Consider the following 57388-nt stretch of genomic DNA (forward strand, 5'->3'; position numbering starts at 1 on the left):
AACGAGCCGGTCGGGATCGGTCGCGGCAAGGAAATGTGCGATCATGCCGGCGGTTTCGGCTTCGTCTCCCGACACCTCCGGCGCCCGGTGGAGCGCATGCCTCAGATCGCGCAGCACCCCGACATCCTGCTCGGACAGAAACGGTGCGGTCGCCTGATCCATCGCCGCCGCCCTACCCGTCGCGGGACTGGCCGCGCAGGGTCGGCAGGCCGATGCCCGCCGCGCCGAAACCGCCGTCGACGCCCAGTATCTGCCCGGTGATGTAGCTTGCCTTGTTGCTGCACAGGAAGAAGATCGCCTCGGCGATTTCCTCTTCCAGGCCGTAGCGGTTGAGCGGCACGGCGTCGTGATAGTCGGCACGGATGGCGGGGCTGTGCACTGCCTTGGCCATGGCGGTGTCCACCGGCCCGGGCGCGACCGCGTTGACGCGAATGCCGAGGCCCGCCAGTTCCACCGCCTGCTGCTTGGTCAGATGGGCGAGCCCGGCCTTGCTGGTCCCGTAGGCGACGCGAAGCGTCGAGGCGCGCATGCCGGATATGGAGGTGATGTTGACGACACCGCCGCCGCCGTTCCCGGCCATGATCGGCGCGGCCTTCTGGGTGCAGAGGAACGGCCCGCCGAGATTGACGGCAAGCGACCGCTCCCATTCGTCGAAGGCCGTCTCCAGCATCGGCTTGAAGACGGCCACGCCGGCATTGTTGACGAGGGCATCGAGCCGGCCGAAACGCTGGGTGACCGCATCGAACGCGCTGGTGACCTGGTCCGGCTGCGCCACGTCACAGGTCAAGGCCAGAACCCGTTCCGGCTGGCCGATCGCTGCGACGGCCGCGTCGAGCGTTTCGCCATCGATGTCGAGAAGGGCGACCTGCCATCCTTCGGCGAGAAACCGTTTCGCCGTGACCAGCCCGATGCCGCGCGCCGCCCCCGTGACCAGCGCGACCCTGTCCTGATGCTCGACCAATCCGACCTCCCGTTCAAATCCTCACGGGCAGCCATACCGGCTCGAATCGCGGATTGCGATAGTGAAGACGATGTCAGCGGCGCGCCACCATTCGTGCGCAACCTGCGGGAGAATTACGCAAGAGCACGGTCTGTGCCTGGGAAGCGGCGCTACTAGCGATCCTGGCCGATGTGGTTCGGCCACTGGGCCCGGTTGCAGCCCCAGCCGGCATCCTCCGTCTCGAGGCCGGCTTTGGCGTAGAGCGTATCGACATCGTCGACGAGCGACTGCTCGATCGCCTCGGCTTCGGTGATGTGGCCGCGCTCCAGGGCGCTCACGGTGTCGGATGCCAACATGTCGCAATCTTTCGGTTGTTCCCTTCGGCCAACGCCGCAGGGCCGGCCCGGTTCCGCAGAAAGGCGGCCCTTGCGCGCACCATCGCTGTCGTCGGCGGATCTGCGCGCGCCCCGCTGCGATTTTCGGCATCCCATCCCAGTCGTGGAACGAGCCTTGGACGGGGCCGTGCGACCGATCGCCGAACGCGGCGTACAGGAGATGTGATCCCGGTATCGGACGCCTGGTTTCCCGATGGCGAGTCGCCGTCTCCCGGGACCTTGGAGGGAACCTGCCCCCCGTCGCGCGTTAGAACGCGCCGGTCGCGGCAGTGTCACGAGCCGAACGGGGCCGCACTCCTGATGTCAGGGGCGGCACCTGCGGTTCATCCCCATTTGGCCAGCGAGGCGGCGAGTTCGGGATTGTCCCGCGTCTTGTCAGCCAGCGACATGCCGCCCGCCGCCGCATCCCACGCCTGGCGGATGGCACGCACGCCCGCGGCGGGGCCCATCGGGTGGCCGTGGATGCCGCCGCCGCCGAGATACATCAGGTCGAGCGTGCGCCCGGTGCGCTCATAGGTCTCGACCGCCTGGCCGCCCCACTGGCCCGAGCAGACGACGGGCAACGGGCGGTCGGCCTCCGAGAAGATCGGCGTCATGCAATCGGCGAAGGAGCGAACGAAGCTGTCGTCCGGCTCCCAGTACTTCGCCCGGATGCCGTTGATCTGGAACTGGTCGACGCCGAGCAGCCGCCAGATCTTCTGATAGGCGCGGAATTCCAGGCCGAGGCCGGGGTGCCGGGTCAGGATGTCCCAGCCATTGCGGTGGGCGTGCAGGCAGAGCGCCGAGCGCTTACGCAGGAAGCTCATGCCGCCGTAGCCGATGGAATTGATGTTGACGACCGCCGCATTGCCGCCGGCCTCGACCACCCGGTCGTGGTTGCGCATCATCGTGTCGGGATCGGCCGAGGAGATGCCGAAGGCATACATCACCCGCTTCCCGGTCGTCTGCTCGTGATCCCTGATGACCGGCATGATGGCGGCGATCCGCTCGTCGAGCGGCGAATAGGCCGGGCTCATCAGCTTCTCGTCGTCCTTGATGAAGTCGACGCCGGCCGCGCAGAGATCGCGGACGACGGCGGCGGTCTCCTCCGGCAGCAGCCCGAGCGAGGGCTTGATGATCGAGGCGATCATCGGGCCCTCGGCGACGCCCATCAGCCGGCGCGAGCCCGCGATTCCGAATTGCGGTCCGGGATGGCAGGCCCATGCGGCCGGCAGGTCGATGTCCATCACCCGGATGCCGGTGACGCCCTTGACCGCGAAGACACCGCCGATGGCAATGGTCATCAGCGCCGCGACATCGGTGCCGATGGCCTCCAGTGGATAGGCGATGGTCACGTCGGCGCGACGCCACGGACCGGTCCCCTGCGGGTCCGGAATCGAGGGCACGGCAAGCGGTTCGTGCGGCACGACCGCCTCCACCCGCGCTGCGCAGCGGGTCCGCACCGCTTCGGTCTCGCCCGGCAATTCCGTGAAGGTGCCTGTCGACTGATCGGAGGCGATCTTGGCCGCCATCGCGCCGACATCGCCTTCGCATTCGATGCGGTAGGTCACCCTGATCATGTCGTCGGCCATGGTGCCGTCTTCTCCTTGCGTGCCATCTCAAATACTCATCATACCTGTTGACATAGTAATGACGAGCTCTCAAGCTTCGGGCCGGTCAAGGGAGGAATGCATCCGCACCGGGTGCACATTGATCGGGAGGAGCCTTCATGCTGATCAACCGTCGCATTCTCGTTTCCGCACTGGCTGGCGCCGTCAGCCTGATCGCGATGCCCGCCTTCGCCCAGGACAAGGGCCTGATCGCGATCATCACGCCGAGCCACGACAACCCGTTCTTCAAGGCAGAGGCCGTCGGCGCCGAAGCGCGCGCCAAGGAACTCGGCTACGAGACCATCGTCCTCGTCCATGACGACGACCCGAACAAGCAGTCCGAGATGTACGACACGGCGATCGCACGCGGTGCCAAGGCGATCATCCTGGACAATGCCGGCGCCGACGCATCCGTCGCGCCCGTCCGCCGCGCCAAGGAAGCCGGCATCCCCTCCTTCCTGATCGACCGCGAGATCAAGGAAAGCGGCATCGCCGTCAGCCAGATCGTCTCCAACAATTACCAGGGCGCGCAGCTCGGCGCCGAGAAGTTCGTCGAGCTGATGGGCGAGGAAGGCAATTACGTCGAATTGCTGGGTCGCGAGGCCGACACCAATGCCGGCATCCGCTCGTCGGGCTATCACGACATCATCGACCAGTATCCCGACCTGAAGATGGTCGCCCAGCAGTCGGCCAACTGGTCGCAGACCGAAGCCTACGCGAAGATGGAGACCATTCTCCAGGCCAATCCCGACATCAAGGGAGTCATCTCCGGCAACGACACCATGGCGATGGGCGCCTGGGCGGCGCTGGAAGCGGCGGGCCGCACCGACGTGATCCTCGTCGGCTTCGACGGCTCCAACGACGTGCGCGATTCCATCATGAAGGGTGGCATCAAGGCCACCGTGCTGCAGCCGGCCTATCGCCAGGCCCAGCTCGCCGTCGAGCAGGCCGACCAGTATCTGACCACGGGCTCCACCGACCAGCCGGAGAAGCAGCTCATGGACTGCGTGCTGATCGACGAGAGCAACGCCGCCAAGCTCGAGACCTTCGCGCTCGCAGACTGACGTCCCGCGTCTCCCAAGACACGCTCGTGCCTGGCCGTCGCGCCAGGCACCTCACCGTTCAGGGGGAAGGTTTGCCATGCGCACCAGATCCGCTCGCGCCACGATACTCGCCACCTCCATCCTCTGCCTCTCCGGCTTCACCATCGTGTGGGAGTCGGAGCGGGCAGAGGGCGAAGGCCCCGTGGTGGTCGCCACCGACGAGACCCGGATGGCCGCCTATGCCGAGGAGGCATGGGACCCGAAGGTCCTGCCACAGATCGCCGAACATGAGGTGCCGCTGGCGGATCTGCGCGCGGCGGTGGCCAGGGACGCGGTTGCCGCCGGCGAGCAATACGGCTTTCCGCGCGACGGCGAGACCAGCCCCTGGAACTTCGCCGTCTCCGGCGAGGGCACGATCGTCGAGGCCAAGCTCGAGAGCCGCGCGGCAAAGCTCCAGCTGGACACCGATGCCGACGGCAAGGGCGACGTCACCGTCCAGCTCGGCCCGATCATCCGCGGCACGGCGCTGCGTGACGCCATGCCCTTCATCGTCTTCACCGACTTTCGCGACCAGATCGAGTTCGCCAAGCTCGCCAATGCGCTGAACGCCGTCGCCCATTCCCGGCTGACAATTCCCGAGGGCGACGTGGTGGGCCAGACCGCCCGCTTCGAGGGCGTCTTCGCGCTCGGCAGAGGCATCGCGTCGATCGAGCTCGTCCCCACGAAGCTCCAGATCGGTGAGTGAGATGGCCGACGTCGCCCACCCGATCGGCCTGTCGATCCGCAACGGCCTGAAGGTCTATCCCGGGACGGTCGCCCTGCGGGACGTCGATTTCGACGTCCACATGGGCGCGGTCAACGTCCTCGTCGGCGAAAACGGCGCCGGCAAGTCGACGATGATGAAGGTCATCGCCGGCGTCGAGCAGCTGACCGAAGGCACCATCCTGATGGGCGGCGAGGAACGGGTCTTCCGCTCGACGGACGAGGCCGCGCGCCATGGCATCGGCATCGTCTTCCAGGAGCTCAATCTCTTCCCCAATCTGTCGGTCAGCGACAACATCTTCATCGCCCGGGAGAAGACCCGCGCCGGCATCGACATCGACATGGCGGCGCAGCGCGAGGAAACCCGCCATCTGCTGCGCCGGCTGGAGCACGACATCGACCCCGACACGCTGGTCGGCGACCTGAAGGTCGGCCAGCAGCAGATCGTCGAGATCGCCAAGAGCCTCGCCCAGGATGCCCGCATCCTGATCCTCGACGAGCCGACATCGGCCTTGTCGGCGTCCGAGGTGGAGATCCTGTTCCGGGTCATCGCCGACCTGAAGGCGAACGGCGTGGGGATCGTCTACATCTCGCACCGGCTGGAGGAACTGATCCGGGTCGGCGACTACATCACCGTCCTGCGCGACGGCGCCATCACCGGCGCGCGATCGATGGAGGGCGTCGACGTTCCCTGGATCGTGCGGAACATGATCGGCGAGGCCTCCAGGGACTTCGCCAAGGAGGTCGCGCACGATTACGGCGAGGAGATCTTCCGGGCCGAACACGTCTCGCTGCCCAACAAGGGCGGCGGTCTCGCCGTCAACGACGTCTCCTTCTCGCTGCGCGAAGGCGAGATCCTGGGCATCTACGGCCTGATGGGTGCCGGCCGCTCCGAACTGCTCGAATGCATCATCGGGCAGCAGCGCGACTATGCCGGTTCCTTCTTCATCCGTGGCGAACAGCTGGTGAAGCGCAGCGTGTCCGACCGGATCGCGCGCGGCCTCGCCCTCATCCCGGAAGACCGCAAGCAGGACGGGCTCGTGCAGATCCTGTCGATCCGCGAGAACATGACCCTGTCCAGCCTCGGCGCCTTCACCCGGGGCATCCACATGTCGCTGAAGCGCGAGGCAGAGACCGTCGCCGACTTCGTGCGGCGCATGACCATCAAGATCGCCTCGCCCGAGCACGAGGTCTCGTCCCTGTCCGGCGGCAACCAGCAGAAGGTGGTCATCGCCAAGGCGCTGATGACCGACCCGAAGATCCTGCTGATGGACGAGCCGTCGCGCGGCATCGACATCGGTGCCAAGGCGGAAGTGTTCCGCGTCATGCGCAAGCTGGCGGCCGACGGGCTCGGCATCGTCTTCGTCACCTCCGACCTGGAGGAGGTGATGTCCCTCTCCGACCGCATCCTGGTGATGTCGAACGGCCGGGTGACCGGCGAATTCACCAAGGAAGACGCCACCGAAACGGCGCTGGTCGAGGCTTCCGCGATGGGGCACGCCCCCGACCACGCATCTGCTACCGCCTTCAAGGAGGCTTCGTGATGACCGCCCAGACCGCAACCACCGCGCCGAACCCGCCGATGGACGGCACCGCGATGCTGCTCATGATCCTGAAGGCGCGGACCTTCATCGCGCTGATCCTCGTCTTCGTCTTCTTTGCCTTCGCCGCGCCGAACTTCCTGTCGACGGCCAACATGGTCATCATGTCGAAACACGTGGCGCTCAACGCCTTCCTGGCGATCGGCATGACCTTCGTCATCGTCTCCGGCGGCATCGACCTGTCGGTCGGCTCGATCGTCGGGCTCTGCGGCATGGTCGCCGGGTGGCTGATCCTCCACGGCATCGACCTGGAGCTCGGCTGGTCGATCCAGTTCAACACGATCGAGATCTGCCTCCTGGTCGTCATTGTGGGCGTGGCGGTGGGGGCGATCAACGGCTTCCTCATAACCAGGCTGAACGTCGCGCCGTTCATCGCCACGCTGGGCACGCTGTATGTGGCGCGCGGCGCGGCGATGCTGTCCTCGGACGGCCGGACCTTCCCCAACCTCAACGGCAACGCGGCCTACGGGTCCGACACGTTCCGGTTCATCGGCGCGGGCGATCTCCTGGGCATCCCGGTCTCGATCTGGATGCTCGTCGTGGTCGGCTGCGTGGCCGCCTACATCGCCAAGCGCACGCCGCTCGGCCGCTACATCTACGCCGTCGGCGGCAACGAGAAGGCCGCCGCCCTGTCGGGCGTGAAGGTCAACCGCGTCAAGTATTTCGTCTACATGTTCTCGGGATTCTGCGCCGCGCTGGTGGGCATCATCATCGCCTCGCAGCTCGTCGCCGCCCACCCGGCGACCGGCGACACCTTCGAGCTCAACGCCATCGCCGCGGCGGTCCTGGGCGGCACCTCGATGTCCGGCGGGCGCGGCAAGATCGGCGGCACATCATCGGCGCCTTCGTGATCGGCGTCCTGTCGGACGGCCTGGTGATGATGGGGGTCTCGGCGTTCTGGCAGACCGTGATCAAGGGGCTCGTCATCATTGCCGCCGTGGTTATCGACCAGGCACAGCAGCGCGTCCAGAGCCGCGTCGCGCTGCAGGCCCAGGCGGCCCTGAGCAAGTAGGAGACCACGCCATGAAAGGCGCATTGATCGGCTGCGGCTTCTTCGCCCAGAACCAGCTCCATGCCTGGCGCGACATTGCCGGCGCCGAGATTACGGCCCTGTGCGACCGCGATCCCGAGCGGCTGGCCGCGACCGCCGCGGCCTTCGGCATCGAGCGGACCTACGAGGATGCCGCCGCCATGCTGGCCGCCGAGCAGCCGGACTTCGTCGACATCGCGACGACGGTCCAGAGCCACCGGCCGCTGGTGGAGATGGCGGCGGCCGCAAAATGCCACGTGATCTGCCAGAAGCCCTTCGCCGAGACCATGGACGATGCCCGCGCCATGGTGGCCGCCGTCGAGGAGGCCGGCCGCACCCTGATGGTGCACGAGAACTTCCGCTGGCAGTCGGCCATCCGCCGCGCGATCGACACCGTGCGCGGCGGCGCGATCGGCACGCCCTTCTTCGGCCGCGTCACCTTCCGCTCGGGCTACGACGTCTATTCCGGCCAGCCCTATCTGGCGGAGGGCGAACGCTTCATCATCGAGGATCTGGGCATCCACATCCTCGACATCTCGCGGGCCCTGTTCGGCGATGTGGCGCGCATTTCGGCGACCACCAGGCGGGTCAATCCGGCGATCCGGGGCGAGGACGTGGCGACCATGCTGCTCGCCCATGAAGGCGGGGTGACCAGCGTCGTCGACTGCTCCTACGCCACCCGCCGCACGCCCGAGACCTTCCCCCAGTCGCTGCTGGAGATCGACGGCACCGAGGGCACGCTGCGCCTCGACGCCGGCTACCGCATGGTCGTCCAGACCGGCGGCGACGAGACCGTGACCGACGTGTCGCCGCCGGTCTTGCCCTGGGCCGAGCGTCCCTGGCACAACATCCAGGAGAGCGTGCGGATCATCCAGGCGCACTTCGTCGACTGCCTGCGCGAGGGCCGGCAGCCTGAAACCTCGGGCGCCGACAATCTGAAGACGCTGGCGCTGGTACAGGCCGCCTATCGCTCGGCAGAGACCGACGAGACCGTGAGGCTGTCGGACATATGAGCGAGCTGGTCGAACTCTACGGCACGGATCAGCCGCTCGAAACGCCGCTTTCCGTGTCGTTCGGGCCGGTGGCCTTCGACCTTGGCAACGGGGCGATCTCGCATCTGACGGTGGACGGACGCGAAATCCTGCGGCAGGTGGCGTTCCTGGCGCGCGACCGGGACTGGGGAACGCGGCCGGCGGAGGTGGGCCCGATCGCCCAGACCCGCGAGGGCGAGGATCTGGTGCTCACCTGCCATCTGGTCTTCGAGAATCCGCCCGGGCGGCTCGATGTCGACCTGACCATCCGCGTCAGGCCGGACGGCCTCGATGTCGAGGCGGCCGGCAAGGCGACGGGGCGCTTCGAGACCAACCGCACGGGCTTTATGGTCCTGCACCCGATCACCGGCCAGGCCGGCGCCCCGGTGACCGTCACGCATACGGACGGGCGGGTCGAGGACGGACACTTTCCCGAGCGCATCGCGCCGTGGCAGCCCTTCATGGACATGGCCGGCATCACCCATCGGGTCGGCGACCTTGAATGCCGCTGCCGCTTCGAGGGCGACGCATTCGAGATGGAGGATCAGCGCCAGTGGGGCGACGCATCCTTCAAGACCTACAACCGGCCGATCGCCCTGCCCTGGCCCTATGCCATCGCCGACGGCGAAGACCTGCGCCAGGCCGTCCGCATCGCATGGGCGCCGGTGCGTCCGGCGGAGGCGAAACCGGCCGAACAACTGGCCGCCGGCACGGCGTTCCCGCAAACCGCCATCCTGGTCACCGCCGACCATGCCCGGCGCGCTGCGCGCAACATCGGGGATCTCGATGCCGTCCGGCCACAGCGTCTCCTATGCCATGTCGACGCCAGTCTGGGCGACGTCGAAGGGCAGTTCGCCGCCCATGCCGCGTTGCAGGCGGCGGCGACCGGATATCGCTTCGACCTGGAGATGATCGCCGATTTCGGCGCCGATGCACGCGTCGATCCCGAGCCGATCCTGTCCGGCTACGCCAGCGTCATGCGCGAGACCGGCTTTGCACCCGACAGCGTCATGGTCTGCCCGGCGGTCGACCGGCAATCGACGCCGCCGGGCTCCGCCTGGCCCCCCTGCCCGCCGCTCGACGCCATCCACGAGGCGGCCCGCCGGCAGTTCGGCGCCGCGCGGATGGGCGGCGGCATGTCCAGTTTCTTTCCCGAGCTGAACCGCAAGCGCCCGCCCATCGAACGGCTCGACTTCGTGTCCCACTCCCTCTGCCCCATCGTCCATGATGCCGGCGACCGCGCGGTCATGGAAACGCTGGAAGCCGTCTCCCACATCACCGCCTCGGCGCGGGCGATCATCGGGGCACGGGGCTATCGCATCGGCCCGTCGACCATCGCGATGCGCCAGAACCCCTATGGCGCCCGCACCATTCCCAACCCCGACCGCCGCCGGGTCGCCATGACCGATGACGATCCGCGCCATGCCGGCCGGTTCGCGGCCGCCTATGCGGTGGGGCTGGCCACCGCCCTTGCGCCGGCGGGCGCCGAGGTCTGGACACCGGCCGAGCTTTACGGTCCCCGCGGCCTGTTTGCAGCGGACGGCAGCCCCCTGCCGCTCACCGAAGCCATTGCCGCGCTGGCCGCCTGCGCCGGCATGATGGTCGAGGCGGCGGAGATGGACGGCGAACGGGCGCGCCTCGCTCTGTCCGGCGCCATGCTACACGCGAACCTGACGCCCCGGCCGCTTGACGACTTGCCACCATTCGGCTGGACGGTAAGACACGGCGTCGGCGACACGCTGCGGCAGGGCGGCGCCGGCGGGACCAGATCGAAGGGGTAAAGCCGTGTTCCAGCTCGATTCAGGCCATGACGGCGAGAAGATCGTCCGGCGCAAGCTCTCGGATCAGGTGCTGGACAAGCTGCGGCAGATGATCCGTTCGCGCGAATTGCGCGCCGGCGACTACATGCCGTCCGAGCGCGCCCTGATGGAGCGTTTCGGCGTCGGGCGCCCCGCGGTGCGCGAGGCGCTGCAATCGCTGCACAATGCCGGACTGATCACCATCAGCCACGGCGAGCGCAGCCGCGTGAACGAGATCACCGCCGGTACCGTCCTCGACCAGACCGACGAGATCGCACGCCTGCTGCTCAACGCCATGCCGTCGAACCTGGAACATCTGAAACAGGCGCGGCGCATGTTCGAGCTCGGCATCGTGCGCGTGGCCGCCGAGAACGCGACGGCGTCAGACGTTGCCGAATTGCGCGAACTGGTGACGCGCCAGCGCACGCTGCTCGGGGGCGACCCGGTGCCGTTCATCGAGACGGACATGGCCTTCCACACGCGCATCGCCGACATCGTGGCGAACCCGATCATCTCCGCCGTGTCGGTCGCGATGCTGCGCTGGCTGTTCCAGTACCACACCTCGTTGCTGCACTGGTCGAACAACGAGGAGATCACCCTGACCGAGCACGACTGCATCGTCGACCTGATCGCCGCGCACGAGCCCGACAAGGCGGTGGAGACGATGCGGGGCCACCTCAACCGGTCGCTCCACCTCTACAGCTTCGGCGACGACGCGGCGCCGCAGCGCTGATCAGGTCTCGCCGATCTGCCGTCAGGACCGCGGCCCGCCGCCGTCCCTGATCCAGCCGAAGAAATCTTCCGAGCCCATCTGGCCGCCCTTCAGCGCGATCTGCAGTCCGTCATGGACGCCCTTGCCATAGGCCGTGGACAGCGAGGCGCCGGGAATGGTCGGCGCGCAGGCGACCAGCGCATCGAGGCCCAGCTGCCGCATGCCGTAGCCGGAGGTGTCACCGCCGGAAATGACCGCGCGGCGGATTCCGGTCTCGCGCAGCGTGCGGTCGAGGATTCGTCCCAGCGATTCGCCGATGCGCCGGTTTGCCGTCTCGATGGTCAGGCCGCTGGCGGAGACCGTCGAGCGGAAGGCCGCGACCGCCTTGTCCTGGTTGCCGAGGGCCGAATGGACCAGGGGACTGGCGCCGCGGGCCGCGGCCTCGCAGGCGCCGGCGACGAGGCGCGCCTCCTCCCGCGCCAGTTCGTCCTCCGAACCGCAGACCCGCGTCGCGTCGAAGGGCAGAAGCGCGAAGCCGTTGGCCCCGGCCCATGTCAGCTGGGCGCCGGTCATCGGCGACACCGAGCCTGAGATCACGGCGATCCGGTCGACAGGGCCGGCGCTGCCGACCGGATCGGCCGGGGCGACGAGGCCGATCTCCAGCCAGTGGCGCAGCAGGGCGAACTCGATGCCCTGGCTGCCGACGACGAAACCGAGCCGGTCGCGGTTCTCCCAGAGCAGCCGGCCCGCCGCCCGCTCGCTTGCCGGCTCCATCGAATCGATCGACAACAGCCGCGCGCCGTCGCGCAGGACCGCGTCGAGCCGCGGCTGGGCGCCCGACCACAGCGCCTCCAGATCGATCAGCGCCGAGGGCAGCGACGTCTGATGTGCCAGATGCCGGAGGAGATCGGCCTCGTGCATCGCCGTGACGGGATGATCGGACATGACCGGATGCCGGTCGAGCCGATAGACGCCGTCGAACGTGCCGGCGAAAAGATGGCCGAAGGCCTGGTAGCGGCGCATCTGCGGCGCGGCCGTGAGAATCGGCACGGCGTCCGCCGGGCGAACGGCGAGGCCGAGTTCGATCGCCGTGCCGATATTGCCGGTTTGCGGCGAGGAATCGAAGGTCGAGCAGATCTTGTAGTGCAGCAGCGGGGCGCCGAGATCGTGCAGGAATCGCAGCGGCGCCGGAAGGTGCTCCGTCATCCAGTCCGGCCCGTGGCTGCGCGCGGTGGACGCGATTCCGATCGCCCGGCACCCGGAAAAGCGCGCCAGTAGCTCGGCATCGGGAATGTCGCTGAACAGCACGGTGGGCACGCCGGCAAAGGCCAGGGCTTCCATCACGGCGGCCGAACCGGTGAAGTCGTCGCCGTACCACGTCACCCACGGCGTGACGGGTTCTTGCTCTTGCATGGCATCCCTCGAGAGCCCGTTGCGGGCATTGGCATTTCGGTCTATTATTATCTCATCATACCAGTTCGGGAAAGGTCCGTTCGGGGCCTTGGAGGAGTATAGACAATGACCACTGTGGCGCTGTTCGGCGCAGGCGGCAAAATGGGCGTCCGTCTCTCGCGCAACCTGGCCAAATCGGATTTCGACGTCCGGCATATCGAGATCGATCCGAAGGGTCAGGAACGCCTGAAGGACGCCATCGGCGTCGACTGCGTCGACCAGGACGTGGCGCTCGACGGCGCCGACGTGGTGATCCTCGCCGTGCCGGACACGGTGATCGGCACGGTGGCGGCCCTGGTGGTTCCCAAGGTCGACCCCGGCACCATCGTCGTCGTCCTCGACGCTGCGGCACCCTTCGCCGGCCATCTGCCGGAGCGCGCCGACATCACCTATTTCGTCACCCATCCCTGCCATCCGCCGATCTTCAACGACGAGATGACGGAAGCCGGCCGCAAGGATCATTTCGGCGGCATCGCGGCCCAGCAGGGCGTGGTCAACGCGCTGATGCAGGGCCCGCAGGAGCATTACGAAATCGGCGACAAGGTCGCCCGCGCCATCTACGCCCCGGTGGCACGCAGCTACCAGGTGACCGTCGAGCAGATGGCCTATCTGGAGCCGGGCCTGTCGGAAACGGTCTGCGCCTCGCTTCTCGTGGTCATGCGCGAGGCGATGGACGAGGTGGTCAAGCGGGGCGTGCCGCATGATTGCGCCCGCGACTTCCTGCTCGGCCACATGAACATCCTCGGCGCCGTCATCTTCGACGAGGTCGACGGCGTCTTCTCCGACGCCTGCAACAAGGCGATCGAGTTCGGCAAGCCCATGCTGATGCGCGACGACTGGAAGCGCGTCTTCGACCGCGACGAGATCGCCGCCAGCATCCAGCGCATCACCTGATCGTCGGACGCCTCACGGCAAGAACATTTTCGAACCGGGCGCATCGAGGATGCGCCCGGTTTTTTTGTGGATCTTTCACCCCGGTGAGCCACGGCCCACAGTAAGACCGACGCGGGCAAAGAGCCCCGGACCGGCGTTTGGACTGGCTGCACGGGCCGTCCGCGGGCGTCGGATCTCCCCAAGCTGCAGATCGGCGTGATCGTCCAGAAGCGTGTCGCAATAGTCGCGATGCGCCCTGGTATGGTTCAGGAAGTCCAGCGGCCCCCAGACCGCATCCTCGACAGCCTGGCGCCGGAGCGCTTGGCTGTCGGCCCGCGTTCGCACGACACGTTCACTCGCAACCAACCCGCGCCTAAGTCCGGATATTCGTCCCAAGGACACATCAAATCTTGATGATCATGGCCAACGTGAATCGGGCGCCGCCGCTGGCTCGTCCGGCGCAAGCCGCAAGAGAGGCGCGCCGGCAGCCTTTCCCTCTCTCAGTTGCAAACGATTTGCACTTGCAAAAATTCGAAATGCTAGGCAGCGTGCGATCGACCGAAAAACCACGGAGACCCCGCATGGCGTTCACGCGAACGACGATCCTGGCTGCGCTCGCCGCGATGCTGCTGACGACCGCCGCGCCCGCCCTTGCGCAGGGCGACCGGCTGAAGGTCGTGACGACCTTCACCGTCCTCTCAGACATGGCGCAGAACGTCGCCGGCGAACATGCCGACGTGGTCTCCATCACCAAGCCGGGTGCCGAAGTCCATGGCTACGCACCGACACCGCAGGACATCGTGGGGGCGAGCGATGCTGACCTGATCCTGTGGAACGGCCTCAATCTGGAGCGCTGGTTCGAACAGTTCTTCGCCAATCTCGGCGACATGCCCGCCGCCACCCTGACCGACGGCATCACGCCGATCTCGATCGCCGAGGGTGACTACGAAGGGCTGGCCAATCCGCATGCCTGGATGAGCCTCGACAATGCGATGATCTATGTCGACAACATCCGCGATGCCCTTGCCGCCCACGATCCCGACCATGCCGACGCCTACCGGGCGAATGCCGAGCGCTACAAGCAGGAAATCCGCGACACCATCGCGCCGTTGCGTGACAGGATCGCCGAGATTCCCGAAGACCGGCGCTGGCTGGTCACTTGCGAAGGGGCATTCAGCTATCTGGCCCGCGACTTCGGCATGAAGGAGCTCTATCTGTGGCCGATCAACGCCGACCAGACCGGCACGCCGCAACAGGTCCGAAAGGTCATCGATGGGGTGCGCGACAACGAGATTCCGGCCGTGTTCTGCGAGAGCACGGTCAATACCGCGCCTGCCGAGCAGGTGGCACGGGAGACCGGGTCGGCCTTCGGCGGCGTCCTTTACGTGGATTCGCTCTCCGCGCCGGATGGCCCGGTCCCGACCTATCTCGATCTCCTGCAGGTCGACGCGCAGACGATCGCCGATGGCCTGGCCGGGTCCGCCGAGTGATTGCGCGCCCCTGCGGCGATGCGGCGCAACGATCGCGCCGGGATATCTGACAGTTTCGACATGAGAACGGGTTCGACAGCCACACCATGACAGCGACGCGCGAATCTTCCGCCGGACAGGACCGGCATGACGGGCAGGATGCCCCCGATGACGGCATCTCGGCGCGCAACGTCACCGTGACCTATCGCAACGGCCACACGGCGCTGCACGACGCGACCTTCCAGATCCCGCGCGGCACGATCACCGCGCTGGTCGGCGTCAATGGCGCCGGCAAGTCGACCCTCTTCAAGGCGATCATGGGCTTCGTCCCGGCGGCGCGCGGCGAGATCAGCCTGCTCGGCCGTTCGGTCCGCCAGGCCCTGCGCGAGAACCTCGTCTCCTACGTGCCGCAATCGGAGGAAGTGGACTGGGCCTTCCCGGTCCTCGTCGAGGACGTGGTGATGATGGGCCGCTACGGCCACATGGGCTTCCTGCGCCGTGCCAGCCGCGCCGACCACGAGGCCGTCGACCAGGCGCTCGGCCGCGTCGGCATGCAGGACCTGCGGCTTCGCCAGATCGGCGAACTCTCCGGTGGTCAGCGCAAGCGGGTGTTCCTGGCCCGCGCCCTTGCCCAGGACGGCCAGGTGATCCTGCTCGACGAGCCGTTCACCGGCGTCGACGTGAAGACCGAGGAACAGATCGTGGCGCTGCTGCACGAGTTGAAGGCGGAGGGCCGGGTCATGCTGGTCTCCACCCACAATCTCGGCTCGGTGCCGGAATTCTGCGACCGTGTCGTGCTGGTCAAGGGCACGGTGCTGGCCTACGGGCCGACCGAGACGGTGTTCACCCGGCGCAATCTGGAGCGCGCCTTCGGCGGCGTGCTGCGGCATGTGACACTGGCCGGCACCGCGCTCCACGACGACGACGATCCGCGCGAGCTGTCGATCATCACCGACGACGAGCGGGCCTTTGTCCATTATGGCGAGCCGCACGTGCCGGCCGCGCCCGGCCGCGGCCGAAAGGGCGGTGAGAGCACATGATCGCCACCCTGCTCGAGCCGTTCCAGTATGGCTACATGACCAACGCCATGTGGGTTTCGGCGCTTGTCGGCGGCGTCTGCGCCTTCCTGTCGGCCTATCTGATGCTGAAGGGCTGGTCGCTGATCGGCGACGCCCTCAGCCATTCGGTCGTTCCGGGCGTGGCCGGCGCCTTCATGCTCGGCCTGCCCTTCTCGCTGGGCGCCTTCATCGCCGGCGGACTTGCGGCGGGGGCGATGCTGTTCCTGTCCGGCCGGTCCGGGCTGAAGATCGACGTGATCATCGGCATCATCTTCACCTCATTCTTCGGGCTCGGCCTGTTCATGGCCTCGATCAGCCCGATGTCGGTGTCGATCCAGACCATCGTCATGGGCAACATCCTCGCCATCACGCCCGAGGACACGCTGCAGCTGGCGATCATCGGCACCGTCTGCCTCGTCGTGCTGCTCGCCAAGTGGAAGGACCTGATGGTCACCTTCTTCGACGAGAACCATGCTCGCTCGATCGGCCTGCGGCCCGACCTCCTGAAGGTGATGTTCTTCGTGCTCCTGTCCGCCGCCATCGTCGCCGCGATGGTGACGGTCGGGGCGTTTCTCGTCATCGCCATGGTCGTGACCCCCGGCGCGACGGCCTATCTGCTCTGCGACAGGTTTCCCCGCCTGATCGCCTTGTCCGTCGTGATCGGCGCCGTGACGAGCTTCGTGGGGGCCTATGCGAGCTTCTTCCTGGACGGGGCGACCGGCGGCGTCATCGTGACCCTGCAGACGGCCATCTTCCTCCTCGCCTTCGTCTTTGCCCCCAAGCACGGGATGCTCGCCGCGCGGCGCAAGGCCGCCGCGGCCCTCGCCGCGCCGCGCCCGGACATGGCGCCGGGATCGAGCGAGGAGGCAGCCTGATGATCGACCAGTTTCTCCTGCCGTTCCAGTTCCCGTTCATGCAGAACGCCTTCCTCATCGTCCTGATGGTGGCGCCGCCCACCGCCCTCCTTTCCTGCTTCCTGGTGCTGAAGGGCTGGGCGTTGATGGGCGACGCGGTCAGCCACGCCACGCTGCCGGGCGTCGTCCTCGCCTGGGTGTTCAACATTCCGCTGATCATCGGCGCCTTCGTCGCCGGCATGACCTGCGCGCTGCTGACGGGCTATCTGGCGCACAACAGCCGGGTGAAGCAGGACACGGTGATGGGCGTGGTGTTCTCCGGCATGTTCGGGGTCGGGATCATCCTCTACACCTCGATCCACACCAACGAGCATCTCGACCATGTCCTGTTCGGCAACATGCTGGGCGTCGGCTACCAGGATCTCCTCACATCCGGGATCATCGCCCTCGTCGTCTCGGGGCTGCTGCTGCTGAAATGGAAGGACCTGCTGCTCCACGCCTTCGATCCGGCGCAGGCCAGGACCTCCGGGCTGAACACCGGGCTGCTGCACTACGGGCTGCTCGTCAGCCTGTCGCTGACCATCGTGGCGACCCTGTCCTCGGTGGGCCTGATCCTGGCCGTGGCGCTGCTGGTGACGCCGGGGGCGATCGCCTTCCTGCTGGTGCGCAGCTTCGGCCGGATGCTGGTCGTGTCGGTCGCGGTCTGCGTCGCGGCGATGCTGACGGGAACCTATCTCAGCTTCTTCCTCGACAGCGCCCCGGCTGCGACCATCGTCCTCGTGCTGTCGGCGATCTTCGTCCTCGCCTTCGTCAACCGCCTGCGGATCACCCGCCGGCACTCGCGCCGGGCCGGCGAGGAAGCTGCCGTCGCGACGGCGCCGCAGGCCGCCGAATAGAAGCCTGTCCGGTGAGGTCGCGATCGGGGCCGGCAGGCACGAGAGCGGACGGATGGATGGGACGCCGCGAAGGGCGCGGGTGCACCCTTCGCGGCAATCTGACTCCGGCGAACCCTGGCTATTTTGCGTGGGCGCCGTGATCCATGCCGTCATGGCCACCATGGGCCGGCGCCACCGCCGGCGCGCGGGCGCCCATTCCCTCGACCGCGAGTTCGGTCTCGACCGTGCCGGCCTTCTCGAAGGTCAGCGTCAGCGGCACGCGGGCGCCCTCGGCCAGCGTCTCCTTCAGGCCCAGAAGCATCAGATGATAGGCGCCCGGCTCGAGCGCGACCGTGGCGCCGGCCGGAATGGCCAGGCCATCCTCGAGCTGGCGCATGCGCATGATGTCGCCATCCATGTCCATCGTGTGGATCTGGACCTCCCCGGCGACGGGGGTCGAGCCGCCGAGCAGGCGGTCGTCGGTGGTGCCCTGATTTTTGATCACCATGTAGCCGCCGCCGACGGCGGCGTTGGGCGCGGTGGCACGGCTCCAGGGATGGGCGATCGACAGTTCGCCGACCTTGTAGTCGTGGGCGGAAACGGCCGTCACAAGGCCGAGCGTCAGGGCTGCGGCTGCAGCCAGCGTGATACGGATAGACATGGAACACTCCATTCGAACAGGAAAGGCAGGGCCGCGACGAGCGTCGGGCCGTTTCGTTCAGACGGAGTGAGAAGGGGGACCACGCTGCAGGGCGAGCCCGCGAGGCGGCGCGCGCGGGCCCATCGCATCGATGCGCGTCGGCCATGCGGTGACGTGGCCGGCCATCGGGACGGCGATCGCATAGGACCCGCCCGCAGCCGGCACCGGAAGGGCGGCGCCGTGGCCGCAACCTGCCGCACAGGGGCAGTCGGTGCAGCAATCGTGATCACCGTTCTCGCCGGCCCCGGCTGTCCGCGTCTCGAAACTGTCGCCGACGCAGATCACGGTCATGCCGGCCGCCACGGACGCATCCATCCGCGCGCAGGAGAATGCCGACGCCGCCGCCTGCCCCACCAGCAGCTGGGTCAGGATCAGCATGGCCGCGAGGGCAGCGGAACGGTCCGCAAGGAAGCGCCGGAGCGTGATCATCGCCGGCTGATATCATGCGGGCGATACCAGGAGTAGTCTGCTCGCAGCAGACGAGAACCGTCGCGAAAATGCCGTCGGTCGCGGTAGATCGCCGCTAGCCGATGACCTAAGCGTCGGCGCGACCGGCAACCGACAGAATGGTGGTTTCGACATGACAGACGGGCTCCAGTCCATCTACTTCGCCGACCCGATGTGCTCCTGGTGCTGGGGTTTCGCGCCGACGATCGCCAGGATCCGGGAGACCTATGGCGACGCGCTGCCGATCCGGGTGGTGATGGGCGGTCTGCGGCCGGGAACCGAAGAGCCGATGACGGCGGCGTCCCGCTCGGAGATCCGGCACCATTGGGAGCATGTGCAGGAGCGATCGGGCCAGGCCTTCGATTTCGGCTTCTTCGACCGCGAGGGCTTCGTCTACGACACCGACCCCGCGGCCCGCGCCGTTGTGGCGGTGCGCGCAGAGGACCGCAGCCTGGAACTGCCCTATCTCGAGCGCGTCCAGAGAGCCTTCTACGCCGAGAATCGCGACGTGACGCAGCCGGAGGTGCTGGCGGATCTGGCGGCCGAGATGGGGCTGGAACGCGAGCCCTTCCTGATGCGGCACGGGTCGGAGGCGGTGCGCGACGCCACCCGTCTCGATTATGCCACGTCGCGCAATGCCGGAGTCCAGGGCTTTCCGACGCTGGTCGTCGGACCGAATGCGGAAGGCACCTACACGTTGCTCACCCACGGCTATCGCAGCCCCGACGAACTCATGCCGCTGGTGGCGAAGGTCATCGCCGCCCACGCCCACAGCTGAGCCGACCGGGGAAGCGCCCGGCGGCAGGTCAGGCCGCCAGGCGCATTCTCGATCGTGCCGCGCTATTTCGCGGCGGCCGCGTCGGCCCCGATCTTGTCCTGCGTCTTCGTATCGAAATCGGAGGCGTCGTGTCGCTCGTGAAGCTGGCTCGACGGCTCGCCGACCACGCGGTTGACCATCCGGCCGCGCTTGACTGCCGGACGGGCATGAACCGTCTCGGTCCAGCGCTGGACGTTCTTGTAGTCCTCGACCTGCAGGAACTCGCCGGCGTCGTACAGAAGCCCCTTCGCCAGTGCGCCATACCAGGGCCAGATCGCCATGTCGGCGATCGTGTAGTCCGGCCCCGCCACGAATTCGCTCTCCGCCAGACGGCGATCGAGCACGTCGAGCTGGCGCTTCACCTCCATGGCGTAGCGGTTGATCGGATATTCGTACTTGACCGGCGCATAGGCGTAGAAATGGCCGAAGCCACCGCCCAGGAACGGCGCCGAGGCCATCTGCCACTGCAGCCAGGACAGGCATTCGCCCCGGGCGGCGGCGCTCGTGGGAAGGAAAGCGCCGAACTTTTCGGCCAGGTAGATCAGGATCGCGCCGGATTCGAACACCCGGATCGGCGCCTCGCCGCTGCGGTCGCACAATGCGGGGATCTTGGAGTTCGGGTTCACCTCCACGAAACCGGTCGAAAACTGGTCGCCGTCGCTGATCTGGATCAGCCACGCGTCGTATTCGGCGCCGTCATGCCCGGCCGCCAGAAGCTCCTCCAGCATCACGGTGACCTTCACGCCGTTCGGCGTCGCCAGCGAGTAGAGTTGCAGCGGGTGCTTGCCGACCGGCAGCTCCTTCTCGTGGGTCGGACCGGCGATCGGGCGGTTGATGCTGGCGAACTTTCCACCGCTCGCCTTGTCCCAGGTCCAGACGGCAGGCGGTGTGTAGTCGGCATTGTCGGTCATCGAACGTCTCCAATGGTCATGATGTCGGGGCAAGGACTCCCGGCGGCAGGCACTGCCGATACGCGTGGCGGGCGAATGGCCGAGGCGGCCCGGATCCTTCGAGGCGTGGAAGTCAGGGGGATCCTTCGGCAGCTGTGGGATCGCTGCGAGTCGCGGCTTTCGCCACCTGGCCTCGCTCGGGACGGAACACCGGCACCGGCAGCCCAGGAACTCGCTGATCGTCCTTTGCAGCTCGCAGGACCCTGCGTGGGAGGCGAAGTATAGGTGCGCGCCATCATGTCTCAAGCAGCGTCGCGGCCTCGCATCCGTAACGGTGCGTCCGCCCTTTCGCGACAGCATCGGGTCCGTCTGCGAGAATGCCGGCGTGCATCCGATGCCCCCTCCACAGGGTCGGGGCGCAGATGCCACGCCTGCCGGGAGGCGCAAGGCAGAGCATGCAACGGAGGCAGCCGCCATGCGGGACACCGGTCCGGGGCGATGCCATCCCTCCTGCGTCTCCGGCGGATAGGAGTGCCACCGATGTTCGACCTGCCCGGCCTGACGCTCACCTATCTGCTCTGCGAATGGGCCATCCGCCTCGTGATGATCGTGGTGATCCCCTCGCGGCGTCCGCCCGAATCGGCGCGCAGCTGGCTGCTCCTGGTCCTCTTCCTGCCGATCCCCGCGCTGATCCTCTACCGCCTGATCGGCCGCGCCAGCTTTCCGCCCTGGCGCAAGGCGCGCTTCGCCCGGACGGCAGAGGATCGCGCCCGGGTCGCTCGTGACCTCGCCGATCCCGACATGGCCACCGACCGCCTGTCCCGCCTGAGCGAGGCGCTGGGCGGATTTCCCGCCTGCGCTGGCAACAGGGTCGCGCTTCTGACCGATTACGACGCGACGATCGACGCCATGGTGGACGCCATCGACGGCGCCCGAACGCAGGTGCATCTTCTTACCTACATCTTCGCCGACGACCGGACCGGGCTGAAGATCGCCGATGCGCTGGGGCGGGCGGTCGCCCGCGGCGTCGCGGTGCGGGTGCTGATCGATGCGCTGGGTTCGCGGCCATGGGCCGGGCGTAGCCTGGCGATGCTGGCGGCGCGCGGCATCGATGCCCGGCTCGTCCTGCCGGTGCGGTTCGCAGCCCTGCGGCGGGCGCGCAGCGACCTGAGAAACCATCGCAAGCTCTGCCTGGTCGACGGGCGGGTCGCCTTCGTCGGTTCGCAGAACATCGTCGACCGCGACTTCAAGCCGGGCATCCGCAACGACGAGCTCGTCGCCCGCGTCGAGGGGCCCGTCGTGGCGGCCCTGGAGGCGGTCTTCGCCGGCGACTGGTTCCTGGAGACCGAGATCCGGCTCGACCTCCTCCCTGTCCCTGACCCGGCCGGCGATGCCGTCCTGCAGGCGATGCCGAGCGGTCCCGATTTCGGCGTGCCGGGCTATGAAAGGCTGCTGATAGAGCTGATCCACAGCGCGCAGCACCGCGTGGCGATCGTCTCGCCCTATCTCATTCCCGACGAAGCCCTGCTGACGGCGATCGACAATGCGGTGACCCGCGGGGTCGAGATCGACCTCATCGTGTCGCATGTCGTCGACCAGCGCCTCGTCAGCCTGGCCCAGCGCTCCTATTACGACGAGCTTCTGGCGACGGGCGTGCGCCTCTACCGGTATCGCGATCACCTGCTGCACGCCAAGAACGTGACCATCGACGGCAAGATCGGTGTCGTCGGCTCCAGCAACACCGACGTGCGCTCTTTCATGCTCAACGCGGAGATCAGCCTGATCCTCCACGACGCGGATGCCAGCCGCCGCCTCGACGCCGCCCAGCGCCAGTACATCGGGCTCAGCGATCCGCTCACCCTGTCGGACTGGCGTGGGAGACCCCGCGGCACGCGTCTCTTCGAAAACATGGCACGGCTCGTGAGCCCGCTGCTCTGATCCGACACCGCTGCCAGCCCGGCCGCACGCGCTAGGCTCGGGCGTCGTCCGCGACGTCCTCCTCGGCGACGGCGTCTCCCCAGGGCGAGACGATCTCCGTCGCGCCCCAGTTGGTGGTGCCCTGCCGAGCGACGCCGGACGGACAGGCGAAGGCATAGGGAAAAACGGTCCTGGGTACGGTCTCGACCCGATGCGTCTCCCGCAGGGGCGCAAGGTCGGCAACCGACATCGCCTCGTCGGCGATCACCATGTCCCCGCCCGACACGTCGATGCGCGGTGCGTGGAAGGCGGCGTCGAGGCCGTCCCCCTCGGCCAGCATGTGGCGGGCGAGCTGGAACACGGCCGGCAGGATCTTGCGCCCGCCCGACGCGCCGAGGGCAAAGCGCATGTCGTCCCGTTCGCCGAGCACCGGACAGACGTTCATCAGGCAGCGCTTGCCGGCGGCCAGCGCGTTCGGCCCACCCGCTTCGGGATCGAACCACATGATGCCGTTGTTGAGGAGCAGCCCGGTCGAGGGCGAGACGACCCGCGCGCCAAAGACCGAGAGCAGCGTCTGGGTCATGGCGACCATGTTGCCGTGCCGGTCGACGATGGAGAAATGCGTCATCGAACCGGGCGCGGCCGGGCTGTCGTGATCGCCCATCCGCGCCAGGCGATCGGCATAGGCGCCGGTCAGCACCGTCGCGGTCGCCGCCAGCACCTCACCGCGGTCCCGCACCGGCCCGTCTGCCTCAAGCCGCACGAAGGCATTGGCGAAGGTTGGCCCCGCGGTCAGCTCCGGCGTGGCGTGCAGGCGTCCCCCGAGGGCGTCGAAGGACAGCGGTTCCTGGATTTCGGCGTGGTAGGCGGCGAGGTCGTCGAAGGCCAGCGAGCCGCCCTTGTCGGCGACGTCGCGGACCAGTTCGCGGGCGACGTCGCCCTCGAACATCTCGCGCGGCCCGTTCTGCGCGATCGCCTCCAGCGTGTCGGCCATCCGGCCCATGGACAGGCGAATGTCGGTGAGCGCGGTCCAGCCGCCGACGGGCGGCCAGACGCCGTCGTCCAGAAACAGCGCGGCGGCATCCGGGTCGCGGGCCAGCGACCGCGCGGCCGAGGCGATCATAAGCCCCGCATACCAGTCGACCTTCAATCCCTCCCGGGCCAGTGCCGCCGCCGGCCTTACGAGGTCGCCCCATGGCATGCGCCCCCAGCGCCCGTGGGCCATGCCGATGCCGTCGACGACACCCGGCACCGCGACCGCCGTCGCGCCCTCGATGTTCCGGTCCCCGACCACCCGCTTCCAGGGAAACAGGTCGCCCGCCCGCCCGTCGCCGGCCAGCGGAAACGCCCGCGGATCGAGGCCGGCCGGCGCGCGCATCCCGTAATAGACGGCATAGGGGCGCGTCTCGTCGGCCCGCCACACCATCATGGCGCCGCCACCGGCCGGGCCGCTCATCCACGGCTCCAAAACACCCATGCCGAAGGAAACGGCGGTCGCCGCGTCGAGCGCATCGCCGCCATCGGCGAGAACCTGCGCGCCCAGCTCCGCGACCCGGCGATGCTGTGCCGCGACGATGCCGGTCTGCGAGGCGCGCGCCGGCTTGCGGACGATCTGCGAGCGGGAGAAATTGTTCATGGCGTTCTCCGGAAGGCTGGCTGGGAAGGATCGGTTTGCGGTTGCTGCCGCGGTGACGATGCGGGGCGGGCCTGTCAGCCGACCCCGTTCGCGGCATCAAGAAGCGGGGGGATGATCTCGGCCTCCAGCCGCTCGCGGGTCCAGGCCGTGCCGCTGACCGAACAGTGGATCGCGCCGGCCGTGCTGTGGTCGCCGCCAACCGCCACCGCCACGCCGAGCTCGTTCATCTGCAATTCGTTCTCGGCGATCGAATAGCCGGTCTCCACGGCGCTCTCGACGAGCGCGCCGATCTCGCCCCGGTCCATCGTGGTCGCCGGCGTGAACCGGCGCATCGGCCATTCCTCGACGCAGGCACGCCGCGCCTCAGGCCCGCGTCGCGCCAGCAGCACGCGGCCACTCGACGTGTTGAGGGCCGGAACGCGGCGACCGATGATCGCCGCACTGAAGCTGGTGCGGGCGCTGGGCAGGCGCACGATATAGACGATGTCGGAGCCGTCCAGGCGCGAGAAGTTGATGGTTTCGCCCAGCTGCTGGTGCAGGTCGATCAGCTTCGGCATCGCCGTGTGCACCAGTTCCTGGGACCAGAAATAGGCGTTGGCGAGCTCGGTCATGCGGATCGACGGGCTGTAGCGCCGGGTCGTCGGGTCCTTGTCGAGATAGCCGAGGCGGGTGAAGGTGGTGACCAGACGCTGGACGCTGCTGCGATCGAGGCCGGTGGCATCGGCCAGTTCGGTCAGGCCCATCCGCGAACGCTCGGGAACGAAGGCCTCGAGCAGCTTCATCGCCTTTCCCAGCGAAGCCACAAAATGGCCGTCGCTCCGGACTTCCCTGTCTGCCTGCATGCTGCGCTGCACACTATTTGATCAATTCGGAGTGTTGACTGAATCGTAGCCGTGTTCCTACGATACCACAATCCGCAAACGGTTATCGCGATGCGATAATCCGTGCGGACGTCCCGGCCCCCGAGCCCTTATCTTCGGAGACGCATTGATGTCCTTCTTCTCTGCCGCTTCCACGTTCCGACCGACGCGCCTCTTGCGCTCGGCGTTGCTCGCTTCCGCTGTCGCCGTGACAGGGATGGCGGGCGGCCACGCCTCCGCCCAGGAAATCCGCGCCGTGATGCATTCGGGCATCCGCGTGCTGGACCCCGTGATCACCACCGCGCACATCACGCGCAATCACGGCTACATGATCTACGACACGCTGCTCGGCATGGACGAGAACCTCACGCCGCAGCCGCAGATGGCCAGCTGGGAGGTCTCGGACGACAAGCTGACCTACACCTTCACCCTGCGCGACGGCCTGACCTGGCATGACGACACGCCTGTCACGGCGGCCGACGTCGTCGCATCGCTGAAGCGCTGGGGCGAGCGCGACGGCGGCGCCCAGATGATGATGAAATACGTCGCGAGCCTGGAGGCCAAGGACGACAAGACCGCCGTCCTGACGCTGTCCGAGCCGTTCTCCTACGTGCTCGAACTGATCGCCAAGCCGTCCGGCCTGCCCTCCTTCATCATGCCAGAGCGCGTCGCCCAGACGCCGTCGGGCGAATCGATCACCGACTATACCGGCTCCGGCCCGTTCACCTTCGTCGAGGACGAGTTCGAGCCCGGCGTCAGGGCCGTCTACGAGAAGAACGCCGACTACGTGCCGCGCGACGAGCCGCCGAGCTGGACCGCCGGCGGCAAGGTGGTCAATGTCGACCGCGTGACCTGGGTGGTCATGCCGGACGCCCAGACCGCCGTGAACGCCATCAATGGCGGCGAGATCGACTATCTCGAGCAGACGCCGACCGACCTGCTGCCGCTGCTCCAGGGCAATCCCGACCTGACGGTCATGACCCTGGCCGATTTCGGCTACCAGACCATGGGCCGGCTCAACTGGCTATATCCGCCCTTCGACAAGGTGGAGATCCGCCGGGCCGCCATGGCCGCGCTCGGCCAGGAGCCGATCCTCGCCGCGCTGGTTGGCAATCCGGAATACCAGGATACCTGCGGGTCCATGTATGGCTGCAACACGCCGTTCGCGACCGAGGCGGGCGACGAGTTGATCATGAAGGGCCCGCAGCCCGAGGTCGCCAAGAAGATGCTGGACGAGGCCGGCTACGACGGCACGCCGGTCGTCCTGATGCAGCCGACCGACGTCGGCTCGGTCGGCCCGCAGCCCGTGGTCGCCGCCCAGCTCCTGCGGCAGGCCGGCTTCACCGTCGACATGCAGCCGATGGACTGGCAGACCCTCGTCACCCGCAGGGCGAGCCAGGCAGCGCCTGCGGACGGCGGCTGGAACATGTTCTTCACCAACTGGATCATCCCCGAGGTGTGGAGCCCGCTCAACAACCCGATGCTGAACGGCGGCGGCAAGGAGGCGGCGTGGTTCGGCTGGCCGGACGACCCGAAGCTGGAAGAGCTGCGCGTCGAGTTCGCCAAGGCCGGCGACGAGGCCGAGCGCAAGAAGGTGGCCGAGGAGATCCAGGCCCACGCCTATGACGTGGTCAACTACATTCCCGTCGGCGAGTACCGGATCCCCACGACGATCTCCAACACGCTGACCGACGTCATGAAGATGCCGGTTCCGGTGTTCTGGAACGTCAAGAAGACCGACTGACCATGCCCGTGACGCCGCGTCGCTGACGGCGCGGCGTCACCCGTTCCCTTCTGCAGCGCCCTGCGCCGCGAGGCCCGACACATGCTTGCCTACATCTTCCGCCGCGTCCTGGCCTCGGTTCCGGTCCTGATCGTCGTGGCGCTGTTCGTCTTCCTGCTGCTGCGCCTGACCCCGGGCGACCCGGCGGCGATCATCGCCGGCGACATGGCCACCCCGGAGCAGCTCGCGCAGATCCGCCAGAGCCTCGGGCTGAACGAGCCCCTGGTGACCCAGTTCATCACCTGGAGCGGACAGCTTCTCAGCGGCGATTTCGGCCGATCGCTGATCTCGCGCACCCCGGTCCTGACCCTGATCGGCCAGCGGCTGGAGCCCACCCTCAGCCTTGCCATCGTGACCATGGTGATCACCCTGATCCTGTCGATCCCGATGGGCGTGCTGGCCGCCTGGCGCCACGGCACGCTGACCGACAACGTGATCATGGCGATCTCGGTGCTCGGCTTCTCGATCCCGGTCTTCGTCACCGGCTACATCTTCATCCAGATCTTCGCGATCGATCTCGCCCTCCTGCCGGTCCAGGGCTTCCGGAGCGTGTCCGACGGCATCGGGCCGTTCCTGGCGCGCATCATCCTGCCGGCCTTCACGCTGGCCACCATCTACATCGCGCTCATCGCGCGCATGACCCGCGCCGCGATGCTCGACGTCCTCGACGAGGACTATGTCCGCACGGCGCGGGCCAAGGGCCTGTCCGAGCGGATCGTCCTCTTCCGCCACGCGCTGCGCAACGCCGCCGTCCCGATCCTCACGGTCGTCGGCACGGGCTTTGCGCTGATGATCTCCGGCGTCGTCGTCACCGAGAGCGTCTTCAACATTCCGGGTCTCGGGCGGTTGACCGTCGATGCCATTCTCGCCCGCGACTATCCGGTCATCCAGGCGCTGATCCTTCTGACCAGTGGCATCTACGTCGTGATCAATCTTCTGATCGACATCTCCTACGCGTTCATGGACCCGAGGATTCGATACTGATGGCCAGGAGAGACGCCCTGCCCCACGCAGCCGAGCCGGTGATCAAGCGCCGCTTCCTGCCCCGCATCGAATTGTCGGATCTGCGGTTCGCGCCGACGCTGGCGGCGATCTGCCTGGCGGTGATCGTCATCTGCGCGCTGTTCGCGCCGCTCATCGCGCCCTTCGACCCGATCGCGATGAACCCGATGGAGCGCCTGGCTACGGCCAGCACCACCCATCCCTTTGGGACCGACGCCTATGGCCGCGACGTCTTCTCGCGCACCCTCTACGGCGCCCGCATCTCGCTGATCGTCGGCGTTGGCGCTGCCCTGGTGGCGGTGCTGATCGGCCTGCCGCTCGGCCTCGTCTCCGGCTTCTTCCGCTGGCTCGACGCCATCCTGATGCGGATCATGGACGGGCTGATGGCGATCCCAAGCGTGCTCCTGGCCATCGCCATCGTCTCGCTGGCCGGTTCCAGCCTGTGGACCGTGCTCATCGCCATCACCATCCCGGAGATTCCGCGGGTGGTCCGGCTGGTGCGCTCCGTCGTGCTGTCGGCGCGCGAGGAACCCTATGTCGAGGCCGCCATCGCCGTCGGCTCCAGCCTGCCGAAGATCATGTGGCGGCATCTGACGCCCAACACCATCGCGCCGCTGATCGTGCAGGGCACCTATGTCTGCGCCTCGGCCATCCTGACCGAGGCAATCCTGTCCTTCCTCGGCGCCGGCATCGGCACGGAGACGCCGTCCTGGGGAAACATCATGTCGGAGGGCCGGCTCTACTTCCAGCTCAAGCCCTCCCTGATCTTCTGGCCGGGACTGTTCCTGTCGCTCGCCATCCTCTCGATCAACATCCTCGGCGACACCGCCCGCGACGTCATGGACCCGCGCCTCGGCAAGAAGAGGGAGGCCTGATGAACGACCATCGCGAACAGGGCACGGCGGCCGCCGCGACCAATGGCGATATCCTCGTGGTCGAGGACCTCGTCGTCGAGACGAAGGGCCGGAACCCCGCGACGATCCTCGACCGTATCTCGCTGCGGGTCGGCCCCGGCGAGACCGTCTGCCTCGTCGGCGAAAGCGGCTCGGGCAAGTCGGTGACGTCGCTCGCCACGATGGGCCTCTTGCCGAAGGGCGCGCTCGCCGCCCGCTCCGGCCGCATCCTCGTCGAGGACGAGGACATCCTGACCGCCAGCGCGTCGCGGCTGCGCCAGTTGCGCGCCACCCGCATGTCGATGATCTTCCAGGAGCCGATGACGGCGCTGAACCCGGTGATGACGGTCGAGAGCCAGCTGGAGGAGGTGCTGAGTGCCCATGCCAGCATGAGCGCCGCCGAACGCCGCACGCGCATCCGCGACATCCTCTCGCTGGTGCGTCTGCCGGACGTCGACCGGATGTGCCGTTCCTATCCGCACCAGCTCTCCGGCGGCCAGCGCCAGCGCGTGATGATCGCCATGGCGCTCGTGCTGGAACCCAAGCTGCTGATCGCCGACGAGCCGACGACCGCGCTCGACGTCACCACCCAGAAGCAGATCCTGAAGCTGATCCGCGAGATCCAGGAGCGCCTCGGCACTTCGGTCCTCTTCATCACCCACGACATGGGCGTCGTCGCCGACATCGCCGACCGCGTCTACGTGATGCGCGCCGGCGAGATCGTCGAATCCGGGCCGATCCGGTCCATCCTCACCGCGCCGACGCGGCCCTACACCCGCGACCTCCTGACCGCTGTGCCGGCCCTGCGGCCGCGCGACGCGCGTCCCGCAGGCTCCCGCGAGATCGTCCTCGAGACCACCGAACTCGGCATGACCTACAGCCAGGGTTCGCTGTTCAGGAAGCGGGAGGGCACCGTCGCGGCAAAGAACGTCAACCTCGTTCTCGGGCGCGGCCGCACCCTCGGCATCGTGGGCGAGAGCGGCTCCGGCAAGTCCACCGTCGCGCGCTGCGTGATGCGGCTGATCGAGCCGACCGCCGGCAGCATCCGCCTGCGCGGCTCAGACATATCGGGCCTGTCGCGCCGGGCCCTGCGGCCCTGGCGCAAGCGCATCCAGATGATCTTCCAGGATCCCAACCGCTCGCTCAACCCGCGCCTGACGGTCGGCGACAGCATCACCGAGGGGCCGATCAATTACGGCACCCCGCCCCGCAAGGCCCGCGAGCAGGCCCAGACGCTGCTGGAACTCGTCGGGCTTCCCAAGGACGCCATCGACCGGCATCCGCACCAGTTCTCGGGCGGCCAGCGCCAGCGCATCGCCATCGCCCGCGCCCTCGCCATGGAGCCGGACGTCCTCGTCGCCGACGAGGCGGTCTCGGCCCTCGACGTCTCCGTGCAGGCGCAGGTCCTCGACCTTCTCGACGACATCCAGGCACGGCTCGGCGTCGCCCTCCTGTTCATCACCCACGATCTGCGGGTCGCCGCGCAGATCTGCGACGAGGTCGTGGTGATGCAGAACGGGCGGGTGGTCGAATACGGCCCGACCGCCGAGGTGCTGGGCAATCCGCGCGAGACCTATACGCGCGAGCTGATCGACGCGGCCCCGGGACGCTACTGGGACTTTCCGAACTTTCGTCCCCTGCCCGGCGCGGCAGGCTTCAGGGATACGACCGTGCCGGCATGACAGACCACGCGAACGCAGCGCCCGCCCCGCGCATCGCGGTGGGCGGCTTCATGCACGAGACCAACACCTTCGCGCCCACGAAGGCCGACTACGCCGCCTTCGAGCATGGCGGCGGCTGGCCGGCCCTCGCCGAGGGGCCGGCGATGATCACCGCCACGCGCAACGTCAACATGGGCATCTGCGGCTTCGTGGCGGAGGCCGAGCGGCGCGGTTGGCAGCTCGTGCCGACCCTGTGGTGCGCGGCGGTCCCCTCGGCCCATGTCACCGAGGACGCCTTCGAGGCGATCGCCGGACGGATTGTCGATGCCATCGCGGCGGTGCTTCCGGTCGACGCGGTCTATCTCGACCTGCACGGCGCCATGGTCTGCGATCATCTCGACGATGGCGAGGGCGAGATCCTGGCGCGGGTGCGCCGGGTCATCGGCCCCGGCGTGCCGCTGGTCGCCAGTCTCGACCTGCATGGCAACGTGACGGCGCAGATGGTGGCCGAGAGCGACGTGCTGGTCGCCTATCGCACCTATCCCCATGTCGACATGGCCGAGACCGGGCGCCGTACCGCCGAGCAGCTGGCGCCCCTGCTCGCCGGCGAGCGCCACGCCAAGGCATTCCGGCAGATCCCCTTCCTCATCCCGATCGCATGGCAGTCGACGACGATGGAGCCGAACGCCGCGATCTACGGCGGCCTGCCGAAGCTGGAAACCGGCGCGGTGGCCAGCGTGTCCTATCTCTGCGGCTTTCCGGCCGCCGACATCCCCGATTGCGGGCCGTCCGTCCTCGCCTATGGAAGCGACCAGGCGGCCGTCGACGCGGCGGCGAATGCCATCGCTGCCAGGGTCGTGGCGGCGCGCACCGCCTATGCCGGCAAGGCCTTTGCGCCGCTGGACGGCGTGCGCGAGGCCATGCGGATCGCCGCCGGCGCCTCGCGCCCCGTCGTCATCGCCGACACCCAGGACAATCCCGGCGCCGGCGGCGATTCCAATACCACCGGCATGCTGAAGGCGCTCGTCGCGGCCGATGCGAAGCGCGCCGCGATCGGCGTGATGTTCGACCCGCAGGCAGCGGCCGCCGCCCATGCGGCCGGGGTCGGCGCATCGGTCGAGATCACGCTGGGCGGCGCAGCCGGCGTGGCGGGCGACACGCCGTTCACCGGTGTCTTCCAGGTCACGGCCCTGTCCGACGGCGACGTCGTCGCGTCGGGGGCCTTCTACGGCGGCGCGCGCATGCGGCTCGGCCCGTCCGCCTGCCTGGCGATCGGCGGCGTGCGCGTCGTCGTCGCCTCGGCCAAGGCGCAGATGGCCGACCGCGAGATGTATCGCTTCGTCGGCATCGAACCGGAAGGCGAGGCCATTCTCGTCAACAAGAGCTCGGTGCATTTTCGCGCCGATTTCGCCCCCGTCGCCGAGACGATCCTGACCTGCACGGCGCCGGGCCCGATGCCGCTGTCGCCGGCCGACCTGCCCTTCCGCCGGCTTCGGCCGGGCATCGACCTGTCGCCCGCGGGGCCGGCCTTCGATCCCCCGCCTTCCTGAGCCGCCATGAATGAATGTGGCCGCGTTGCCGCGGCCGAGACAACGAGGAGCCCGACCATGACCATCATTCCCGAGATCAAGAGCTTCGCCGAAGAGCTGACGGCGATCCGACACGATCTGCACGCCCATCCGGAGATCGGCTTCGAGGAAAAGCGCACCGCCTCCGTCGTCGCCGAGGCGCTGAGGAGCTACGGCGTCGACGAGGTTCATGAGGGCATCGGCGGGACCGGCGTCGTCGGCATCCTGCGCGGCACCGGAGGCGAAGGCCGCACCATCGGGCTGAGGGCCGACATGGACGCCCTGCCGATGGAGGAGTTCACCAACCTGCCCTACCGCTCGACCAATCCGGGACGCTTCCATGGCTGCGGCCATGACGGACACACGACCATGCTGCTCGGCGCGGCCCGCTATCTGGCCGCCCATCGCGGCTTCAAGGGCACCGCCATGTTCGTCTTCCAGCCCGCCGAGGAGGGTCTGGGCGGGGCCCGCGCGATGATCGCCGACCGCCTGTTCGAGCGCTTTCCCTGCGACGAGATCTACGGACTCCACAACATGCCCGACCTGGAGCTCGGCGAGGTCGCCGTGTTTCCCGGCAAGGCCATGGCCGGGGCGAAGTTCTTCGACATCAAGATCAAGGCGCGCGGCAGCCATGCCGCCATGCCGCACAATTCCAAGGACCCGATCGTCATCGCCATGGCGCTCGGCCAGAGCCTGCAATCGATCGTCAGCCGCAACGTCAACCCGTTGCAGCCGGCGGTCCTGTCGATCACCAAGTTCGCCGCCGGTTCGGCCTACAACGTGATCCCCGAAGAGGCCGAACTTGCCGGCACGATCCGCTATTTCCACGACGATGTCGCCGCGCTCGTCGCCACCCGCATCCGCGAGATCGCGGCCGGTCTGGCGACCAGCTACGACTGCGAGATCGCGGTCGACATCCGCGACGTCTTCTCGGTGCTGGAGAACCACGAAGCCGAGACCGAGGCGCTGCGCGAGGCGGCCGTCGAGATCGTCGGCGCGGACCAGGTCTACACCGATCCCCGGCCCACCATGGGCAGCGAGGATTTCGCCGACATGCTGCAGGCCGTGCCCGGTTCCTATTGCTGGGTCGGCCATGGCGGCACGATGCCCCTGCACAATCCCGGCTTCGTCCTCGACGACGCGGTCCTGCCGATCGGCTCCAGCCTTCTGGCCCGCATCGTCGAGAAGCGGCTTGCGGCCTGACCGGCCCTCGAAAGTTTTCAGGAAAGCGAGAGTGACGATGGACGTGACCAAGATCCCGCTGGATGCGGAAACGATGCTGACCGGGCTGAAGCGCTGGGTCGAATGCGAGAGCCCGACCTACGACAAGCCGTCCGTCGACCGGATGATGGCACTGGCGGCCGAGGACATGCAGGCCATGGGGTTCGAGGTCGAGACCATTCCCGGCCCCGAGGGCCTGGGCAATTGCGTCCGCGCCGCCTTCCCGCACCCCAAGGCGGGCGAACCGGGCATCCTGATCATCGGCCATCTCGATACGGTGCATCCCCTCGGCACGCTCGAGAAGCTGCCCTTCCGCCGCGAGGGAGACCTGTGCTGGGGCCCGGGCATCTGCGACATGAAGGGTGGCAATTACGCTGCGATCAGCGCGATCAAGGCGCTCGCCGACATGGGCGTCGAGACGCCGCTGCCCGTCCACGTGCTGCTGACCTCGGACGAGGAGATCGGCACGCCCGGCACGCGCTCGCTGATCGAGGCCGAGGCGGCCAAGCACCGCTACATCCTGGTGCCCGAGCCCGCCTGGGCCCGCAACACGGTGGTCACCGGCCGCTATGCCATCGCCCGCTATCACCTGACCGCCATGGGCCGGCCGAGCCATGCCGGCGCGGCGCTGAAGGCCGGCCAGTCGGCGGTGAAGATGATGGCGCGGCAGCTCATCGCCATCGAGGACATGACCGACGAGGACTGCACCTTCTCTGTTTCCGTCATGCATGGCGGCCAGTGGGTGAACTGCGTGCCCACGATCGCGCGGGCCGAATGCCTGTCCATGGCCAAGCGCCAGGAGGACCTCGACCGGGGTGCCGAGAACATCCTCGCCTTCGACAAGCGCGAAGCGGACGGCACGGGGTTCTTCGTGGAGAAGAGCGTCGTGCGCCCGGTCTGGGAAGCCAGCGAGGGCACGATGGAGCTCTATCGGCGCGTTCGGCGGATCGGCAACGAGCTGGGCTTCGATCTCGCCCATGCCAGCGAGGGCGGCGGCTCGGACGGCAATTTCACCGGCGCCATGGGTCTCCCAACACTGGACGGCCTCGGGGTGGTCGGAAAGGACGTCCATACGCTGAACGAGCATATCGAGGTGTCCAGCCTTGCCTCGCGTGGCCGGCTGATCGCCGGGCTCCTGGCAGAACTCGGCGCATGATGCGGCACCGGGCCGGAACGCCGCGCCCGTGACGGCTGGCCGGCCGCCGCGGGACGGCGAGACGCTGACGTCCTTCGACCGGCCCGGCCATCTGCGGGCGCCGGACAGCGTCCCGGGGATCTGCGCCATGAGCGCGATGGCGCTCGTCGCGGCGATGCGGGCAAGGCGGCTGTCTGTAGCCGAGGTCGTCACCGCGTTCCTCGACCGGATCGATGCCCTCAACCCGCGCTACAACGCCATTGTCTCCCGGCGCTCCCGGGAGGCGGTCCTCGCCGACGCCGCGGCCGCGGACCGGGCGCTGGCGAGCGGCGCCGAGACCGGCCCGCTGCACGGCCTGCCGATTGCGATCAAGGATCTCTCGCCGACCCGCGGGCTGACGACGACCTTCGGCTCGCCGATCTATCGCGACCATGTGCCCGATCTGGATGGTCTTTCCACCGCGCGCATCCGCGCGGCCGGCGCGATCATCGTGGGCAAGACCAACACGCCGGAATTCGGGCTCGGCTCCCACACCTTCAACGAGGTCTTCGGCGCCACCGGCAACGCCTTCGCGCCCGACCACAGCGCCGGCGGGTCGAGCGGCGGCGCGGCCGTCGCCCTCGCCACCCGCATGCTGCCGCTGGCCGACGGCTCGGACATGGGCGGCTCGCTGCGCAACCCGGCCGCCTTCAACAACGTCTACGGCCTGCGTCCCTCCTTCGGCCGGGTGCCGAGCCTGCCGTCGGGCAACGTCTTCGAGGCCGCGCTGGCCACCGACGGGCCGATGGCGCGCACCGCCGACGATTTGGCGCTGCTTCTGGGCGTACAGGCAGGCGACGATCCGCGGCAGCCGCTGTCGGCGGGGCTCGCCGATTTGGGAACGCCGGGGATCGCGGACGGTGTGCCGATCCGGATCGGCTGGCTCGCCGATTTCGGCGGCCATCTCGCGACGGAGGCGGGCATCCTGGAGACCGGGCGGGACGCGCTGGGACGCATTCCCGGTGCGGAAACGGAAGCGGCCGATCTCGGCTTCGACGCCGAGCAGCTCTGGCAGAGCTTCGTCATCCAGCGCCATGTGGCGGTCGCCGCCCGCTACGGCCCGCTCCACGACGACGCTGCGACACGCACACTCCTGAAGCCGGAAATGGCCTGGGAGATCGAGCACGGGCAGCGGCTGTCGGCCCTCGCCTTCCAGGAGGCCTGCGAAGTGCGGACCGCATGGCATCTGCGTCTTCTCGAACTCTTCGCGCGGTTCGACTTCCTCGCCCTGCCGGCTGCGCAGGTCTGGCCGTTCCCCGTCGGCGAGCGATGGCCCAAGGCCATCGACGGCCGGCCGATGGACAGCTACCACCGCTGGATGGAATGCGTCGCTCCGGCCACCCTGTCCGGCTGCCCCGTTCTCGCTCTGCCCGCGGGTTTCCGGGATGGGCTGTCGACGGGCGTCCAGATCATCGCGCCGCTCGGCCGCGAAGCCGATCTCCTGGGGCTGGCCCGCAGGGTCGAACGCCAGGGCTGATGGCGGCGCGGCCTGCAACGCCGGACGATGTCCGCGATCGACCGCGGCCGCTGGACCGGAGGTACAGTTGACCTGAACCGAGCTGTGGAGGACCCTCCCCGTGGCGCCACCGTCTGCAGTCGCAACGGATCGCCATGAGGAGACGACGCATGACAGTCTCTCTTTTCCGACAGTTCGTGGCGGCGTGCGTCCTTGTCCTGGCGATCTGCGGGTCGGCTCGCGCCCAGCAGGACGGTACCTGCACTTCCGTCACCCTGCGCGATCCGCCACGCACGGCCATCCGCTGCCCCGGTGGGCTGATCATCGAAGCCGAGGCCGCCGCCCGACTGCAGATCCTCGCCCCCGCATCGGGCGGGCCGCCCCATGCCATCCGGCTTGACGGCAATGCGGTGCTCATCGAGCTGACGACCGCGCGGCCCTTCCAGATCATGACGCCGCATGCGATCGCATCGGTGCGCGGCACCGTCTATGCGGTCGACGTCGCGGCCGGCACCACTGCCGTCTTCGTCGCCGAAGGGCAGGTGCAGGTCGGCCGGCGATCGGGCCCCGACGCTGTCGTTCTCGGGCCGGGCGAAGGCGTCGATGTCAGCCCCGGCGAAGCCCTGACGGTCAGGCTCTGGCCGCAGGAGCGTGTGGCCCGGCTGTTCTCGCGCTTCGGACGCTAGACCCTTGCGGCGCCTGTCACGGGTTCCGCTACCGGCCATCGCCCTTGCCTGCCTTGCCGCCATCGCCTGGGCCGGATGGTTCGGCATGATGCATATCGGGGGACAGCGCAGCGTCGTCGATCGTCTTGAGGCGCCGCTCACCGATCTTCGGCTTCTCATCGCCGGCCGACGCGACGCGCCCGACGAGGTCGTGATCGTCGCCATCGACGATGCGACGGTCGCCGCCGAGGGCGGCTACCCTCTCGACCGGCGGCGCCTTGCTCGTCTGGCGCAACAGCTCGGTGCGGCGGGCGCAAGCACGCTGGCGGTCGACATTCTTCTCGTCGATCCGACGGAGACCGAGGCTGACACGGCGCTGGTCGAGGCGCTGGCCAGCCTTCCCAGCGTCATCGCCGCCGCGGGCCGGTTCCGGCAGGACAGCCTGCAGGCGGTCGCCGCGCCCACGTCCGACGACGAGCTGTGGCCCTTGCCGCAATTCGAGCAGGCGGCCGCGATCGGCCTTGCCAATGTCGCGACCGATGCAGGCGGAACGCCGCGTCACCTGCCGCTGCTGTTCCACTCGCAACGCGGCCTTCTCCAGGGCTTCCCCCTGCGCGCAGCCAGCCTTCACCGGCGTGCCGACCCGGTGCTGACAGCCGACAGCGTCACCCTCGGCGGCAACCCGGTCTCGCTCGACGCGCGCTGGCACCTTCCGCTGCGCTTCTACGGCCCGGCCCGGTCGATCCGGACGGTCAGCGCCCAAGAGGTCCTGTCGGGTCGCGGGCCGTCCCTGTCCGGCAGCATCGTCGTGCTCGGGGTCACCGCGACCGGCGTCGGCGACACCTTCCCCACCCCCTTCGATCCGGTTACGCCGGGCGTCGAGGTCCAGGCGACCGGCATCGCGCAACTGCTCGACGGCCGGAGCCTCGCCCGCACCGCGACGATCCGCCGGGTCGATGCATCCCTGTCCCTGCTGCTGGCCCTCGGCGGCGTGCTGCTGGTCCTGCTGGTGCCGCTGACCGGAAGCCTGCCCATCATCGGGCTGGTCCTCGTGGCTGTCCTGGGGGGAACCGTCATGCTGTTCGCGGGCGACATCTGGATGAGCGCCGCCCTGCCCCTGGTCGCCGCGGCGCCGCCGATCGCGTTAGCAGGCTTCGCGCGCCAGGTGCACGAGCGCCGCCAGGCGCGAACGGTCCTCACCGCGGAGACCGCGCTGCGCCGCTTCCAGCCCGCGCTGCTCGCCGAGCGCATCGCGACGGACCCGAACTATCTGAAGCAGCCGGTCGAACAATGGGCGGCCGTCCTGTTTCTCGACCTTTCCGGCTTCACCCGACACAGCGAGGCGCTCGGTCCCGCCCGCACACAGAGCTTCCTCAAGGCCTTCCACACACTCGTGGTCGACACGGTCGCCGACCATCAGGGCGTGGTGATGAACTTCATGGGCGACGGCGCCATGATCGTCTTCGGGATCGTCGAGCAGGCCGGCAATGCGGCGGGACGTGCCTTCGCGGCGGGACTGGCGTTGGCCGGCCGCACGCACAGCTGGATCGAAACGCAGCAGCCGGAGCCAGGCGACCTAGGCCTGCGGCTCGGCCTGCACGCCGGCCCGGTCGTCCTCGCCCGCCTCGGCCATGACGCCCACCAGCAGATCAGCGTCAGCGGCGACACGGTCAATCTGGCGAGCCGGCTGATGGAGGTCGCCAAGGCCGAAGGCGCGGTGTTTGCCGTCTCGACCGCGTCGATCGCGGCGATGGCACAGGATGGACAGTCCCCCGCCAAGCCCGACGCGGTGCATCTGGCCACCATTCGCGGCCGCAGCGCGGCCATCGAGGTCGCCCTCTGGCGGCACCTCCCAGGCGAGACGGCCGGCCGCACGGGCGATTGAGGCGGCAACGAGAGCCCGCAGCGCCGGATCCTGTCCGCCTGTTGACCGGCCCCCGACCGGTTCGGCTCCGCCGCCCCATGGACAAGACCGCATGGCGCCTCTTGCCGAGACCTCCAGCAGGCCGCTGCGCTTTGCAACCAGTTCGGGTGAGCGGTTAGCCGAGTACCAATCTTCATTGCAACAATCGCGGTCGCCACTCCCTTGTAGCGTCTAGACAACGACAGCGCGTTGATCCTCTCCGCCATCGCCTCTGCTTGCCAGGCGAGCAGTTGAGACGCGGCCGTTACCCAGGGAGACATTCATGGTCACGACAGTTGGACACGAAGGCGACATCAAGTCCCTCGTGCGGGATCTCATCCTGCTCGAAAACGACGCCATAGCAGCCTATGAAACCGCCATCGACAAGCTTTCGGACAAGAGCCTCGCGACACAGGTCGCAGCATTCCGCAAGGATCACCTGCATCATCTCGACGTGCTCCGGGAGATGGCCCGCGAGTTGGCGTTCGATCCGCCCCAGTCCGGCGACATCAAGGAATTCCTGACGACGGGCAAGGTGGCCCTGGCCAGCCTGGCCGGCGACAGCGCCATCCTGAAGGCGATGAAATCCAACGAGAACGACACCGTCACCGCTTACCGGCGCGCGGCCGAGCATGGCGAGGCGGTCGAGAAGTCGAAGGTCTTCTTCGCCCATGCGCTGGCCGACGAAGAGCGGCATCGTGCGTGGATGGAAACCACGGCAGCCAACCTTTGACGGCCTTGCCGGCCGTTCCGGCAACCCGCCTCCCCACGAACATCTCACAGTAAAACCCGAAGGGACTCCCCATGTTTCACCATTCATCCAAGCTCCAATACACCGTCCGCGTCGACAAGCCGGATCCGCAGTTCGCCAAGCTCCTGCAGCAGGCGATCGGCGGTGTCGAGGGCGAGATTCGCGTCGCGATGCAGTATTTCTTCCAGGCCATGGGCGCACGCGGCGACGACCGCATCCGCAACCTGCTGATGTCGACCGCGACGGAAGAGCTGTCACACATCGAGTTCCTCGGTCACGCCGTCGCTCTGAACCTCGAGGGTGCCCCGGTTACCGCAAAGGAAGAGGCCGCCAAGGACCCGGTCGTGCACGCCATTCTCGGCGGCGCCAATCCGCGGCACCTGCTGTCCTCGGGCCTTTCGGCAATGCCGGTGAATGCCAACGGCGTGCCATTCGACATGAGCCACGTTTATGCGACCGGCAATGTCGCCGCCGACATGCTGGCCAATGTGACGGCCGAAGCCGGTGGCCGTGTCCTGGCATCGCGCCTCTACAACTGGACCGAGGACGCCGGCATGAAGGACATGCTGTCCTTCCTGATCGCCCGGGACACGATGCATCAGCAGCAGTGGCTGGCCGTGCTGGAAGAGATGGGCGGCCTGAACGCGGCCCTGCCAGTGCCGAACTCGACGCCCGAGGCCCACGAAGCCACCGAGCACTCCTACTATTACCTGAACACGCATCTGGACGAGGAAGCCCCGAAGGGTCGCTGGGCGTCCGGTCCGTCCCTCGACGGACGCGGCGAGTTCACCGTCAAGCAGCAGCCGGAGCCCCTCGGCCAGAAGCCGACGCTCGGCAAGGCCAAGCCCAATTCCGGCGTGCAGACGGAACAGATCTGACGACAGGTCCATGGCGGGCGAGGCAAAGCCTCGCCCGCCCCCACAGTCACGCGATTCGCGTGCCTGGGCCGAAGGTTAGCCCGTACCGGGCGATGATTTCGCACATCCGGCCAGCAACGTAGGCGCCTAAGCGTTCTTTGCGGAACAACCGGCTTCCTCATCGCCTTCCTCCGTCAGTTCCGGGCTGCCGCCACATCACAGCCGACGAACAAAATCGTCTGCAACTTCAGGCCAGTCCAACATCGACGAGTTCCGTTCAGTCGCATTCCAGCGCTGAAACATTTCCCCATCGAGAAGGCAGTCCCATGAACAGCATCATCTACATCATCGGACTGATCGTCGTGATTCTCCTCATCCTGTCTTTCCTTGGTCTCAGCTGAGAGGTTTGAACCCATGACATCCGATACGTCCCCACCCAAAACACCGCAGTCCGATCAGGCCAAGGCAGATCTCGACCGATCCAGGGACCGCATCCGCCAGGAAACCGAATCGGCAAAGGCCGAGGCTGGAAAAGCCACCGACAATCTTCGTGACGCAGCCTCCGATCTGTCCGGCAAGGCCCGGCAGAGGGCCCAGGAAGAAGGCGAGCGCGGCAAGGAAACCGTCGCAAGCGGTCTCGATGACTTCGCCGCCGCGGTTCGCAAGGCGTCCGACGAGTTGGGCACCCGCGATCAGTCGATGGCGTCCAGCCTCGTTCGCGAAGTCGCCGGCGGCCTGGAGCAGGCCTCCAAGACGATCCACGGCAAGGATGTCGGCGAACTGACACGGTCCGTCGCCCGCTTTGCCCGCGAACGGCCGGCGACGTTCCTCGCCGGTGCCGCGCTTGCCGGCCTGGCGCTGGGTCGTTTCGCCCGCTCCTCGAGCGAGCACGAGACGGACGATTACGCGCCCCGGAGCAATGACGGCCCGTCCCGCCCCACCGGCGGTCCGGTTCCGGCAGGCTACCGTGCGTCCTATTCGGATCAGCCGCGGCCGACGGAAGGCGCTTTCCCGCGCGACGGCGATCCCGTCACGGGGACCACGCGCGGTCCGGTGAATCCCGCAAGACCCGCGCCGTCTCCGGTTTCGCCCGCGTCCACGACAACCACATTGCCGGGAGACAGAAAATGAGCGTCGAGCCAAGAGATACCCACACGGGCGAGCCCCGCACGCCGTCCGAACCACGGTCGCTGCCGGATCTGGTCGTTCACGCCCTGCGTGAGACCAGCGAACTCGTCCAGACCGAGACCCGCCTCATCCGGTCCGAACTGTCCGACAAGGTCACGCAGATCGAGACCGCCGGCGGATCGATCGCCGCGGGCGCGATCTTGCTTCTCGTCGCGCTGATCACCCTGACCGGGGCGCTCGTCACGGCCGTGGCGCAGATCGGCGACCCCGACATCGGCCCGGGTTGGGCAGCGCTCATCGTCGGCGTCATCATCGCCGCCATCGGTGCCGCGCTCCTGATGAAGGGCCGCAAGGACTTGGCGCCCGGCAGCCTCGCGCCGACGCGCAGTACCAACCAGCTGAGCAAGGATGCCCGGCTCGCAAAGGAGCAGACCCGATGAGCAGCGATACCGACCGGTTGGAGAAAGAGGCCGAAGCGCATCGCTCCAATCTCGATTCCACCTTCGACGCCATCCGCGGACGGCTCTCTGTGGGCCAGATGGTGGACGAATTCTCCGGCTACCTCAAGGAAGGCCAGGGCGCCGACACGGTGAAGAACCTCGGACGACAGGTTCGGGACAATCCCCTTGCGCTGGGACTGGTCGGCGCCGGCTTTGCCTGGTTGCTGATGGGCGACGGCGCCCGGGCCCGGGGCCACGCGGTGTCCGACCGCTTCAATGACTGGCGCGACGACCGGGAGTATGACCGGTTCGAAGAGGCCTTCCCGCCCGGGACGGAGCGTCCTGCGCCGCAGTCCGGCGTCAGCACGTCGGGCGTCGGTTCGTCCGGCGGCGGTTCGTCAGGCGGCGAAGGCATTGGCGCCAAGGTCTCCAACACCGCGGGCTCGGTCCGCGATGCGGGATCGAGCGCCGGCTCGAAGGCGGCCAGCGGCCTGCGCGGCGCCGGCCAGTCGGTTCGCGATACGTCCCGTTCCGCCGCCGACGCCTCGCGCCGCGGCATGCATGACGCGGGTGACGCCGTCTCGTCTGCCGCGGACGGTGCCATGCGCGCCGGCCGGCAGGCCTACCGGAGCGGCGCGCGCGCCCAGCGCAACATCGCCGACATGATCCATGAGGAGCCGCTGGTCTTCGGCGCCATCGCCCTGGCGGTCGGCGCTGCTGTCGGCGCCATGCTGCCGTCGACGCGGCGCGAGGACGAGTGGATGGGCGAAGCGCGGGACGAGGTCAAGGACGCAGCCTACGACCGGGCCCGTGAGGCTGCCCACAGTGCCGAGGATGTCGCCGTCAAGGCCTATGACGCTGCCAGCAAGGAGGCGGAGGAAAAGGGCCTGAAGCCGAGTTCCTCCAAGGACACCTCCGAGACTCTGGCCGAGAAGGTCGCCGACGTCACCCGGACGGCCGGCGAGACGGCCAGGACCGAGGCGGGCAAGAAGGGCTACTAGGCCGCGCAACCCTTGCTTGAGAGACTTGGCAGACCCCGCGAGCCGTTCATCGGTTCGCGGGGTTTTGTATCGCATGCGGTCGCGCACCCATCCCCAGACCGCTCGCTTGCAGCTCTCGAATAAATCCGCTCCGCACCTGACCTTTCCTGCGGATTGCCCGATCGCCAGTGTCCTTGCGGCGGTCCGCCTGCCTGTCAGAGGCTCGCCAGAAATGCCGCTGCGCTGTCCGCGATCCGCTGCTGCTCGTCGTCCGCGAACTTGTCGTAGGTGCGGACCATCTGCGCCATGCGGGGATTGTGACAGATCTTGTCGCGGTGCCTGGCAATGAAGTCCCAGTAGAGCGCGTTGAACGGACAGGCATCGGGGCCCGTGCGCTGCTTCACGTCATAGCGGCAATGCCCGCAGTAATCCGACATGCGATTGATGTAGGCGCCGCTCGCCGCATAGGGCTTGGAGGCGAGCAGGCCTCCATCGGCGAACTGGCTCATGCCCACCGTGTTGGGCAGTTCCACCCATTCATAGGCGTCGGCATAGACGCACAGATACCATTCGTGCAGTTCGTACGGATCGACCCCGGCCAGCATCGCGAAATTGCCGGTGATCATCAGGCGCTGGATGTGGTGGGCATAGGCCAACTCCTTGGTCTGCGTGACCGCTGCCCTGACGCAGGCCATGTCGGTCTCAGCCGTCCAGTAGAAATCCGGCAGCGGACGCGTGTGGCCGAAATGGTTGCTGCGCTCGTAGCCCGGCATCTTCAGCCAGTAGATCCCACGGACATATTCGCGCCAGCCGATGATCTGGCGGATGAAGCCCTCCGCCGCGTTCAGCGGCACGGTGCCGGAGCGGTAGGCATCCTCCACCTGCCGGCAGACGCGCAGCGGGTCGAGCAGCCCGCAATTCAGATATTGCGCGATGACGGCATGATACAGGAACGGCTGCCCGGTCAGCATCGCGTCCTGAAAGTCACCGAAATTCGGCAGGGCGTCTTGTAGGAAAGCGTCGAAGGCCGTCTGGGCATCGTTCCGCGTGACGGCGAAGCGGAAGGGCTCCAGATCGCCGAAATGGTTGCCGAAGCGCGCCGCCACCAGCGCCAGCACGTCCTGGCTGATGGCATCGGGTTCACAGGTCTTCGGCTGCGGCATGAAGAGATCGACGTCGGCCGGCTTGCGGTTTTCGGCATCGTAGTTCCATTTGCCGCCGACCGGTTTGTCGCCCTCCATCAGCAGCCCGGTCTTGCGGCGCATGTCGCGGTAGAAATATTCCATGCGCAGCTGCTTGCGGCCCGAAGCCCATTCCCGGAACTCCGCCGGTGAGGAAAGGAACCGGTCGTCCGGCAAAATCTCGACGGGGACTGCGAACCGCGTGCGCCAGCCCTCCAGCATCTGCGACACCCGCCACTCGCCCGCCTCGGTGACGAGGATGCGCTCCGGCCGGAGCTCGGCCTCGGCCTGCGCGACCTGCTCGGTGAAACTCCCCCGATTGCCAGGCGCATCGAGGGTCACGTAGTCGACCGTCCAGCCGGCGCGGCGCAGTTCGTCGGCAAAGTGGCGCATGGCCGAGAACAGGAAGGCGATCTTTTTCTTGTGGTGGCGCACATAGGTCGCCTCGTCGTGCAGCTCGGCCATGAGCACACGGTCCTGCGAGGGGTCGCCGGCGGCCAGGCTGGTCAGATTCGGCGTCAGCTGGTCGCCGAGCACCAGGATGAGGTTGCGGATTCCGGCCATCAGCAGGACCTCGAAAAGACGCAGATCCCGGCGAGGCTGCCGCGGGACGGGCCGCGTTCCAACAGGTGACCGGCAGTCATGACAAGCCTTCCTCCCGCAACAGGTCCGGGATCCGTTTCCTGAAAGCGAAGAAGCCCTTCTGCGCATGGGGCCAGAACTGCGCGTCCCATTGCCGACGCGTCTGTGCGAGCACGACCCCCTCCCGCGCCAGGATGGGTGCGATATCTGCCAGCCTGTCGGCGAGCGGACCGACCGGGGCGTAGGGTGTCACGATCTGTCGAACCCCCGCGGCATGGGCCGCCGCCGCCAGGGTCGCGGCATCCAGCCTGTCGGAGATTTTGGTAGGGCAGGAGAACCGCGCCGTGACTCGCGCTGCCGTGTCTTCTGCGGCCGACGCGACGAATGCCCGGGCCTTGTCGCCCCACAGCAAATCGGCGTCGGCTGTGACGATTGCTGCCTTGATCGGGACCTCGTCCGACAGAACCGATTCCGGATGCAGGTCCTCGTGGGTCACCAGCAGCAGCGACCGCTCGCCAGGAACAGGTGCTACCGGTGCGGGCAGGCTCCGTTCCGGCCCGACAGGTGGCTCCGTGAGCGCCACGGCCTCCTGCGCCAGGCCGACCGGGGCAAAGCGGCCATTCGTGTAGCGCGCGATGTTCTCGGTGGTGGCGAGATAGGTCTTGCCGGCCGTCTGCAGGCCGGCGACCCAGCGCCAGGACAGCGTGTTGCTCGCCGCATCCGCATCCAGCAAATGGCGGAGGAAGAAACCGGCGCCCAGGGCCCAGGGAAGGCGCAGCGTGAAGATCCAGATAGAGGCGAACCACATCCGCGCGTGATTGTGCAGGTAGCCTGTCGCCACCAGTTCGCGCGCCCAGTCGTCGAACCCGTCGATGCCGGTCGCGCCGTTCTCGGCGGCCGCGATCGCGCGGGCGTCGGCGAAGCGGCCGATTTGCCGGTCGCGCTCCTCCAGAAACCGCGACCAGACGGCGGGCCGCAGTTCCAGCCAGCCCTTCCAGTAGGTCCGCCAGAGCACTTCCTGCACGTATTTCTCGGCGCCGGACGGACCATGCTCCGCAAGAACGGTAGCGACGGTCTCGCGTTCGGTGATCAGGCGATAGCGCACATAGGGAGACAGCCGGGAGACCGCGCCGGGCTCGCCCGGACCGGGATCGGTATTGCGCCCGGCGGCGTATTGCCGTCCTGCCAGCGGTGCGAACCGGGCCAGGCGGTCCAGCGCAGCGCTGCGTGTGGGGACAAGGCAGGAGTTCGGATCGGGCATGGTGGCAGGCTTATCCGATGCGTACGGCCGTGTCCCACGACGGGGTGTCGCGGCAAACCTGCCACCCCCCGCCGGCATTCTGATGCCCGCGCCCCGATGGCGACCGCGCGTTCCCGCTCCGGTTGGCGGAGGTTCCGGCGCGGCCGTCTGCCATCGCCGGCGGGCACTGGGGAAGATGCCGCGTCCGGAGAAGGGATTGCCGAGGTTCGCAGCGCACCGATCCGGACGCACACTCCTTGGTCCGCGATCGAGCCTGAACCGGACAAAGCCCCTCAACACCAGCAAAAACTTGACGGATTGGTTGTTGTCGGGATGGGGCCGTGCAAGGCTGTGCGGTGTAGCTGTCCGCAGATTGCGGGCAGGCGGTGGTCGATGTTGCGGAAGGACCTTCCGTGAGATCCAACGCAAGCTCTCGAGTTGTGCGAGTATGGCGGATCAACCGCAAGAAGGTGGCAATCGCCCGGGACGCAAGTCAGAGGCGAAGCCCAACGGGCACACGGATGCCAGAGGCGGCGAGGCTGCCCTCCGGCCCAACGAGAATGACCGGCCCCGGACCGCCAGCGGCGGCGCCGCACCCGACGTGGCGGCTATCCCGGTTGTCGGCATTGGCGCGTCGGCCGGCGGCATCGAGGCGCTGAGCCTCTTCTTCGACGCCATGCCGGCCGACAGCGGCTGTGCCTTCGTGGTGGTGCTGCATCTCGATCCGAAGCGCGAGAGCGAACTGGCACGCATTCTCGCCTCCCACACGACGATGACGGTCGTTCAGGTCGAGGACGGCATGCGGCTGGCCGCAAACCACGTCTATGTCATCGCGCCCGATACCGATCTGAAGGTCAGCAACGGCGGACTGCAAGTGTCCAGGCCGACGGAGCCGCATGGACAGCGCCACCCCGTCGACGTGCTGTTCTCCTCCCTCGCCGCGGACCAGCGCCAGCGGGCGATCGCCATCGTGCTGTCGGGAACGGGAAGCAACGGGACCGCGGGGTTGCGCGATGTCAGGGCCGAAGGCGGCATGAGCCTGGTGCAGTCGCCCGAGACCGCAAAATTCGACGGCATGCCAAGGAGCGCGATTTCGGCGGATCTGGCCGATCACGTCGTGGCTCCCGAACAGATGCCGGACATCCTGTCTGCCTTCATGCGCCACGGCTATGTTGCCGCGCCGGCCGAGATCGAGGCCACTTCTCCCGAAGGCCATGCGACGCTCAGCCAGCTTCTGGATCTCCTGCGGGCCCGGGGCGGACACGATTTTCGCGGCTACAAGCAATCGACGCTGAGGCGGCGCGTTCATCGCCGTCTCGGCCTCAGAAACATCGCGACACTGGACGAGTATGTCGACGATCTGCGTACCAACGCCGACGAGGTCACCGCGCTCGTCGGCGACCTGATGATCAGCGTCACCGCATTTTTCCGCGACGCGGACGCCTGGAAGGCACTCGGGGACCTGGTGATCGCGCCCATGGTCGCGGAGCGCGAGACGGGCGCTTCGATCCGGATCTGGGCACCGGCCTGTTCCACAGGCGAGGAAGCCTATTCCCTCGCCATGCTGGTGAGCGAGCATGGCGAGGCGGCGGGCAAACACTTCGACCTGAAAGTCTTCGCGACCGATGCCCAGGAAATCAACCTGCGCAAGGCGCGCGATGGCATCTACCCTGCCGCCGCCTTGGCCGGCTTTCCGGCGTCGCGCCTGACGCGCTTCTTCGAGAAGCTGGACGGATCGTACCAGGTCAGCAAGGATCTGCGCGACATGGTCGTGTTCGCGCCGCAGAACCTGTTGCGCGACCCGCCCTTCTCGCGACTGGACCTGGTGTCGTGCCGCAATTTCCTGATCTACCTGGAACCGGCCGCGCAGCAGCGGATCGTCGCGCTTTGTCATTTCGCTCTGCGCCAAGGCGGTCATCTGTTTCTCGGCAACGCCGAAACGATCGGGCGGCACGAAGAGTTGTTCGAAACCGTCTCGAAGAAATGGCGCATATACCGCCGGCTGGGAGCCACCCGGCACGACCTGATCGAGTATCCGCCGCCGCGGGGCCGTTCGGAGCCGCGCCTTGTGGCGGGTCCATCGCCCGCAGGCCCGCAATCCGGCGCTTCGGTCGCCGACATGGCCCGTCGTGCCTTGCTGGAACGCTACGCCCCGGCTTCGGTGCTGATCGACCAGAAGGGCCGCGTCCTTTATTTCCACGGCACGACCCGCGACTATCTCGAAAACCCGCCCGGCGAGCCGACCCGGGATCTCCTGACGATGGTCCGCGACGGGCTGGCCGCCAGGTTGCGGGCCGCGATCCGCGATGCTTCGAACGAAAACAGGAGCGTGACGGTCAACGCCCGCATCCGGGAGAGCCAGACCGGCCGAAGCGTCGCGATGACGGTCATGCCGCTGCCAGCCTCCCCGCAGGACCAAGGCCTCCTGCTGGTCAGCTTCGCGCCCGCGCCGGCGGAGCCCGGTCCCACACCGTCCTCTGCGCAGGAGCATCCGGGCGAGGCCTCGTCCGATGAACGGGCGCTCCAGGACGAGTTGCGGGTGACCCGCGCCGAACTGCAGAGCACCATCGAGCACCAGGAAACCACCAACGAGGAGCTGAAAGCGGCGAACGAGGAAGCCACCTCGATGAACGAGGAGCTCCAGTCCACCAACGAGGAGCTCGAAACCTCGAAAGAGGAGTTGCAGTCGTTCAACGAGGAACTGAACACCGTCAACAGCCAGCTTCAGCACAAGATCGGCGAACTCGAAACCACCACCAACGATCTCAACAACCTCCTGACCGGTTCGGAGGTGGCGACGCTGTTCCTCGACGAAACGCTGCGCATCAGATGGTTTGCCCCGGCAACCAAGGAACTGTTCGATTTCGTCGCGTCGGACATCGGCCGTCCAATTGCGCATTTCGCGCGCAAGTTTGCCGACGAAAACCTGTTGCAGGATGTGGAAGCGGTCCTCAGGAAACTGTCGGTCATCGAGGCTGAGGTGCCAAGCGATGCAGGCCGCTGGTACATGCGCCGCGTGCTGCCCTATCGGACCCAGGACAACCGTATCGCCGGCGTCGTCATCACGTTCACCGACATCACCGACCTGAAACACGCCACCGATGCGATCAACGACGCGCGCGTCTATGCCGAAACCATCGTGCGGACGGTTCAGCATCCCCTCCTGGTTCTGGACCGAAACCTGCGTGTCCAGACGGCGAACGAGGCCTTCCGCGAACTGTTCGCGGTGTTCGACGAAGAGCCCAAGGGGCACATCATCTTTGAACTCGGCACCGGCGAGTGGAACAACCCGCCGCTGCGATCCCTGCTGGACAGGGTCCTTTCGGAAGACGAGGACATCCGCAGTTTCGCGTTCGAGCAGGAGCTCCATCGGACCGGACGGCGATCGATGCTGCTCACTGCGTGCCGATTGCAACAGGAGGGAGGCCGCGACGACCTGATCCTGATCGCCATCGATGACGTCACCGAGCGCAAGCGTTTCGAGGACCACCGGGAAATCCTGGTCGGCGAGCTCAATCATCGGATCAAGAATGTCATGGCGACGGTGCAGGCCATCGCGTCGCAGACCCTCAGCAGCGCCACGACGATGGAGGAAGCACGCGACACCTTCGGATCGCGGCTGATCGCGCTGGGCAAGTCACACGATCTCCTGACCCGCGAGAACTGGGCCGGCGCCGATCTGCGGAACATCGTCTCCGACACGGTCGAGCCGCATTCGGGCGGATGGAACCGCTTCCGGATCAACGGCCCCTATGTCTGGCTGTCGCCGAGCGCCGCGCTCTCGATCGCCATGGCGCTGCACGAACTGGCCACGAACGCCGCGAAATACGGCGCGCTCACGGTCGAAAAGGGCCTGGTCGAGATTGCCTGGCATCTCGTCGGCGAGGGGCAGGATCGACGGCTTGCGCTGCGGTGGACGGAAAGCGGTGGCCCGCCTGTCACCTCGCCCACGCGCAAGGGATTCGGATCGCGCCTGGTCCAGCGGGTGCTGGCGGCGGAACTGGGCGGAACGGTCAGCGTTGCCTATGAGACCTCCGGCGTCGTCTGCACGATCGATGCTCCCATGCCCGACGGTCAGAACAGGAGCAAAGCCGATTGACCGGACCAGCATCGAAACGGGTTTTGATCGTCGAGGATGAAGCGCTGCTGGCGATGCATCTGGAGGATCTGCTCAGCGCACTCGGGCACGAGGTCGTCGAACACGCCACGCGGATCGACATGGCCATGAAACTTGCCGGCGACTGCGACATCGATTTCGCGGTTCTCGACATCAACGTGGCCGGGACGCAGTCCTTTCCGGTCGCCGATATTCTGCGCCAGCGTAGCATTCCTTTTGCGTTTGCCACCGGATACGGGGCCGAGGGCCTGTCCGACGACTATCGGGATTCCCCGGTATTGCGGAAGCCGTATTCGCAGGCTGACCTGGAGGGCGCCATCGCGCAGATCTTCGGCTGACGCGGATGCAAATGCGGTCTCGCCGGGCTTGACCGGGATTTGACGAATTAGCTGAGAAGCCGGTTATCGCCCTGGTTCTCGAGCGTCAGGGCCGGCCGGCGAGATGTCTCCGGCGTGAGCCAGTCCTGCTCCACGAGGTCGCGGAGCTTGTAGGCCCGATCCAGCGCCTGTCTGCTGGCCGCATGCCATTCGTCGGACACGTCGCGCTCGGCGACCCCGCCATGCTCGGCCATCTGCAGGCAGAACTCGGCCCGCTCGTTGAGGAACCGCACCGCGGCCCGCATGACCTTTTCCATCTCGTCGAACTGCGCCGCGGCCATGACCTCGGCCGTGTAGCTGTGCCCGATGTGGCAGCCGAACTTGACGATCGACCCGACCGTGTACTTCTTCAATGCGCCGCCGCAGTCCGGACAGGTCACCGTCAGCGGGCGCTCGAAGGTCTGGCTGTCGTTGATTTCGGGCTCCTGCCCGTCCTGGTGAGAAGAGGATTTGGGCATGGCGACGTCCTTTCCGCCCTTTCGATCGACCAGTTTGATCAGCAACTCGGGGATGTCCGCGAGCGGCAGGCAGTAGTCCAGCACCACATGGTCCGCCGCGCTTCTCGGCATTTCGGGATAGGCGGCATCGTCCGGATCCTGGCCGATGGCGATCCCGCCGCGCCGCTTGATTTCATACAGGCCCACGGTGCCGTCGTTCAGGTTGCCCGTCAGGATCACGCCCACGGCGTCCGGGCCATGGCTGTCGGCGACGCTGCGGAACAACGGGTCGATTGCCGGCCGCGCGCAGTTCTCCTTGGGTCCCCGCAAGAGGCGCAGACGTCCGTCGGCGACAATGATGTGGCGATCCGGCGGCGCCACATAGATGTGTCCCGGGGCGATGGTTTCGCCATCCTCGGCATGCTTGGCCGGGACAGGACCGGCCGCATTCAGAAGCGCCGGCAACTCGCTGCGATTGGCGCCGATGTGAAGGACCACGAGAACAGGTGCGGCAAGCGTGACCGGCAACGCGGCGACCAGGGCGCGCAAGGCAGGCACACCACCGGCCGAAGCGCCTATGACGATGATCGGGGAACGAGCCATGACGACCTGTGCGCTGGGAGAAGATCTCGAGGATCGAGAACCAACGCGGCGTGGGGCGGAAGGTTCACCGGCGCGGCCGAACGACCACCGGACAGGATGATGGCGACGGTCTCAGCCCCCGGCGCATCTGCCCCGAAGTTGAACGCTCAGGCCGACATTCGATGCAGACCTGGAGTTCCGGCAGCACCTCAGAAGACGAAGTCGACCGAGGTCAGCAGCCAGCAGCCGGTGCCCCATTCGATCCGGTTGCCCGCCGCGTCGCCGTTGACGGCGCTGGTGCGGAAGACCGGCGTGCTGGGCGTGAGTTCCAGCTGGCTCGCCTCCTCGGCCGTGGCGAAGCCGCCGCTGATCCGGGTCTCGATCCGGCGATACTTGCCGATGCCATGGGCGACGAAGACGTCGGTGACTGATTGCCGCCGCGCATAGACGGTCGCGAAGTCCGGCAGGAGCCTGGCGGGCAGGATCTTGGTGCTGGCATGGATCGGCTGGCCATCGGCGGCGCGCACCCGGCGCAGCCGGATGACCGGGGCGCCGACCGGCAGGTGCAGTTGGGCGGCGGCTGCCGCGTCGGCCGCTTCCTCAGCCAGAACCAGCGTGCGGGTCTCGACCAGCTTGCCGTCGGCGCGCAGGCTGTCGAAGAAGCGGCTGCCGTCGCGCACCGACAGCGCCGAAGGCGGGCTGCGCACGAACACCCCGACGCCCTTGCGCGAGGTCAGATGCCCTTCCTGCTGCAACTGCAGCAGCGCCTGGCGCAGCGTGATGCGCGTGACACCGAATTTCTCGGCCAGGTGGATCTCTCCCGGAAGCTGGCTGCCGGGGCGCAGCCGCCCGTCCTCGATGAGCCCCAGGACATAATCGTGGATCTGCTGCCAGATCGGTGCGTCGCTGCGCGGCCGGAACACCAGATCGCCGAAATCCAGCGTATCGGCGGCGCGTTCGATCTGGCGCGAGAGGGTGCTGCTCATGTGTCTCACCCTGCCGCCATGGCAGGCGTCGCCATCTGACGCGCCCGGACGGGCAGCTCACCCAGCGCCCGCCGGGCGTAGACGATGCGCCCGGCGACCATCGTTGCGACAATTTCGGGATGATGCCCGTCGGCCATGTCCACCAGAATGAGATCCGCGCGCTTGCCCGCCGTCAGGCTGCCGCGATCCGGCAGTCCGGCGGCCCGCGCCGCATTGGTGGAGACGAGCGGCCAGTAATGGGCCAGCGCGTCCCGGTCGCCATCGGCCAGGGCGAAGGCCGCATGCAGCGGCGAGGGATAGTGATAGTCGCTGGTCAGGACCGTGCAATGGCCGGCCTCGACCGCTTCGCGGGCGTCCAGCGCACCATTGTGGCTGCCGCCGCGCACGACGTTCGGCGCGCCGAGGATGACGTCCTCGCCGCCGGCGCGTGCCTCCGCGGCCGTCTCGACGTTGAGCGGAAATTCGCAGGAGCGCGCGCCCAGCGCCCGAAAGCGGGCGCGCTCTTCTGGCGAAGCCTCGTCATGGGCGAGCAGCACGTTGCCCTTCTCCCGGGCGGCCGCTGCGAGTTCCGCGATGGCACCGGGCACGTCGTCGCGCCGCGCCCAGACCGCGTCGAGCAGCGCCATGTAGTCCTCGCGGGACAGGCCGGAGCGCTCGGCCATCTGGCCGATCTTGCGCGCGATCGTTCCCTTCAGCACCGAGCCGGTCGTGTGGTCGTTGAAGGCCAGGATCGGCGAAGGCTCCAGCGACAGCCAATCGGTCACCTCGGCCACCGCGTCGAGCGCGAAGGTCTCCCAGCGCAGATGCAGCCGCGTGTCGCAGCTCAGATGCGGGCGCAGGGCACAGAGCGACCGGATGAAGCTGCGCGCCGCATCGAGCGAGCGCAGCCCCGGTTCCCAGGAAATCGTCACGCCGTGGAATGTCGTGGTGATGCCGTTGCCCACCAGCTGGCGATCGGTGTCGCGCAGCGCCAGCCCGACATCGAAGCGCACGCCCGGCCGCGGCATGATCTGCCGCTCGAAGGCGTCGCCATGAATGTCCACGATCCCCGGCAGCACCAGCAGCCCCGCAGCATCCAGCCGCCGCGGTCGCGTGGCCGTATCGGCAATGTGCTCGCCCGCAATGGACAGGCCGCGCTCGGTCCAGTTTTCACCGGCCAGCGTCAGCCCGTCCTCGATCACCCAAGACATCTCGGCCCCTCGTCGTCGTGTCATTCATGCGTCATCTGCTGTCTATACAGATACCTGCGAACCCGCCGCCCTGTCTATACAGAAGGACAATCAAAATGCTTCGTTCGCTGGTTTTCGCTCTCGCCGCCACGGTGGCCACCTCGGTCTCGGCCCTTGCCGAACCCGTCCGGTTCGCCGTCACCGACATTGAAGGGCTGGAGGCCCTGCAGCAGGAATTCGGCGGCTTCCAGGAAGCGCTCGAAGCCGAGACCGGCCTCGACATCGAGCTGATTTCCGTCAGCTCGCGCACCGCGGCCGTCGAGGCGCTGAACGCCGGACAGGTCGAGCTGGTCCTGACCGGTCCCGCCGAATACGTGGTGATGAAGGAGCTGAGCGATCCGCGGATCGTCGTGGCCTGGCAGCGCCCGGACTATTTCGCCCAGCTCGCCGTGCTCGCGGACGGGCCGATCCGCACCATCGAGGACCTGAAGGGCAAGAAGGTCGCCTTCGGCTCGGTCGGCTCGACCTCGCAGCATCTCGGACCCGCCCAGGCGCTGGCCGACCAGGGCATCAACTATGGCGTCGACTACGAGCCGGTGATCATCTCGCGCAATGTCGCGGCAGAGGCCCTGATCCGCGGCGACATCGCCGCCATGGGGCTCAATTTCGACCATCTCAGCTCGATCCGCGAAGCCTTCCCCGATCAGGCCTTTGCCGTCGTCGCCCGCGGCCGCGACCTGCCGAACGACATCCTCGTCGCCAGCAAGGACATTCCGGACGACGTCTACGAGAAGATCCGCGACGCATTCCTCGAGAAGGGCAACGAGCTGATGAACGCCGTCCTCACGGGCGAGGACAACCAGAAATTCAAGGGCGGCACCTTCCTCACCGACATCGACGACAGCGAATACGACTACGTGCGCTCCATGTACCGCACGATCGGCGTCGACACCTTCACCGCCTTCGTCGAATGAGCGTTCTCCTGGACGAGACCGCGACCTCGCAGGCCAGCCGGTTTCGAACGGCGCTTTCGGCTCCCCCTGGAGGGGGGCCGAAGACGTTGGACGACCTCCCGTCCGTGGAGCCGGCAGCGACCATCATCAGCACCCGTGACCTCGGCAAGTCCTATGCGAACGGCCAGCGGGTCTTTGCCGGGCTGAAGATCGACATCAAGGCCGATCAGCGCGTTGCGCTGATCGGGTCGAACGGCGCCGGCAAGTCGACGCTGCTCAAATGCCTCGTCGGCCTGCTGCCGCTCAGCGACGGCGAGATCATGACGCTGGGCGAGACCTTCCGGTCGGCGCCGACCGGGGCGCAGCTGCAGCGCCTGCGGCGCCAGATCGGCTTCGTCTTCCAGAACCACGGGCTGGTCGGCCGCCAGTCCGTGCTGACCAACGTCATCCAGGGCAAGCTCGGCCTGCCGGGCGGATGGCGCGCCTGGCACCACTCATTGGCCCGCGAGGACTGGCGCGAGGAGGCGATGGCCGTGCTGGCCGAAGTGCGCCTCGCCGACAAGGCCTGTGCGCGCGCCGACCAGCTGTCCGGCGGCCAGGCCCAGCGCATCGCCATCGCGCGGGCGCTGATCCGCAAGCCGAAGCTGCTGATCGCCGACGAGCCGGCCGCGAGCCTCGACCCGGCCGTCGGGCGCGAGATCATGACGATCTTTTCCGACCTCGCCTCCGAGCACGGCATCACGCTGGTCTACACGACGCACGACATGGAGCATGCGATGCACTATTCGGACCGGATCATCGCGCTGAAGGCCGGCAGGGTGCATTTCGACCTGCCGACTCCGATGGTCGGCCGGCAGCAGATGGAAGACGTCTTCCATGGCTGATGTGCCCGCCCCGTCACGTGTGCCCTCGCGGCTGCCGTCGATCTCTCCGATCAGTTTCACGCTGCTCGTCGCCTTCGCGGCCGTGTTCCTGGTCTCTCTCGGCGAAGTCGCGCCGTCGCCCGAGCGGCTCGCCGCCGGGGCCCCGCAGATGATCGATCTGATCGGCCGGATGCTGCCGCCCAATCTGGAGCCGACGTTCCTGCAGCGCATGGGATGGCGCATTCTCGAGACCCTGCAGATCGCGCTGGTCGGCACGGTGATCGGCGTCGTCATCAGCCTGCCGATGGGCTGGCTGGCGGCGCGCGGCGTCTCGCCGCTCGGCGCGTTCCGGCAGCTGCCGCGGGCGATCGTCTCGCTGTTTCGCACCATACCGGATCTCGTCTGGGCGCTGATCTTCGTCTCGACGGTGGGGCTCGGCGCCATTTCCGGCACCATGACCATCGTCGTCGACACCATCGGATTCTGCGGCCGGTTCTTCGCGGAAGCCATGGAAGAGGCCGACAAGAAGCCGCAGGAAGCGCTGCGGGCCATCGGTGCCTCGCGGGTCAGCATCCTCTTCGGCGCGACGCTGCCGAGCATCATGCCGACGCTGATCAACAGCTCGCTTTTCGCCCTGGAAAAAGGCGTCCGCTCTTCGGTGGTTCTGGGGCTCGTCGGCGCCGGCGGCATCGGCCAGGAACTGAAGGTCGCTTTCGACCTCTTCCAGTATCGCAACGCCTCGGCGATCATCCTCGCCATCTTCGCGATCGTGCTGGTGATGGAATATTTCACCGACAGGCTGCGCGCCCGGTTCCAGTGAGCCGACAATCGCGTGCCCGCCCATCGACGGCACCCAGGCGGCCAATTCGGGATGCGCGCGGGATTTCGCGCAGGCCGCCCGCCAGTAGACCATAACGGACAGAATGCTCATGCCCTCCTCCGCCGAACCTTGCCCCGACACCGCCCAGCCCGCGCGCCGCCGCGCCATGGAAGCCTTTGCCGCCAGCGACGCGCCGACGCTCGCGGCGGCATGGGATGCCATCGCGGGCGAAACGACGGTCACCAGCCTGCGCGGCCCCGAGGCCGGGCTGGTCATGTTGCGCGGCCGGATCGGCGGCAGCGGCGCGCCGTTCAATCTCGGCGAGGCCAGCGTCACCCGTGCCAGCGTGCGCCTTGCCTCGGGCGAGGTCGGCCACGCGATGGTGCTCGGCCGCGACACCGACCATGTGCGCCTTGCCGCGCAACTCGACGCCGGCTGGCAGCGCGAGGACTGGCGCGCCGCGATCGAAGCCGCGGTCGTCGAGCCGGCGCTGCGCCGGCAGGCGGAGGCCGACCTCCGCTCCGCCGAGGAGACCGAGGCGACGCGGGTCGACTTCTTCACCATGGTCCGGGGAGACGACTGATGGCCGACACGATGGTTTCCTCCACGCTGGAAGGCGGCTTCGCCGACCCGGTCTTCGATGCCCAGGCGGCCTTTTCGGCGATCATGAACGCCTTTGCCCGGCCGGGCACGATCGTCGATCTCGCAGGCCTCGCCCGGCCCCCGGCACCGGTGCCGCCAGCGGCGGGCGCCTTCCTGGCCGCGCTGGCCGACTACGACACGCCGCTCTGGCTCGACGAAGCGGCTCTTGGCGCCGGCATCGCCGAATGGCTGACCTTTCATACCGGTGCGGCGATCGTCTCCGATACTGCCGCGGCAAGCTTCGCCCTCGCCTGCGACCCGTCCGCGCTGCCGCCATTGTCGCGATTTGCCGGCGGCACAGCGGATTTCCCCGACCGTTCGGCGACGCTGATCCTCTGCCTGCCGGACCTGCGCGACGGTCCTCCGCTGGCGCTCACCGGGCCCGGCATCGAGAGGGAGGCGTTCGCCAACCCGCAGGGACTGCCGGACGGCTTCCTCGCCGGCTGGGCGGACAATCGCGGCCTTTATCCCTGCGGCATCGACGTGCTGCTCGTTGCCGGCAGCGAGGCCCTCGGCCTGCCGCGCACAACGAAGATCACGGAGCGCTGAGATGTATGTTGCCGCCAAGGGAGGCGAGGCCGCCATCGGCGCCGCCCACCGCCTGCTCGCCGACCGCCGCCGCGCCGACCGCAACGTCCCGGCGCTGACCCTTGAGCAGATCGCCGGGCAGCTGTCGCTCGCCGTCGACCGCGCCATGGCGGAGGGCTCGCTCTACGATCCGGAGCTCGCGGCGATGGCCGTGCGCCAGGCGCGCGGTGACCTGATCGAGGCGATCTTCCTGATCCGCGCCTATCGCACGACGCTGCCGCGCTTCGGCTATTCGGCGCCGGTGGACACCGGCGCGATGCGCATCGAACGCCGCGTCTCGGCGACCTACAAGGACCTGCCCGGCGGGCAGCTTCTCGGGCCGACCTTCGACTATACCCATCGGCTGATCGACCCGGCGATGGCCGGCGACGAGCCCGTCGAGCCCGGGACGCGGCGCGACTGGCCGGGCGAGCGCTGCTCGCGGGTCACCGACATTCTCGGCGAGGACGGCTTGATCGAGCCCGACGCGGCGGACGGGACCGGCGAGCCGGGCGATCTCACCCGCGAGCCGATGGAATTTCCAGCCGGCCGCGACCTCAGGCTGCAGGCGCTGTCGCGCGGCGACGAAGGGTTCCTGCTGTCGCTCGCCTATTCCACCCAGCGCGGCTTCGGCCGTTCG

General features: G+C 67.8%; 51 protein-coding genes and 1 pseudogene (2 of these 52 running past the window's edge). 37 read left to right on the forward strand and 15 right to left on the reverse strand.

Translation table 11 applies throughout. The annotated features are described in order from the left end of the window. The 4 genes from VQ042_RS00270 to oiaX form a co-directional block, all read right to left on the reverse strand. Positions 1–162, reverse strand: partial view of an amidohydrolase gene (locus VQ042_RS00270; protein WP_331814339.1) — the beginning only. The gene continues 1005 nt to the left of window position 1, outside the view; only the first 162 of its 1167 coding nucleotides appear in the window; its start codon is at positions 160–162; its stop codon lies off the left edge, out of view. A 10-nt stretch (positions 163–172) separates the two neighbouring features. Next, positions 173–961 (reverse strand): SDR family NAD(P)-dependent oxidoreductase, encoded by a 789-nt coding sequence (locus tag VQ042_RS00275; protein WP_331814340.1) that lies wholly within the window; start codon positions 959–961, stop codon positions 173–175. 152 nt (positions 962–1113) lie between these two features. Further along, entirely contained in the window at positions 1114–1296 is a 183-nt protein-coding gene (locus VQ042_RS00280) for a hypothetical protein (protein WP_331814341.1), read from the reverse strand. A gap of 362 nt (positions 1297–1658) precedes the next feature. Further along, positions 1659–2906: a 3-oxo-isoapionate-4-phosphate decarboxylase OiaX gene (gene oiaX / locus VQ042_RS00285; RefSeq protein ID WP_331814342.1), complete on the reverse strand. Its 1248-nt coding sequence runs from the start codon at positions 2904–2906 to the stop codon at positions 1659–1661. A gap of 137 nt (positions 2907–3043) precedes the next feature. On the opposite strand from oiaX, the gene VQ042_RS00290 reads away from it, so the two are divergent. The 7 genes and pseudogenes from VQ042_RS00290 to nanR all read left to right on the forward strand — a co-directional run bounded on the left by VQ042_RS00290 (position 3044) and on the right by nanR (position 10923). Beyond that, positions 3044–3988, forward strand: coding sequence for a D-ribose ABC transporter substrate-binding protein (locus VQ042_RS00290; protein ID WP_331814343.1), 945 nt, complete (start codon positions 3044–3046; stop codon positions 3986–3988). Positions 3989–4064: 76 nt separating this feature from the next. Beyond that, positions 4065–4712, forward strand: coding sequence for a DUF2291 family protein (locus VQ042_RS00295; RefSeq protein WP_331814344.1), 648 nt, complete (start codon positions 4065–4067; stop codon positions 4710–4712). 1 nt (position 4713) lies between these two features. Further along, positions 4714–6273: a sugar ABC transporter ATP-binding protein gene (locus VQ042_RS00300; protein ID WP_331814345.1), complete on the forward strand. Its 1560-nt coding sequence runs from the start codon at positions 4714–4716 to the stop codon at positions 6271–6273. Next, a pseudogene (locus tag VQ042_RS00305) lies at positions 6273–7342 on the forward strand (ABC transporter permease). The gene VQ042_RS00300 and the pseudogene VQ042_RS00305 overlap by 1 nt, the downstream one beginning before the upstream one ends. 11 nt (positions 7343–7353) lie before the next feature. After that, complete coding sequence (locus VQ042_RS00310; RefSeq protein WP_331814346.1) at positions 7354–8373, forward strand: Gfo/Idh/MocA family protein; 1020 nt, start codon at positions 7354–7356, stop codon at positions 8371–8373. Further along, on the forward strand, positions 8370–10172 hold the full coding sequence (locus VQ042_RS00315) for a hypothetical protein (protein WP_331814347.1): 1803 nt from the start codon (positions 8370–8372) through the stop codon (positions 10170–10172). The genes VQ042_RS00310 and VQ042_RS00315 overlap by 4 nt, the downstream gene beginning before the upstream one ends. Positions 10173–10176: 4 nt before the next feature. Further along, a complete protein-coding gene (gene nanR, locus VQ042_RS00320; protein ID WP_331814348.1) occupies positions 10177–10923 on the forward strand; it encodes a transcriptional regulator NanR in 747 nt (248 codons plus the stop codon). 21 nt (positions 10924–10944) lie between these two features. On the opposite strand, the gene VQ042_RS00325 is transcribed toward nanR, so the two are convergent. Further along, positions 10945–12315, reverse strand: a complete 1371-nt coding sequence (locus tag VQ042_RS00325) for a four-carbon acid sugar kinase family protein (RefSeq protein WP_331814350.1) — start codon at positions 12313–12315, stop codon at positions 10945–10947. Between the two features lie 105 nt (positions 12316–12420). Here VQ042_RS00325 and VQ042_RS00330 point away from each other — a divergent pair, with 105 nt between their 5' ends. The 5 genes from VQ042_RS00330 (at position 12421) to VQ042_RS00350 (ending at position 17504) form a co-directional block, all read left to right on the forward strand. Continuing rightward, positions 12421–13248, forward strand: coding sequence for a phosphogluconate dehydrogenase C-terminal domain-containing protein (locus VQ042_RS00330; protein WP_331814351.1), 828 nt, complete (start codon positions 12421–12423; stop codon positions 13246–13248). 560 nt (positions 13249–13808) lie between these two features. Next, entirely contained in the window at positions 13809–14717 is a 909-nt protein-coding gene (locus VQ042_RS00335) for a metal ABC transporter substrate-binding protein (RefSeq protein WP_331814353.1), read from the forward strand. An 86-nt stretch (positions 14718–14803) separates the two neighbouring features. Then, positions 14804–15736, forward strand: coding sequence for a manganese/iron ABC transporter ATP-binding protein (locus VQ042_RS00340; RefSeq protein ID WP_331814355.1), 933 nt, complete (start codon positions 14804–14806; stop codon positions 15734–15736). Next, on the forward strand, positions 15733–16629 hold the full coding sequence (locus tag VQ042_RS00345; protein WP_331814356.1) for a metal ABC transporter permease: 897 nt from the start codon (positions 15733–15735) through the stop codon (positions 16627–16629). The genes VQ042_RS00340 and VQ042_RS00345 overlap by 4 nt, the downstream gene beginning before the upstream one ends. Beyond that, on the forward strand, positions 16629–17504 hold the full coding sequence (locus tag VQ042_RS00350; protein ID WP_331814358.1) for a metal ABC transporter permease: 876 nt from the start codon (positions 16629–16631) through the stop codon (positions 17502–17504). Before VQ042_RS00345 ends, VQ042_RS00350 begins: the two co-directional genes overlap by 1 nt. Positions 17505–17622: 118 nt before the next feature. On the opposite strand, the gene VQ042_RS00355 is transcribed toward VQ042_RS00350, so the two are convergent. Further along, on the reverse strand, positions 17623–18144 hold the full coding sequence (locus VQ042_RS00355) for a copper chaperone PCu(A)C (protein WP_331814359.1): 522 nt from the start codon (positions 18142–18144) through the stop codon (positions 17623–17625). 57 nt (positions 18145–18201) lie between these two features. Next, entirely contained in the window at positions 18202–18612 is a 411-nt protein-coding gene (locus tag VQ042_RS00360; RefSeq protein WP_331814360.1) for a hypothetical protein, read from the reverse strand. A 151-nt stretch (positions 18613–18763) separates the two neighbouring features. Between VQ042_RS00360 and VQ042_RS00365 the strand changes: the two genes are divergently transcribed. Further along, positions 18764–19408 (forward strand): DsbA family protein, encoded by a 645-nt coding sequence (locus tag VQ042_RS00365; RefSeq protein ID WP_331814361.1) that lies wholly within the window; start codon positions 18764–18766, stop codon positions 19406–19408. A gap of 62 nt (positions 19409–19470) precedes the next feature. Here the strand turns inward: VQ042_RS00365 and yghU are convergent, their stop codons facing one another. Further along, positions 19471–20358 carry a glutathione-dependent disulfide-bond oxidoreductase gene (gene yghU / locus VQ042_RS00370; protein ID WP_331814362.1) on the reverse strand — a complete coding sequence of 296 codons (888 nt, stop codon included), beginning with the start codon at positions 20356–20358 and terminating at the stop codon, positions 19471–19473. A gap of 519 nt (positions 20359–20877) precedes the next feature. Here yghU and cls point away from each other — a divergent pair. Beyond that, on the forward strand, positions 20878–22275 hold the full coding sequence (cls, locus tag VQ042_RS00375) for a cardiolipin synthase (protein ID WP_331814364.1): 1398 nt from the start codon (positions 20878–20880) through the stop codon (positions 22273–22275). A gap of 31 nt (positions 22276–22306) precedes the next feature. Here the strand turns inward: cls and VQ042_RS00380 are convergent, their stop codons facing one another. Beyond that, positions 22307–23890: a gamma-glutamyltransferase gene (locus tag VQ042_RS00380; protein ID WP_331814365.1), complete on the reverse strand. Its 1584-nt coding sequence runs from the start codon at positions 23888–23890 to the stop codon at positions 22307–22309. A 74-nt stretch (positions 23891–23964) separates the two neighbouring features. Further along, positions 23965–24732 carry an IclR family transcriptional regulator gene (locus VQ042_RS00385; RefSeq protein WP_331814367.1) on the reverse strand — a complete coding sequence of 256 codons (768 nt, stop codon included), beginning with the start codon at positions 24730–24732 and terminating at the stop codon, positions 23965–23967. 148 nt (positions 24733–24880) lie between these two features. Here VQ042_RS00385 and VQ042_RS00390 point away from each other — a divergent pair, with 148 nt between their 5' ends. The 15 genes from VQ042_RS00390 to VQ042_RS00460 all read left to right on the forward strand — a co-directional run bounded on the left by VQ042_RS00390 (position 24881) and on the right by VQ042_RS00460 (position 42253). Continuing rightward, positions 24881–26494 carry an ABC transporter substrate-binding protein gene (locus VQ042_RS00390; RefSeq protein ID WP_331814368.1) on the forward strand — a complete coding sequence of 538 codons (1614 nt, stop codon included), beginning with the start codon at positions 24881–24883 and terminating at the stop codon, positions 26492–26494. An 81-nt stretch (positions 26495–26575) separates the two neighbouring features. Beyond that, on the forward strand, positions 26576–27517 hold the full coding sequence (locus VQ042_RS00395) for an ABC transporter permease (protein WP_331814370.1): 942 nt from the start codon (positions 26576–26578) through the stop codon (positions 27515–27517). After that, positions 27517–28410, forward strand: a complete 894-nt coding sequence (locus VQ042_RS00400) for an ABC transporter permease (protein ID WP_331814372.1) — start codon at positions 27517–27519, stop codon at positions 28408–28410. The genes VQ042_RS00395 and VQ042_RS00400 overlap by 1 nt, the downstream gene beginning before the upstream one ends. Beyond that, positions 28410–30110, forward strand: coding sequence for an ABC transporter ATP-binding protein (locus VQ042_RS00405; RefSeq protein ID WP_331814374.1), 1701 nt, complete (start codon positions 28410–28412; stop codon positions 30108–30110). The genes VQ042_RS00400 and VQ042_RS00405 overlap by 1 nt, the downstream gene beginning before the upstream one ends. Then, a complete protein-coding gene (locus tag VQ042_RS00410) occupies positions 30107–31639 on the forward strand; it encodes a M81 family metallopeptidase (protein ID WP_331814376.1) in 1533 nt (510 codons plus the stop codon). Before VQ042_RS00405 ends, VQ042_RS00410 begins: the two co-directional genes overlap by 4 nt. A 57-nt stretch (positions 31640–31696) precedes the next feature. Next, on the forward strand, positions 31697–32860 hold the full coding sequence (locus VQ042_RS00415; protein ID WP_331814378.1) for a M20 aminoacylase family protein: 1164 nt from the start codon (positions 31697–31699) through the stop codon (positions 32858–32860). A 37-nt stretch (positions 32861–32897) separates the two neighbouring features. Further along, positions 32898–34034: a M20/M25/M40 family metallo-hydrolase gene (locus VQ042_RS00420; protein WP_331814541.1), complete on the forward strand. Its 1137-nt coding sequence runs from the start codon at positions 32898–32900 to the stop codon at positions 34032–34034. A 28-nt stretch (positions 34035–34062) separates the two neighbouring features. Continuing rightward, the gene (locus VQ042_RS00425; protein WP_331814380.1) at positions 34063–35529 is read left to right on the forward strand and encodes an amidase; all 1467 of its coding nucleotides are present in this window, start codon (positions 34063–34065) and stop codon (positions 35527–35529) included. 149 nt (positions 35530–35678) lie between these two features. Beyond that, the gene (locus VQ042_RS00430; RefSeq protein WP_331814382.1) at positions 35679–36194 is read left to right on the forward strand and encodes a FecR domain-containing protein; all 516 of its coding nucleotides are present in this window, start codon (positions 35679–35681) and stop codon (positions 36192–36194) included. Positions 36195–36198: 4 nt separating this feature from the next. Beyond that, positions 36199–38058: a CHASE2 domain-containing protein gene (locus VQ042_RS00435; RefSeq protein ID WP_331814384.1), complete on the forward strand. Its 1860-nt coding sequence runs from the start codon at positions 36199–36201 to the stop codon at positions 38056–38058. 301 nt (positions 38059–38359) lie between these two features. Then, positions 38360–38809, forward strand: a complete 450-nt coding sequence (locus VQ042_RS00440; protein ID WP_331814386.1) for a ferritin-like domain-containing protein — start codon at positions 38360–38362, stop codon at positions 38807–38809. 71 nt (positions 38810–38880) lie between these two features. Continuing rightward, positions 38881–39705, forward strand: coding sequence for a manganese catalase family protein (locus VQ042_RS00445; RefSeq protein WP_331814388.1), 825 nt, complete (start codon positions 38881–38883; stop codon positions 39703–39705). A gap of 393 nt (positions 39706–40098) precedes the next feature. Beyond that, positions 40099–40815, forward strand: a complete 717-nt coding sequence (locus tag VQ042_RS00450; RefSeq protein ID WP_331814389.1) for a hypothetical protein — start codon at positions 40099–40101, stop codon at positions 40813–40815. Next, positions 40812–41252 (forward strand): phage holin family protein, encoded by a 441-nt coding sequence (locus VQ042_RS00455; RefSeq protein ID WP_331814391.1) that lies wholly within the window; start codon positions 40812–40814, stop codon positions 41250–41252. Before VQ042_RS00450 ends, VQ042_RS00455 begins: the two co-directional genes overlap by 4 nt. Next, positions 41249–42253, forward strand: a complete 1005-nt coding sequence (locus VQ042_RS00460) for a hypothetical protein (protein ID WP_331814393.1) — start codon at positions 41249–41251, stop codon at positions 42251–42253. Before VQ042_RS00455 ends, VQ042_RS00460 begins: the two co-directional genes overlap by 4 nt. A gap of 194 nt (positions 42254–42447) precedes the next feature. Here VQ042_RS00460 and VQ042_RS00465 read toward each other — a convergent pair whose 3' ends face one another. Together VQ042_RS00465 and VQ042_RS00470 are read right to left on the reverse strand one after the other, a co-directional pair. Further along, a complete protein-coding gene (locus VQ042_RS00465; RefSeq protein ID WP_331814395.1) occupies positions 42448–43977 on the reverse strand; it encodes a cryptochrome/photolyase family protein in 1530 nt (509 codons plus the stop codon). A gap of 76 nt (positions 43978–44053) precedes the next feature. After that, positions 44054–45256 carry an FAD-binding domain-containing protein gene (locus tag VQ042_RS00470; RefSeq protein WP_331814397.1) on the reverse strand — a complete coding sequence of 401 codons (1203 nt, stop codon included), beginning with the start codon at positions 45254–45256 and terminating at the stop codon, positions 44054–44056. Positions 45257–45836: 580 nt separating this feature from the next. Between VQ042_RS00470 and VQ042_RS00475 the strand changes: the two genes are divergently transcribed. Both VQ042_RS00475 and VQ042_RS00480 read left to right on the forward strand, forming a co-directional pair. Beyond that, positions 45837–49334: a chemotaxis protein CheB gene (locus VQ042_RS00475; RefSeq protein WP_331814398.1), complete on the forward strand. Its 3498-nt coding sequence runs from the start codon at positions 45837–45839 to the stop codon at positions 49332–49334. Beyond that, positions 49331–49690 carry a response regulator gene (locus tag VQ042_RS00480; protein ID WP_331814399.1) on the forward strand — a complete coding sequence of 120 codons (360 nt, stop codon included), beginning with the start codon at positions 49331–49333 and terminating at the stop codon, positions 49688–49690. Before VQ042_RS00475 ends, VQ042_RS00480 begins: the two co-directional genes overlap by 4 nt. A 47-nt stretch (positions 49691–49737) precedes the next feature. Here VQ042_RS00480 and VQ042_RS00485 read toward each other — a convergent pair whose 3' ends face one another. From VQ042_RS00485 to VQ042_RS00495, 3 genes are all read right to left on the reverse strand, one after another. Then, a complete protein-coding gene (locus VQ042_RS00485) occupies positions 49738–50769 on the reverse strand; it encodes a chemotaxis protein CheB (protein ID WP_331814401.1) in 1032 nt (343 codons plus the stop codon). 188 nt (positions 50770–50957) lie between these two features. Beyond that, a complete protein-coding gene (gene phnF / locus VQ042_RS00490; RefSeq protein WP_331814403.1) occupies positions 50958–51734 on the reverse strand; it encodes a phosphonate metabolism transcriptional regulator PhnF in 777 nt (258 codons plus the stop codon). A 5-nt stretch (positions 51735–51739) separates the two neighbouring features. Continuing rightward, entirely contained in the window at positions 51740–52924 is a 1185-nt protein-coding gene (locus tag VQ042_RS00495) for an alpha-D-ribose 1-methylphosphonate 5-triphosphate diphosphatase (protein ID WP_331814404.1), read from the reverse strand. A gap of 95 nt (positions 52925–53019) precedes the next feature. Here VQ042_RS00495 and VQ042_RS00500 point away from each other — a divergent pair, with 95 nt between their 5' ends. From VQ042_RS00500 to VQ042_RS00525, 6 genes are all read left to right on the forward strand, one after another. Then, positions 53020–53877: a PhnD/SsuA/transferrin family substrate-binding protein gene (locus tag VQ042_RS00500; protein WP_331814405.1), complete on the forward strand. Its 858-nt coding sequence runs from the start codon at positions 53020–53022 to the stop codon at positions 53875–53877. Positions 53878–53963: 86 nt separating this feature from the next. Further along, complete coding sequence (locus tag VQ042_RS00505) at positions 53964–54740, forward strand: phosphonate ABC transporter ATP-binding protein (protein WP_331814406.1); 777 nt, start codon at positions 53964–53966, stop codon at positions 54738–54740. Continuing rightward, positions 54733–55539, forward strand: coding sequence for a phosphonate ABC transporter, permease protein PhnE (gene phnE, locus VQ042_RS00510; RefSeq protein WP_331814408.1), 807 nt, complete (start codon positions 54733–54735; stop codon positions 55537–55539). The genes VQ042_RS00505 and phnE overlap by 8 nt, the downstream gene beginning before the upstream one ends. 109 nt (positions 55540–55648) lie before the next feature. Next, a complete protein-coding gene (gene phnG, locus VQ042_RS00515; protein WP_331814410.1) occupies positions 55649–56122 on the forward strand; it encodes a phosphonate C-P lyase system protein PhnG in 474 nt (157 codons plus the stop codon). Then, on the forward strand, positions 56122–56730 hold the full coding sequence (gene phnH / locus VQ042_RS00520; protein WP_331814412.1) for a phosphonate C-P lyase system protein PhnH: 609 nt from the start codon (positions 56122–56124) through the stop codon (positions 56728–56730). Before phnG ends, phnH begins: the two co-directional genes overlap by 1 nt. Position 56731: 1 nt before the next feature. Next, on the forward strand, positions 56732–57388 hold the 5' portion of the coding sequence (locus VQ042_RS00525; protein WP_331814414.1) for a carbon-phosphorus lyase complex subunit PhnI. Its footprint extends 450 nt past the window's final position; only the first 657 of its 1107 coding nucleotides appear in the window; its start codon is at positions 56732–56734; the stop codon falls past the right edge of the window.

Origin of the sequence: Aurantimonas sp. A2-1-M11 (assembly GCF_036549475.1) — a bacterium.
Classification (GTDB): Bacteria; Pseudomonadota; Alphaproteobacteria; order Rhizobiales; family Rhizobiaceae; genus Aurantimonas.

What these genes read in the sequence shown, in the direction of transcription:
- VQ042_RS00445 (WP_331814388.1), top strand. Translation starts at nt 38,881, where the DNA reads ATGTTTCACCATTCATCCAAGCTCCAATACACCGTCCGCGTCGACAAG.
- VQ042_RS00440 (WP_331814386.1), top strand. Translation starts at nt 38,360, where the DNA reads ATGGTCACGACAGTTGGACACGAAGGCGACATCAAGTCCCTCGTGCGG.
- VQ042_RS00390 (WP_331814368.1), top strand. Translation starts at nt 24,881, where the DNA reads ATGTCCTTCTTCTCTGCCGCTTCCACGTTCCGACCGACGCGCCTCTTG.
- oiaX (WP_331814342.1), bottom strand. Translation starts at nt 2,906, where the DNA reads ATGGCCGACGACATGATCAGGGTGACCTACCGCATCGAATGCGAAGGC.
- cls (WP_331814364.1), top strand. Translation starts at nt 20,878, where the DNA reads ATGTTCGACCTGCCCGGCCTGACGCTCACCTATCTGCTCTGCGAATGG.
- VQ042_RS00455 (WP_331814391.1), top strand. Translation starts at nt 40,812, where the DNA reads ATGAGCGTCGAGCCAAGAGATACCCACACGGGCGAGCCCCGCACGCCG.
- VQ042_RS00330 (WP_331814351.1), top strand. Translation starts at nt 12,421, where the DNA reads ATGACCACTGTGGCGCTGTTCGGCGCAGGCGGCAAAATGGGCGTCCGT.
- VQ042_RS00420 (WP_331814541.1), top strand. Translation starts at nt 32,898, where the DNA reads ATGGACGTGACCAAGATCCCGCTGGATGCGGAAACGATGCTGACCGGG.
- VQ042_RS00365 (WP_331814361.1), top strand. Translation starts at nt 18,764, where the DNA reads ATGACAGACGGGCTCCAGTCCATCTACTTCGCCGACCCGATGTGCTCC.
- yghU (WP_331814362.1), bottom strand. Translation starts at nt 20,358, where the DNA reads ATGACCGACAATGCCGACTACACACCGCCTGCCGTCTGGACCTGGGAC.
- VQ042_RS00460 (WP_331814393.1), top strand. Translation starts at nt 41,249, where the DNA reads ATGAGCAGCGATACCGACCGGTTGGAGAAAGAGGCCGAAGCGCATCGC.
- VQ042_RS00430 (WP_331814382.1), top strand. Translation starts at nt 35,679, where the DNA reads ATGACAGTCTCTCTTTTCCGACAGTTCGTGGCGGCGTGCGTCCTTGTC.
- phnH (WP_331814412.1), top strand. Translation starts at nt 56,122, where the DNA reads ATGGCCGACACGATGGTTTCCTCCACGCTGGAAGGCGGCTTCGCCGAC.
- VQ042_RS00465 (WP_331814395.1), bottom strand. Translation starts at nt 43,977, where the DNA reads ATGGCCGGAATCCGCAACCTCATCCTGGTGCTCGGCGACCAGCTGACG.
- VQ042_RS00410 (WP_331814376.1), top strand. Translation starts at nt 30,107, where the DNA reads ATGACAGACCACGCGAACGCAGCGCCCGCCCCGCGCATCGCGGTGGGC.
- VQ042_RS00415 (WP_331814378.1), top strand. Translation starts at nt 31,697, where the DNA reads ATGACCATCATTCCCGAGATCAAGAGCTTCGCCGAAGAGCTGACGGCG.
- VQ042_RS00495 (WP_331814404.1), bottom strand. Translation starts at nt 52,924, where the DNA reads ATGTCTTGGGTGATCGAGGACGGGCTGACGCTGGCCGGTGAAAACTGG.
- VQ042_RS00485 (WP_331814401.1), bottom strand. Translation starts at nt 50,769, where the DNA reads ATGGCTCGTTCCCCGATCATCGTCATAGGCGCTTCGGCCGGTGGTGTG.
- phnF (WP_331814403.1), bottom strand. Translation starts at nt 51,734, where the DNA reads ATGAGCAGCACCCTCTCGCGCCAGATCGAACGCGCCGCCGATACGCTG.
- VQ042_RS00335 (WP_331814353.1), top strand. Translation starts at nt 13,809, where the DNA reads ATGGCGTTCACGCGAACGACGATCCTGGCTGCGCTCGCCGCGATGCTG.
- phnG (WP_331814410.1), top strand. Translation starts at nt 55,649, where the DNA reads ATGCCCTCCTCCGCCGAACCTTGCCCCGACACCGCCCAGCCCGCGCGC.
- VQ042_RS00350 (WP_331814358.1), top strand. Translation starts at nt 16,629, where the DNA reads ATGATCGACCAGTTTCTCCTGCCGTTCCAGTTCCCGTTCATGCAGAAC.
- VQ042_RS00380 (WP_331814365.1), bottom strand. Translation starts at nt 23,890, where the DNA reads ATGAACAATTTCTCCCGCTCGCAGATCGTCCGCAAGCCGGCGCGCGCC.
- VQ042_RS00315 (WP_331814347.1), top strand. Translation starts at nt 8,370, where the DNA reads ATGAGCGAGCTGGTCGAACTCTACGGCACGGATCAGCCGCTCGAAACG.
- phnE (WP_331814408.1), top strand. Translation starts at nt 54,733, where the DNA reads ATGGCTGATGTGCCCGCCCCGTCACGTGTGCCCTCGCGGCTGCCGTCG.
- VQ042_RS00450 (WP_331814389.1), top strand. Translation starts at nt 40,099, where the DNA reads ATGACATCCGATACGTCCCCACCCAAAACACCGCAGTCCGATCAGGCC.
- VQ042_RS00340 (WP_331814355.1), top strand. Translation starts at nt 14,804, where the DNA reads ATGACAGCGACGCGCGAATCTTCCGCCGGACAGGACCGGCATGACGGG.
- VQ042_RS00325 (WP_331814350.1), bottom strand. Translation starts at nt 12,315, where the DNA reads ATGCAAGAGCAAGAACCCGTCACGCCGTGGGTGACGTGGTACGGCGAC.
- VQ042_RS00310 (WP_331814346.1), top strand. Translation starts at nt 7,354, where the DNA reads ATGAAAGGCGCATTGATCGGCTGCGGCTTCTTCGCCCAGAACCAGCTC.
- VQ042_RS00395 (WP_331814370.1), top strand. Translation starts at nt 26,576, where the DNA reads ATGCTTGCCTACATCTTCCGCCGCGTCCTGGCCTCGGTTCCGGTCCTG.
- VQ042_RS00405 (WP_331814374.1), top strand. Translation starts at nt 28,410, where the DNA reads ATGAACGACCATCGCGAACAGGGCACGGCGGCCGCCGCGACCAATGGC.
- VQ042_RS00295 (WP_331814344.1), top strand. Translation starts at nt 4,065, where the DNA reads ATGCGCACCAGATCCGCTCGCGCCACGATACTCGCCACCTCCATCCTC.
- VQ042_RS00280 (WP_331814341.1), bottom strand. Translation starts at nt 1,296, where the DNA reads ATGTTGGCATCCGACACCGTGAGCGCCCTGGAGCGCGGCCACATCACC.
- VQ042_RS00360 (WP_331814360.1), bottom strand. Translation starts at nt 18,612, where the DNA reads ATGATCACGCTCCGGCGCTTCCTTGCGGACCGTTCCGCTGCCCTCGCG.
- VQ042_RS00345 (WP_331814356.1), top strand. Translation starts at nt 15,733, where the DNA reads ATGATCGCCACCCTGCTCGAGCCGTTCCAGTATGGCTACATGACCAAC.
- VQ042_RS00385 (WP_331814367.1), bottom strand. Translation starts at nt 24,732, where the DNA reads ATGCAGGCAGACAGGGAAGTCCGGAGCGACGGCCATTTTGTGGCTTCG.
- VQ042_RS00470 (WP_331814397.1), bottom strand. Translation starts at nt 45,256, where the DNA reads ATGCCCGATCCGAACTCCTGCCTTGTCCCCACACGCAGCGCTGCGCTG.
- VQ042_RS00400 (WP_331814372.1), top strand. Translation starts at nt 27,517, where the DNA reads ATGGCCAGGAGAGACGCCCTGCCCCACGCAGCCGAGCCGGTGATCAAG.
- VQ042_RS00300 (WP_331814345.1), top strand. Translation starts at nt 4,714, where the DNA reads ATGGCCGACGTCGCCCACCCGATCGGCCTGTCGATCCGCAACGGCCTG.
- VQ042_RS00290 (WP_331814343.1), top strand. Translation starts at nt 3,044, where the DNA reads ATGCTGATCAACCGTCGCATTCTCGTTTCCGCACTGGCTGGCGCCGTC.
- VQ042_RS00355 (WP_331814359.1), bottom strand. Translation starts at nt 18,144, where the DNA reads ATGTCTATCCGTATCACGCTGGCTGCAGCCGCAGCCCTGACGCTCGGC.
- VQ042_RS00500 (WP_331814405.1), top strand. Translation starts at nt 53,020, where the DNA reads ATGCTTCGTTCGCTGGTTTTCGCTCTCGCCGCCACGGTGGCCACCTCG.